Origin of the sequence: Roseburia rectibacter (assembly GCF_014287515.2) — a bacterium.
GTDB classification, from domain to species: Bacteria; Bacillota; Clostridia; order Lachnospirales; family Lachnospiraceae; genus Roseburia; species Roseburia rectibacter.
In genome coordinates this window covers 2,740,485-2,798,155 of record NZ_CP092473.1, presented here as the reverse complement: position 1 = coordinate 2,798,155, position 57,671 = coordinate 2,740,485, and the positions used below count along the sequence as shown (strand labels likewise).

The following is a 57,671-nucleotide window of genomic DNA, read 5'->3' as shown; positions in this document are numbered from 1 at the left end:
CCCTGATACTAAAAAAGACGGCGCTGGGGTTATATGTACAGAGTGTTGGTATCAACAAAAAGGCTTCCCGTATTGCAGGTATCAAATCAGAAAGAATTATTTTCCTGTGCTACATTGTCTGTGGACTTTGCGCCGGAATTGCCGGAATTGTGGCATCTTCCCGTATCAGTTCTGCAGATTCTAACAATATCGGATTAAACTTTGAGCTGGATGCAATTCTTGCAGTTGCACTTGGCGGTAACAGTCTTGGCGGCGGAAAGTTCCGTCTTACCGGTTCTATTATCGGTGCATATACGATCCAGGCGATCACGACAACACTGTATGCGCTGGGTGTTTCCACCGAACAGGCACCGGTATACAAGGCGGTCATTGTTATCATCATCGTTGCGATCCAGGCGCCTCCGTTTAAGGATTATATGAAAAAGATGTCTGCAAAAAGACAGCTGGCAAAAGGAGGTGTCGCATAATGAAGAAAAAGAAAATGAATGGAAACACGGTACTTTTGATCATCACAATCGTTTTATTCTTCGTCATGTATGCAGTCGGATGTGCGATTTATGCAAATAAGGGATTTACACACCTGCAGACATTTTTAAATGTACTGATCAATAATGCGGGACTCTTATGCATTACCTGTGGAATGACATGTGTTATGCTGACAGGCGGAATCGACATCTCGGTTGGTTCTCTTGTAGCTATGGACTGTATGTTTCTTGCGGTCGGAATGGAGAGATGGAACATGAACGCAGTGGTTCTTTGTATTCTGGTCCTTTTGATCGGCGTTGTATTTGGAATTGTACAGGGTTTCTGTGTCGGATATTTAAATATCCAGCCATTTATTGTGACGATGGCGGGAATGTTCTTCGCAAGAGGTATGACGGCTGTGATCTGTACGGATCAGGTATCGATCAGCAGCAATGAATTTTTTGTAAAACTTGCAAATGCCAAGATCAAACTTCCGTTTGGATCTTATGTCAATGGTAAAGGCGTGGTACAGGTACCGTTTATCCGTATTTCCGTGGTTGTGGCACTGGTAGTGTTAGTCGTGGTATTTCTGATGCTCCGCTACACCAAATTCGGAAGAAGTCTTTATGCAGTTGGCGGCAGTGAGCAGTCAGCGACCATGATGGGACTTGATGTGAAAAAGACAAAATTAAAAGCTTATGTGTTATCTTCTTTCCTCTGTTCGATCGGCGGTATCTGCTATTGCTTGAATACCATGTCCGGCAACGTGCAGCAGGCACTTGGATTAGAGATGGATGCCATTGCATCATCCGTTATCGGTGGAACGCTCCTGACCGGAGGAGTTGGAAATGTGATCGGTTCCTTCTTCGGTGTACTGATCAACGGTACAATCTCAACTCTGGTAAAGACCAATGGTAAGCTCTTAAGTTCCTGGTCGAGCATCGCAGTTGCAGCATTACTTTGTTTCTTTATTGTGTTACAGAGTATTTTTGCAAAGATGAAAGAGAGCAGTAAATAATAAAGTGAATAAGAAAAAGCTGTCGCACAGAGAAAATTCTCTATTTATGTGCGGCGGCTTTTTGGTATATAATGAAAAGCAGAGGTTATGGGTTCGGAGGAGATATGTTAAACAAAAGGTGGGTATCAGCAGGAATCACGGTACTTGGGGCAATATTTTTGCTGGCAGGATGTGGAGAAAAAAGAGGGCAGCGCACGAATGGACTGGACACGGAGGAGATGGCAGGTCATGATGGGTGTATTGTGGTAGGCTATGCACAGGTCGGTTCAGAGTCAGACTGGAGAACAACGAATACGCAGTCATTTAAAAATATTTTTACGGAAGAAAACGGTTATTATCTGATTTTTGAGGATGGACAGCAGAAACAGGAAAATCAGGTCAAGGCGATCCGCAACTTTATCCTACAGGATGTGGACTATATTATTTTAGATCCGGTTGTGGAAACGGGATGGGAAGCGGTGCTTGAGGAGGCAAAGGAGGCAGGAATCCCTGTCATTCTCTCTGACCGTACCGTGGAAGTCGGCGATGAAAGCCTTTACAGCTGCTGGGTAGGAAGTAATTTTTGTGAAGAGGGAATAAAGGCGGGGGAATGGATTGAAAATTATTTAAAAGAACAGGGAAGAGAAGATGAGACGATCCATTTAGTCACACTGCAGGGGACGCCAGGTTCCTCCGCACAGATCGGGAGGTCGGACGGTTTTGAAAAAATATTAAAAAAACACTCAGACTGGGTGATGCTTGAAAAACAGTCGGGCGATTTTACACAGGCAAAAGGTCAGGAAGTCATGGAAGATTTTTTAGAGAAGTACGATGATATCGATGTTGTGATCAGTGAAAACGACAATATGACGTTTGGCGTGATCGATGCGCTTGAGGCGGCAGGAAAGAAAATGGGAACAGATGGTGATGTGATCGTGATCTCATTTGATGCAGTAAAAGATGCGCTTACGGTGATGCAGGATGAGAAGATCATGGCTGATTTTGAGTGCAATCCGCTGACAGCCCCTTTGGTCGAACAGACGATCCGGCATATGGAAAACGGGGAAGAGGTCGATAAAGTCCAGTATGTGGAGGAAGGATATTTTGATTACACGATGGATCTGAAATCAATCCTGAAAGACAGATCCTATTAGACAATAGGGAAAGTGTGTATATTGCTTCTTTGGTTTTATTTTTGTATAATATTGAAATAAATTATACTGGGAAATCAAATAAAACAGAGGAGAAGAGCAGTATGGCAGAAGAGGAATTTCAGGAACAAAGTTCCGTGAAAACTGAAACTGAAAAAGAACAGAGTGCCGTGGAAAAGAAAAAAGCAAAAGAACAGAGTGCCACAGAAAAGGAAAAGGTAAATGTAGAGAATGTTATGGAACAGGAACAGGTAGAAGATCCGGTTATCATAGAGAGCGAAGATGTGAAGATGGAAACGGAACCGGATTATACGCAGATGGAAGTCAAAAATCCACGGATCGGAAAAGTTTTAAAACTCGAAGAAGAAGCAAAGAGGCAGAATGAATTAGAGCAGCTTCGCAGTAAGCGGATTAGACAGCAGCAGGAATATATCAATCGGATGATCGACTCCGTGGAAGCAAATCTGAAAAATACAAAAGAAGAACAGAAGTTAAATGAAGAATTTGAACGCCATATCAGAACGGAAGTTTACCGGATGCATGGCATCAGTGAGGATAAACTTCAGGGCATGGAGGAACGCCGCAATGCATGGTATCAGGGAGCGGCGTTTGCACTGTTTTTTCTGTCGCTGATCTTAGTGGCAGTGTGTGGTGTTTTACATGGGTTTGGTTCGGAACTGTGTATTTTTATGGCATTTTATACGGCAATTGAGGGTACGCTTCTTTCAAATGGCAGAAAACAGGCAGCGTTTTTTGAGGTACTGATCAAGATTTTATATCTGTTACTTTACCCTGTGATGCTGACGGTGTTTGTGTGCTACGAACTGAAATTTAAGGAATATGATATGTTAGTTCCAATCTTTGTGATCGCTGGTGTGGTTGTTCTGATGCTTGGGGCTATATCTTATTTTGCTTACGATCCATACCGCGTGGATAAGCGCAACCGCAAAAAGGCAAACAGTTACATAAAAGAAATGGAGAAGGCGGCTTTAAAGGAAGTGCGTCTGAAAGAAAAAGCGTTTGAAAAACTGCAGCGGAAAAACGAGAAGAAGGCACAGAGAGAAAAAGCGCGCAAAGAAAAGGAAGAAGAAAGGCGTAAGAAACGGGAAGCACGCAAGGCAGAACGTGAAGCAGCACGGCAGAAATCAGAACAGGAACAGCCGGTAGAAAAAATCATTGGATGGTGGGAAAAAATCCGTCATAAGAATGAGAAGAAAACTGAAAGTGAAGTGAAAGAGCAGATGACAGAAAACATTGCGAAAGACAAAAATGAGAGCGCAGAATAAAAGTCTGTTATGGTCAAAGACCAATAACATATAGAAATGCAGGAAGAAAGGACAAAATGAAACATGGAAGATTTTAAATTCAGCACACTGGAATATAAAAGACCAGATTTTGAAAAAGTAGGTGCATTTGCAGAGGAGATCACACAAAAAATCAAAAATGCAGCATCCTATGAAGAATTAAAAGGATATATGGAGCAGATGGAGGAGATGTCGAAAAATTTTTCGACGGACTGCACGATCGCATCTATCCGCCATACCTTAGATACGACAGACGAATTTTATGAAAAAGAAGATGCGTATATCAATGATATGGTGCCGACAGTTATGCCAAAACTTCTGGCGATGAATGATGCACTGATGGAATCAAAGTTCCGCGGGGATATTGAAAAGGAGTACGGAAAGCAGTATTTTGCACAGATGGATCTGCAGAAAAAGACATTCTGTGAGGAAAACATCCCACTGATGCAGCAGGAGTCAAGACTGTGCAAGGAATATGAAAAAATGATGGCAACCGCAGCAATCCCGTTTGACGGAAAAACGTTAAACCTGTACGGGGTACAGAAGTATTTTGAACATGAGGATCGTGAAGTACGAAAGGCTGCTGTGAAGGCATACTCCGATTTTTATCATGGCAATGAAAAACGTCTCGAAGAAATCTGGGATGAACTGATTAAAATCCGCACACAGATGGGAAAAAATCTTGGCTATGAGAATTTCATCCCGGTTGGCTATATGCAGCAGGGACGTACTGATTACGGCATGGAGGAAGTGGCTGCTTTCCGCGAGCAGGTGCGTACCGTGTTAGTTCCTTTCTGTGAAAAATTATATGAGGCACAGAAGAAACGTCTTGGTGTGGATACATTAATGTTTTACGATGAAAAACGTGTATTCCCGGATGGCAATGCAGTTCCGGCAGGGGATGATGATTTCATGGTGGATCAGGCGAGAAAAATGTATCATGAATTAAGCCCTGAGACAGGAGAATTCATTGACTTTATGATCGACCATGAGCTGATGGACTTAAAAAACAAACCGGGCAAGGCATCCACCGGATATATGACATCCCTTGACCGCTACAAAGCACCGTTTGTATTTTCCTGTTTCAATCAGACGATCTTTGATATGCAGGTACTGTCACACGAGTTAGGTCATGCGTTTGCAGGATATATGGCAATGCGCAGCCAGCCGATCGCTGCATATTACAGTGAGTCAACGGATATTGCAGAAATTCATTCCATGGCAATGGAACAATTTGCTTATCCATATGCAGAAAAATTCTTCGGAGAGCAGGCAGATAAATATCGTTTTGCACACTTGCAGGATGCCCTGACATTTGTACCGTTTGGCGTAGCCGTAGATGAATTCCAGCATATCTGTTACAGCAACCCGGATATGACACCGAAGGAGCGCACGCTTGCATGGAAGAAGTTGGAAGAAACTTATATGCCTTGGAGAAAATATGAGGCAGATGATTTCTTTGACCGTGGCGGTTACTGGTATCATAAACTGCATATTTATCTCTATCCATTCTATTATATCAACTATACTTTGACGACAATGGGAGCGATGGAGTTTAAAACCAAGGACAGAAAAGATCATGAGGATGCATGGAAAGATTATTTAAATCTCTGTAAATGTGGTGGCAGCATGAGCTATTTAGAGACACTGCGCTACGCACATCTGATGAATCCATTTGAGCAGGGAACGGTGGAAAAAGCCATTGAGCTTGCAAAAAATGATCTGTTAAACAGCAGATATATGTAAGAGAAAATAAAATGCAATAGATGTATCAGTATCTTGACAGAATAAAAAAAGCAAAGAAACGGAGGTTATTTCCGTTTCTTTGCTTTCTTTTTTGCGACACTGTATCCAAAAGTGCCAAGTTTTTTGCCGAGTAAAAAGTAGGCACCATGGGAGTAGGTAACAAGTCCGGTGTCATTGAGGTGAAATGTATTTTTCTCATCAAAAAATGCATCATCTACGGTGACATTCACCACATCAGCAAGAAACATGGTGTGGCTTCCGAGCGGTTTTATCTCCCGAACCTTACATTCGATATTGACAGGACTTTCTGCGATGCCCGGTGCAGAAATCTCCTTCGAAGGGAGCGGTGTCAAATGCATTTCTTTGAATTTATCAATGTCTTTTCCGGAGCGGACACCGCAAAAATCAGTTGCGCGGACTAACTGCTCCGTTGTCAGATTTACAACAAACTCGCCGGAAGTTTCGATCATATGGTAAGAGTAGCGCTCCGGGCGTACAGAGATCGACAACATCGGTGGATTGGTACATATGGTTCCTGCCCATGCTACGGTGATGATATTTGGTTTTCCGGCAAGATCTGGATTGGTACAGAGTACATCTTCTTTTCCGGCAGGATACTGGCAGCTTACCATAACGGCAGGCAGCGGATAGAGCATGTTGCCGGGTTTAAAATATTGTTTTGCCATAGAAAAACTCCATTTCTGAGTAATTTGTTAAGAAGAGATGATAACATTGCTGTCAGCGTATCATGTTCTGTTATTTGTAATAATAGAAAGTCTGCCAGGCGTCCGATCTATTATTTTAAAAGAAGATCCATGAGATATGCATAGACGTCTTCATTTTGTTTTTTCCAGTTATCACAGATCGCCTGCGCCTGTTCCCTTGTTTTTACGGTGAGAGTCAGGTCGATCAGATTGGTATCGTGTACACGAAACTGGCAGCGTGCAGCATAATCCTGATTTGGTGTTTTGTAATAGTCCGCAAGTATGGAGTTGACGCTGCGCAGCTCTAATTTATTTTTTTCTAAGAATGCAGTGGTGTCGCGTTCGATTGCAGGCGTGATCTTATCTTTGAAAAAACCAAGCGTTTCTTTTCCGGCAGCAGTAATGGTATACTGCGTATTGCTGTGAGTGGATTCTGCATGTATCAGGCTGGCATCCTCAAGGTCACTTAATACCTGTTGGACACGAAAATAATCCGTATAATCCTGCTCTAAAAAGAAATTAGATATCTGTGTGTTTGTCAATGGAAAATCCACTTTATCCAGCATATTTAAAATTGTCAGTTTATAGATCGTGAATGGTTCTGCCATAATATTAGATGCCCTCTTTCTTTATAATCAGATATTTTTCCCCTGCCAGAGATCACGCTCACGCAGACATTTCTGTATCGTGTTTAAAACTCTCTTTTTATCTGTACTCCATAAAGGTGCGATCAAAAGACTGCGCGGACCATCTCCTGTGAGCCGGTGGATCACAATTTCCGGCGGCAGCAGTGCAATGCAGTCTGCAATCAGGTCACAGTATTCTTCCAGTGTAAAAAGTGGAAACGGATCTGCCATATAGGCAGTCCCAAGATCGGTTCCTTTCAATATATGAAGAAGCTGGAGTTTTATTCCGGTGATCGGAAGACTGCCAACATAACGGACGGAACAGAGCATATCCTCTTTTGTCTCACCCGGAAGACCTAAGATCAGATGGGTAATGACCGGAATGTTTCTTTCATGCAGGGCATTTACTGCCTGCTCAAACTGAGAGAGGGTAAAACCGCTTCGGATTGCCTGCAGTGTTGTATCGTGGATGGTCTGAAGCCCAAGTTCTATCCAGACCGGTTTCCTGTGGTTTAACTTATCAAGCAGATCTAAGATATCCGGAGCCAGACAGTCACAGCGGGTTGCAATGGATAATGCTGCGACATCCGGCTCTTCAATGGCTTCCGTAAAAATCTGTCTTAAGTATTCTACAGGTGCATAGGTATTGGTATATGCCTGAAAATAAGCGATGAACTTTTTACAGCCTGTTTTTGCCTGAATCCGTTTTTTGGCGGAAAGAATCTGCGCATGAACAGACAAGTCAGGCGCGGCAGCAAAATCCCCGGAACCGCCAGCGCTGCAGAAAATGCAGCCGTGATTCCCCAGAGTACCGTCGCGGTTTGGACAGGTCATACCGCCGTTTAAGGAAAGGCGGTAGACCTTTTCCCCGAAAGTCTGTTTTAATTCATAATCTAAAGAATGATACCGTTTGTCGCCCCAGATCATCATTTGATATGGGATTTGACAGCTTCGCTTACAACTTCTGCGACACGCGGGTCAAAAGCCTCCGGCATGATAAATTCGTCACATAACTGATCCTCGGAAACAAGACCTGCGATCGCTTCTGCGGCGGCAAGTTTCATTTCTTCCGTGATCTGTGTGGCACGTCCCTCTAAGGCGCCTTTGAAGATACCAGGGAATGCGACAACGTTGTTGACCTGATTCGGGAAGTCACTTCTTCCGGTTCCGACCACGCGTGCACCGGCTGCTTTTGCAACGTCCGGCATGATCTCCGGTACCGGGTTTGCCATTGCAAACAGGATGGAATCGTGATTCATGGAAGATACCATCTCCGGTGTTACAATGTTTGGTGCGGAAACACCAACAAAAATATCAGCACCTTTTAATGCATCGGCAAGTGTTCCATGCTCATTTGCAAGGTTTGTTACTTCGGTCATTTTCTGCTGCATCCAGTTTAAATTCGGATAATCTTTTCCGATGATGCCCTCACGGTCACACATGATCACATTTTTAAAACCGTATGTTAAAAGTAATTTTGTGATGGCAACGCCAGCAGATCCAGCACCGTTTACAACGACGCGGCAGTCCTCTTTTTTCTTGCCGGTCACCTTTAATGCATTGATGATACCTGCAAGTACTACGATGGCAGTACCGTGCTGGTCGTCATGAAATACCGGAATGTCGAGCATTTCTTTTAAACGTTCCTCAATCTCAAAGCAGCGTGGTGCGGAGATATCCTCTAAGTTGATACCGCCGAATGCCGGTGCAATGTTTTTCACGGTAGCGATGATCTCTTCGGTATCCTGTGTGTCTAAGCAGATCGGAACGGCGTTGACATTGCCGAACTCCTTGAATAATACACATTTACCCTCCATAACAGGCATTGCTGCGTATGCACCGATATTTCCAAGCCCTAGTACTGCGCTTCCGTCGGAAACAACAGCAACGGTGTTTGCTTTCATTGTGTATGTATAGGCTGCCTCAGGGTCTTTGGCAATGACTTTACAAGGTTCTGCAACACCTGGTGTATAAGCAATCGCAAGATCTTCGCGGCTTTTTACTTTTGATTTGGCAACGGTCTCTAATTTACCGTTCCACTGTCTGTGCATCTCTAATGCTTTATTCTCCATAATAATATATCTCCTGTTATCATTGTTTTCATTTATGATAACATTAACAATTTCACAAATCAAGAAAAGTTGATGGAGAATTCTGCTGATTGTAACTGCTGATTTCATTTTAAGGGAATTTGACATATATAATAGGTAAGTGATAAAGTTATTTTAGAAATTATCCGGCAGAAAATCCGAAAAGAAGGGAAGATTTGAAGTGAAAGTATTAATGATTAACGGAAGTCCGAGAACAAATGGAAATACATCGATAGCACTTGGTGAAATGAAAAAGGTTTTTGAGGAAGAGGGCATAAATGCGGAAATCGTGCAGGTTGGCAACAAAGCTGTAAGAGGCTGTATTGCCTGCAATCGCTGTGCGGAGCTTGGAAAATGTGTTTTTGATGATGTGGTAAATGAGCTGGCACCTAAATTTGAAGAGGCGGATGGTCTTGTAATCGCAAGTCCTGTTTATTATGCATCAGCAAATGCAACTTTAATTGCAGTTTTAGACAGACTTTTTTACAGTACATCTTTTGATAAAACCATGAAGGTGGGAGCAAGTGTCGTATGTGCCAGACGTGGTGGATGTTCCGCTACGTTTGATGAATTAAATAAATATTTTACGATAACAAATATGCCGATCGCATCAAGTCAGTACTGGAATTCCATCCATGGAAGAGGTCAGGGAGAAGCAGAAGCAGATGAAGAGGGGAAACAGACGATGCGTGTGCTTGCAAGAAATATGACATTTCTTATGAAGAGCATTGTACTTGGAAAAGAACAGTTTGGACTTCCAAAAACGGAAGAACATGTGTGGACTCATTTTATCCGGTAGAAGAAATCCAAAGAGAAAGCGGATCGCATGATCGGTTATAGGGGGGAACAAACTTCCAAGGTGGGAAGCGTATGATGAACCGTTGACTGCGTAATATATTAAAACCAGTGTATGAGTCGGCGAAAGTATGCGGATTTCAGGAGTGGTAAAGGTTATTCAAATATCTGAACTGATCCTGATTCCGACGGTAAATACCGGACAGGAACCAATGGAGATGTTTGAACAGGAAATCCATAGTTGTCTCACCGGAAGGAACAGTTATTGAAAAAGCGGATGATACTGAGCAGATCATTTATACTGATATTGACATAAGAGAATCACAGAGAATCCGCAATAAAAAGCCATATACATCTTTAAGACGTAAGGAATTTTACCTGTAGCTGATTTTTGAATTGGTTTGTAAAGTTGTGAAAGAGAAATACAGGACAGTACAAGAATGGAGATAAGATGGGAAATGAATCAGGTGAATGGATCATGTACGGTGTAGACTGGGATGATCCGGAGTGTATACATACGGTAGATGAAGCAATGGAATATATCAATGAGGTCGGTTTTCTTCCTTTATTCAAAAATGATATTCCAGGTTTTTCTCTGGAAGAAAGAACTGTGCCAGAATATTGGTGGAGTGATGTATCCGAAAAAGATCCATGGATGTGGAGAGCAGTCATTGCAAGAAAACATGACATAGTTTATGGCAAGTTTTTTGACAGAAAAGCTGGTTTTATATCAAAAAAATGGCTGCCTGTATTTGCAAATTATCGTCGTGATGGATATGATTTTGATGCACTATATGAGGATGGCAAAGCACCAAACAAGTATAAGAAGATAATGGATAATTTTATTGAGGATAAGGAAGATGCAGAAATATATTCTAATATACTGAAAAAACAGGCTGGCTTTGGTAAGGATGGGGAAAAGGGATTTGATGGCGCCATCACAAATCTTATGATGCAGACTTATCTTTGCAACTGTGATTTCAGAAAGCGGGTAAATAAGAAAGGTGTGGAGTATGGATGGGATGTTGCTGTGTATTCTTCGATTGAACATATATATGGATACGATTATGTGACATCATGCTACAAGGATGATCCGGGAGATTCGTGGAGGCAGATTGCAGATCATATGCATGAAATTTATCCGGTTGCATCAGACAAACAGATAAGGAAGGTGTTGAAATAAAATGAGCGATAAAACAAAAAATTATGACAAAATAGATATCAGTTATTTTAAAAGCATTGTGGATCAGGACAGGGCTTCGGTTGTTATATGTAATCTCAGTCATGAGATCATATATATGAATCCGGCAGCAGTACAGAATTATTCAAAACATGGTGGAGATAAGCTGATAGGAAAAAGTCTGTTGTGTTGTCACAATCCGGAATCCGGAGAAAAGATACAGCAGGTGATCGACTGGTTTGCAGCGGATGAAAGCCATAATATTGTATATACTTTTCATAATGAGAAGCAGAATAAAGATGTATATATGGTGGCGCTTAGAGATGAAGGAAAATTAATCGGATATTATGAAAAACATGAGTATCGGAATGCAGAAACCATGAAATATTATGATTTATTTTAAACAGAATAAGTTTATGAAAACGGAGGAGAAAGAGCGTGAAGGGAAAAGGATTCCTGACCAGAATCTTAGTGTTGTCAATACTTTTTCTCATAAAAAATCCCACACCACATTTCATGTGATGTGAGATTCTCTTAACTTAATGCCATTGACCTCGCTGTCTGGGAGATTTTTTTGTTAGGGGAGTTTTTTTACAGCTCCTTTTTTGCCTGAAACATATGTTTGTAAAGTTTATATATATGATCAGTGTGATTAACGGTGATCTCCCAGATAAAAAAGTGCAACCGTGCCAGGACCGGAATGTGCACCGATCGTAGCACCGATATAGTCGATCATAAAATTCTCATATCCGAAACGTTCTTTGATCAGATCAGCGACAAACTGTGCGTCTTCCGGGCAGTCTCCATGGCTGATGAAGATGATATCATTTTTATCTTTCCAGTCACCGAGTTGTTTTTCCATGCAGTCGACAAGTCCGATCAGTGATTTTTTACGTCCGCGTACTTTGCTCAACATGACAAGGTGTCCTTCATCATCGACATGAAGTACTGGTTTTAAATTGATCATCGTACCGACGATCGCGGCTGTTTTAGAAAGCCGTCCGCCGCGATGCAGATGGAAAAGATCATCGACGGTAAAATTATGTACGAGATGATATTTATTTTCTTCTACCCAGGCAGCAACCTCATCTAAACTTTTTCCTGCTTCTTTTAACTGGACTGCTTTATAGACAAGCAGACCCTGACCTAAGGTTGCGGCAAGCGAATCAACAACTACGATCCGGTGATCCGGATATTTTTCACAGACATCTGCTGCCGCGATACGGCAGCTGTTGAAACTTCCGCTGAGACCGGAAGAAAATGCAATATGGAGAATATCCACATCATTATCTTTCAGGATGGATTCATACAGCAGGGCAGCTTCTTCGGGATTTGCCTGTGAGGTGGTCGGCAGGGAGCCGGCACGCATTTTATCATAAAAATCTTTGACAGGCATTGGTTTTTCCCAGGTGTAGGATGTACCCTCTAGTGTGTAAGGAAGGGACATCATGTATAAGTGATGTTTTTCAACGTAGTCTCTTGGTAAATCAGTGGTTGTATCGGTAACAATTACAAACTCTTTCATGAACTCCTCCAGATCATATTGTAAATATTTAAAGATAGCATCAATCGGATATTATCCGATCTCCATGGGTATTACCCATGCACAATTATAAATGATATATTGTTAAAAGAAAAGAAAAAATTGAAATCAGGTATTTACAAATATAATAAAATGAAGTATGATATCACTATCTTTTTATCGGGTTTGCGTGAAGCATCTGAGATCGTTCTATTCATTGAGGAGATTGGAGCGGTTTTGAAACAGGATGAACGAAGCGTCAGACATTTTTGCGGCGGTATGACCAGCCGTATCATTGGAAATCAGACAGATATTTCCATCTTTTTACAATCAAAAGTTATCAGTTTATTTCACAGAGCAATATTTCGTAACGGAGGCTGTTGGAAGGATATTCTGCACTTTTTTTCGAATCAGAAAATGGAGGCAGTATGTCAGTAAAAATAGCATTCTGGGGAATGGACAAGTCATTCCATACAACAGAAATCATGGCTGTAATGGCATGCCTTTTGGCAAAGAGCAGGCCGGCATGTAACGTTTTAGTACAGCGGGAAAATGGCTGGCAGTGTATCTTTTCCGGCGGAAAAGAAAAGATTCTTTTGGCGGATTGTGGATATGGAAGAGACAAAAAGACACAGAACAGTTTAAAAAAAGCGGATATTATAGTAGCTGGTATGCAGTCATATCCGAGTGAATGGGAGGATATGATACGTGATTTTGCGAGAAAGCAAAAGAAAGTTCTTTATCTGATAGAAGGGTATGCGTTTTATGCAAGGCAGATGAAAAATGACATGGTACATACATATCGCATTGCACCGGAGCAGATAGGATATATTCCGCAAAACGGAGAACTGGAATGGGTGTCACAGCAGGGAAAAATGGATAACTTTATCAGGCTGTGGAAACAGAAATCAGAAACAGAACGTAATAAAATTTTTTTTGAAGAAATGGGATCAAATCTGTTTCTTCTCAGAAAACAGATCGAAAAAATTGAAAATGGAGGATTCTATTATGGAACAGGTAATGAAACACTACGGAAATGCAATTCTTGCAGTAATCGTATTACTGGCATTGGGGGCGATCATTGTGGCAGCACTTTCGTCGGATGGGTATGTTGCGACAGAATTTAAGAATACACTCACAGGCTTTTTTAATAATATGAATGCGCTTCGCCCATAAAAATTTTATAGGGGAGAAGTTACTGGTGCAATGAAAGAAAAAGAGGACTTTTCTTTTATGCGGGAAAGTCCTCTGAAAAATGGAGAGAACAATGAGTGAAAAAGTTATTGTTGAACCTACACCGGAACAGTTCGGAATATTCTGGAAGTATTTGAGCAGACCGGAAGTGACGGATGTGGATTATAACGGGAAAAAATTATGGATCACAGATTTGGAACAGGGAAGATATTGTGCAGATGAGGAGATACCGGAAGCATTTATCAGTACGTTTACACACAGTATCTCAAACTGTATCAATAAACAGTTTAATAATGCAAATAAAATATTAGAAGCGGATACCAAAGAACTTAGAATCAGTATTATTCATGAGTCTGCCGCGATATCAGGGATCAGCATCTGTATCCGTAAATCCCCGTGTTTTGTAAGAAACACTTTAAAAGAACTGCTCGATCAAAAATATTGTGAACAGAAGGTATTACATTTACTGCTGAATTGTGTGCAAGCGGGGATGAATTTTGTTTTTGGTGGAGAACCGGGTGCAGGTAAGACAGAAAGTGCAAAATTTTTTATGCAGTTTATCAGAAAGGAAGAACGTGTTATTACCATAGAAGATTCATTAGAAATTCATTATACGAATATCAATCCAGGGGCAGATGCGGTGGAGCTTCGTGTTGGAAAGGGATTTGATTATACAGATGCGATCAAGGCTTCCCTGCGTCAGAACCCAAGCTGGCTGATGCTTTCCGAGGCGCGTTCTGTGGAAGTAACTTCACTGTTAGAACAGTGGAGTACCGGTGTTCATGGATTTACGACGATACATCTGGATGATGTAAGAAAATTGCCGGACAGGATATTGAACATGATGAATAATGTTAATGATGCACAGCGCATGGAGAACCGCATCTACCGTTATGTGAATGTAGCAGTTCTGATCCGCAAAACCGAATCTTCAGATGGAAAGGTAAGGCGTTATATTGACCAGCTTTGTTTTTTTTCGAGAGAAAATGCGGAAAATAAGATTTATATGATCGTTGAAGATGGAGCGCTGGTATCCGGAAAAATACCGTTAGATATTCAGAAAAGATTTAATGAAGCGGGTGTGGACGAACCTTTTGTATGCAGACACTTTGACAGGTATCTTAGAGAGGGAAGATAAAGAGAGAGGAGGACGTATGATGGGGATGTTTACTTTTTGGAATCCGAAAAATCTACAGAAAAAGGTAGATATGTATGGATATCATTTTTCGTGGAAAGAGCATACGATGATGATTTTTATGGCATTGGCGGGAGTATTTGGCGTCGGAGTCGTTTTTCAACTTAAGACGGGCGGTGTTGTGGCTGCGTTGGCAGCTGTTTTAGCAATGCTTCCGATACTGGTGCTTGATATGTACCGTAAAATGTATGAGCAGAAGCGGTTTGCGGATGCTGCGGAATATATGGAGCAGATGTTATATGCATTTCAGAAAAGTGGAAAAATATTGAGTGCACTAAAGGAAACCAGAGAAATATTTGAAGAAGGGAAGATGCGTTCCTGTATCGAGCAGGTGATTCTGAAACTGGAATTTGGAGAATTTGCCATAGGTGAAAACATTTTTAAAGAGGCATTAGAACCGCTTGAGAGTCAGTATCAGTGTCCAAAGATAAAAATGGTCCACGAACTTCTTATCAATGCAGAGGAACATGGGGGAGAAATGAACGAATCTGCACTGATTCTTTTAGAGGATATTGAATTGTGGAAACGCAGAGGATATCAGCTTCAGGCAGAAAAGAAAAAAAGCCATACGGACAACATTATTTCTGTGATCGTATCGGTCATTCTCTGTGCGACAGCATTATATGTATTAGATTCCATGAAAGATCTTTTTGCGGTGAAAACATGTTTTAATATATTTGATGTAAAAATCATTCAGGTTTCGTCACTTGTATTTCTTCTTTTCTTATTATGGGTATTTGTAAAAAGCTCAAGGAATCTGACAAATGACTGGCTGGCAGCAGAGGAAAAGGAGCAGAGAAATGATATCAGCTCAAGCTGCGAGCTTGTGTATCATTATGATGAAAAAAAGGAAAAAAGAAAAAGCGTATTATGGACATTGCCGGTAGCAGGTGTCATGTTTACAGCTTTTTTGCATGGAAAAATATTGCTTGCCGGACTGTTATTTCCAGTTACACTTTTTTTGGCTATGCAGCACAAAGTGGGTTTTAAGATTGCAAAAAGAGATGTGACGGAGGCTGTTTATCTGGCACTTCCAGGATGGTTTATGGAACTTGCGTTGCTGCTGCAGAATAATAATGTACAGATTTCTATTGAAAAATCAAAAAACAGCGCACCACAGGTATTAAAATATGAGATTGAATGTCTGGAAGAACGGTTAGAAAAAACACCGGAAAAACTAAGTGCATATACAGATTTTTGTAGAGAATTTGACGTACCGGAAGCCCAAAATTGCATGAAAATGTTACATGCTGTTGCGGAAATGGGAACCGGGGATGCAGTGACGCAGATAAATCATCTGATCTTACATGTAAATGAGATGCAGAACAGGGCAGAAGAAATCCGAAATGGGAAAATTGCATTTGGTCAGAAAATGATATTTTCATATCCGGTTATAGCGGCAACTGTAAAATTGCTGATCGATCTGACAATCGGAATGACAATGATGTTTCAAATGCTTGGAAGTATGGGAGGTGTGATGAAATGAAGCAGGTAATTGGGGCATTTGGTATTTTATTTATATTGATGATAAATATTTTTGTGTGCACAGGTCTGATCGGAGCGGGCGGGCAGATTGCGGCTGCAAAAGAGTATAAGTCGCAGGTGGTTGCAGAACTGGAGAACAGCAATTTTAACCCGGTTGTTATTGATGCCTGTAAAAAAAAGGCGGCGCAGGACGGATACGAACTAACAATTTCAGAATGTATCTATGATGCATGGCAGAATATGAATGCATCACAGGTTGCGTTAACATATCATTACCGCATACCGATACTGGGAATTTCTGAAGAAAATATTACATATGCGATCGCGAGGTGATGGATTTTAGTATGATGATAATCGTGGAAAAATTTGGTGGAGCTTTTTTGGGAATATTGGCAGGAAGTGCAGTGATACGGATGTTTTATGAAGTTTTAAATTATGTATCATCTTTCTGAAAGAAGGAAAGGAAAAGACTATGGAAGACATCATAGAGGAATTTGGAAGCGGATTTCTGGCAATTGCCGGGACATTTTTTCTTATTGGATTCTGGTATGAAAATATGGGGCATGGTGGAGTTATTTACGAATTTGTGCGGCAGTTTTTGATTTGTACCTGTGGCAGTTAGAGGAGATGGATATGTATGAAGTGATCAAAGTGTATGGAAAAACAATTTTTCAGGCAGTAATTCTGGTTGGATTATTGTGTCTTATTTTTCAAGATGTGATGGATGAAAACGGTAACAGGGGGATTTTGAAGATCGTATCTGATCATACGGAGATGCAGACAGAAAGTCCGGCAGATTTTGAAACATTTTGTGAGGAATCACAGAAATCACCGCCTTATTTTGTGACAGTCGAGACAGGATATCTGGAAACTGGACAATATGAATTGACAGATATTGTAAAGGCATGGGATTATGCTGGAAATGAGCTGCAGGTCTGCCTGCTAAAAGTTATTTCACCGGATGGAACAATACTGGAAAATGAACTGGATTTTCAGGAGTCCGGTGTGTATGAATTAAATGTGATGGCTGCAGATCATGAAAACAGAGTCCGATATGCAGCAGTAAGTATACCGGTAAATAGATCATGACTCAGATGAAGGGTGGGAAAAGTGAAAAATATGATAATGATGATAATTGGGATCACAATTGGAGCAATAACGATTCTGATAATATTAACAGTAACTGGCCGTATGAATTATGCGGCAGAATTGGAAAACCAGCTGCCTGCAGCTATAGAGGGTACGCTTTGTAATGCAAAGATAAAACAGACGTATGATGTAGCAGATAACAGAGAATTTACAGCAGATGTAACGGAACAGCTCGTAAAGGGAATGGATGCCCAGACGGGTATTGTAATGCGAATCATGGGAGCTGATAAGGAAAAAGGACTATTTTCCATTGAAGCAGATAGAGAGTTTATACACCCAAATGGAAAAAAAGGAACGGTTACATGCAGTCGGACTGTATTGGCAGACAGGCTGCAGTCTGTAGCTGTGCAGAAATATTATGTACAGTTTTACAAGGATGCAGATAGTGATACCTGTTATAAGCAGTATTGTATTATGGAAGGAGATACGATCACCGCACCGGCAGTCCCGGTAGAGGAAACAAGAGATTTTGCCGGCTGGCAGGATGACAATGGATATGAGGCAGATTTTTCACAACCGGTGGAGCAGAACCGGATATATTATGCTGTGTGGAAATAATGTTCGTGTCATTTAGAAAGAAAAACAGCCGCACCAGAAGGGCGGCTGTCAGAAACAACAGTTGAAAGGTTATTTTAGCTTACAAAGACTGTTTTGCAAGGTTTTTATTTGCAGTGGAAAGCATCAGTTTGATACGGTTCAACTGGTTTACTTCACTTGCACCCGGATCGTAGTCGATGGCGACGATATTTGATTCCGGGAAGCGGTGACGGAGTTCTTTGATAACACCTTTTCCAACGACATGGTTCGGCAGGCAGGCAAATGGCTGTGTGCAGACGATGTTTGGCGTACCGCTGTGGATCAGTTCCATCATCTCACCGGTTAAGAACCAGCCTTCGCCGGTCTGATTACCTTCCGATACGATATCTCTTGCATATTTTGCAAGATCATCGATGTGGGCAGGTGGATCAAAGTGTTTACTTTTTTCAAATTCGTCTCTGGCGGCACTTCTGAGCCATTCAAAGAAGTTGATGCCAAGACGTCCGATTCTCTTGGATTTTTTGCTGAAGCCAAGGTTGTCAGTTTTAAATCCGGTGTTATAGAAACAGTAAAGCAGGAAATCAGTCAGATCCGGTACGACAGCTTCTGCACCTTCGGACTCTAACAGTCCGACCAGATCGTTATTTGCGGCAGGATGGAATTTTACAAGGATCTCACCGACAACTCCGACACGGGGTTTTTTGATGTCTAAGCGGTCAAGGTTGTCAAAATCACGGATGATCTGACGGCACATCTGCTTAAACTTGCGGTGGGATAACAGTTTATCCTGTGTGACAAAGGAAATAACTTCTTTTTTCCATTTTTCGTGCAGAGCATCTGCAGAGCCTTTTACTGCTTCGTAAGGGCGTGTGCGGTACAGGCAGCGAAGGAAAATATCGCCAAACTCTAACGCATACAGTCCATGCTGGATCAGTGAAGGGGTCAGCTTAAATCCAGGATTGCTCTCAAGACCGCTTAAGTTGATAGAGATAACCGGTACATTCGGATATCCTGCTTTTTCAAGTGCCCGGCGGATGAAACCGATATAATTGCTGGCGCGGCAGCCACCACCGGTCTGTGAGATCAGGATGGCAGTTTTATTCATATCATAATTGCCGGACATGACGGCACTCATAAGCTGTCCTACAACGATCAGCGACGGATAACAGGCATCATTGTTTACATATTTTAATCCGACATCCACGCAGGTACGGCTTGGAACATCCGGTACGACAAGGTTATAACCGGCTGCACAGAAGGCAGGCTCTAAAAGTTCAAAATGGATCGGTGACATCTGCGGACAGAGGATCGTATAATTTTTGCGCATCTCTTCCGTAAATACAACTCTGTTATAGTTGGAAAGAACGATCGTCCGTTTGGTCTGTTTCTTCTCACGGACACGAATGGCAGAGAGCAGAGAACGGATACGGATTCTCGCAGCACCTAAGTTATTAACTTCATCGATCTTTAAGCAGGTGTAGATCTTCCCCGATTTTGTAAGAATATCATTGACTGCATCGGTGGTAACGGCATCTAAGCCACAGCCGAAAGAGTTCAACTGGATCAGATCAAGATCATCCCTGGTTTTTACAAAGTTTGCGGCTGCATACAGACGGGAATGATACATCCACTGATCCATAACGATCAGTGGGCGCTCTACCTGATGCAGATGGGAAACGGAATCTTCCGTCAGCACTGCAATGCCGTAGGAATTGATCAGTTCCGGTATACCATGATTGATCTCAGGGTCAACATGGTATGGACGGCCGGCTAACACGATACCGCGTTTTCCGGTCTTTTCCATATAATCTAAGACTTCTTCACCCTTTTTCTGCATTTCCATGCGAACAACAGCAAGTTCTTTGTATCCTTCAGAAACAGCGTCACGGATCTCAGATTCCGGGATTGCAAATTCCGGTGCACCAAAGGTTTTTACAAGCTGGGAAGATAAAGTTTCTTCGCTGGTAAATGCCATGAATGGATTATAAAAACGTACCTTGCCGGAAGTGATATCTTCTACGTTGTTTTTGATATTCTCTGCGTAGGAAGTTACGATCGGGCAGTTATAATGGTTGTTGGAATCCGGAAATTCATTGCGCTCATAAGGTACACATGGGTAGAAAATAAAGTCTACATTCTGATGGATCAGCCAGGTCACATGTCCATGTGCAAGTTTTGCCGGATAACACTCAGATTCACTTGGAATCGAGTCGATGCCGAGTTCATAAATTTTTCTTGTTGACTGTGGGGACAGCACAACAGAAAAACCAAGTTTTTTGAAAAATGTAGCCCAGAATGGGAAATTCTCATACATATTTAAAACTCTCGGAATACCTACCGTACCGCGAGGGGCTTCTTCCGGTTTCAGGGAAGGATAGTCGAATAAGCGTTTATTCTTGTATTCAAATAAGTTCGGAATATTTTCTTTGTTTTTTACGCCTCCGACACCACGCTCACAGCGGTTTCCGGTGATATACTGACGGTTTCCGGAGAAACGGTTGATCGTCAGCAGACAGTGGTTGGTACAGCCCTGACATCTTGCAAGTTTGGTATCGAAAGTCAGTGCATTGATCTCGTCGATGGAGAGCATTGTTGTCTGATAGTCCGCTTCATGGCGCTCTCTTGCGATGAGAGCAGCACCGAAAGCACCCATGATACCTGCGATATCCGGGCGGACGCATTCGCAGCCGGAAATCTTTTCAAAACTGCGGAGTACTGCATCATTATAAAAGGTACCGCCCTGTACGACGATGTTTTTTCCGAGCTCACTTGCGTCGGAGAGTTTGATAACCTTGAATAATGCATTTTTAATGACTGAGTAAGCAAGTCCGGCAGAGATATCTGCTACGGAAGCACCTTCTTTCTGTGCCTGTTTTACTTTTGAATTCATAAATACGGTACAGCGGGTTCCAAGATCAATCGGATTTTTGGCAAACAGAGCTTCTTTTGCGAAATCCTGTACGGAATAGTTCAGGGATTTTGCAAATGTCTCGATGAAAGAACCACAGCCGGAAGAACATGCCTCATTTAACTGTACACTGTCTACGGTCTGATTTTTGATCTTGATACATTTCATATCCTGACCACCGATGTCTAAGATACAGTCTACCTCAGGATCAAAAAATGCTGCTGCATAGTAATGGGCTACTGTTTCTACTTCACCGTCGTCTAACATCAGCGCAGCTTTTAAGAGAGCTTCGCCGTAGCCGGTAGAACAGGAGTGTACGATATGTGCATTTGCCGGGAGTTTTTCGTAGATCTCTTTAATGGAACGGATCGCAGTGGAAAGAGGACTTCCGTTGTTGTTGCTGTAAAATGAATACAGTAAAGAGCCGTCCTCACCGACGAGAGCAATTTTAGTTGTGGTGGAACCGGCGTCGATACCGAGATAACAGTTACCCTCATAGGTGGAAAGGTCACCTGTTTTAACATTGTGTCCGTCATGGCGGGCACGGAAGGTATCATATTCTGCCTGATCCTTGAATAACGGATCAAGACGTGCCACTTCGAATTCCATATGTATATCAGAGTTTAATTTCCCAAGCATGGAAGAAAGTGTGGTGTTCTGTTCCGGTTTACAGTTTAAGGCAGAACCGATCGCCGCATAAAGGTGTGAATTGTCCGGGGTGATCGCATGCTCATCATCTAAGTTTAAAGTGCGGATAAATGCAGCTTTTAACTCAGATAAAAAGTGGAGCGGACCACCAAGGAATGCAACGTGGCCACGGATCGGTTTACCGCAGGCAAGACCACTGATCGTCTGGTTGACGACTGCCTGGAAAATAGAGGCAGAAAGATCTTCTCTTGTGGCACCTTCATTGATCAGAGGCTGGATGTCTGTTTTGGCAAAAACACCGCAGCGGGCTGCAATTGGATAGATCGCCTTGTAATTTTTCGCATATTCATTCAAACCGGAGGCATCTGTCTGGATCAGGGAAGCCATCTGGTCAATAAAAGAACCTGTACCGCCGGCACAGATACCGTTCATACGCTGTTCTACATTACCGCCTTCAAAATAGATGATCTTTGCATCCTCACCACCAAGCTCGATCGCAACATCTGTCTGCGGAGCATAGTGCTGTAAGGCAGTAGATACAGAGATAACTTCCTGTACGAAAGGAACATCTAAATGTTTTGCAAGTGTAAGTCCACCCGAACCGGTGATCATTGGAGCAACCTTCCTGTCACCAAGCTGGTCAAATGCTTTCTGGATCAGGGCAGAAAGAGTTTCTCTGATATTGGCAAAGTGTCTTTCATAATCGGAAAAAAGCAGGTTGTCATGCTCATCGAGTACGGCAACCTTTACGGTAGTAGAACCGATATCAATTCCGAGTTTGTGAAGCGTATTATTTTCCATAATTTCCTCCAGTCAGTAATTCCGGGAAAAATTCCGGATAAAATATATAAAAATCAGCTGTTTCTTCTTATTAAAAAGAATGCCGGCAAACGCCAAGCAAAGTACATTATACGACATGATATTACAAAACACAATGTGCAAATCAGGGAAAAATATAAACTTTTTATGAATAAAATCCGCCCGGATTGACAAAGCACAGGCATACGGATATACTGAAAAAAGTAGTGTTTTCAAAGAAAGGTTAGGGTTTATCCGATGAACTGGTTAAATAAATTAGAACGAAAAATTGGCCGTTATGCAGTTCCAAACCTTATCATCTGGCTGATCGGGGCATATACGGTCGGTTATGTGTTTGGAACTGTATCACCAGGTATTTTAAGCTATCTGACACTCAGTCCATATCATATTTTACATGGACAGATCTGGAGACTGGTAACATGGGTATTTATGCCAACAGAGTCAAACCTGATCTTCTTATTGATCATGGCATTATTTTATTATCAGCTTGGTATGGCACTTGAACGTACCTGGGGAACTTTCCGGTTTAATGTTTACATTTTCGGCGGTATGATATTTACTGTGATCGGTGCATTTGTCCTGTACGGTATTTATTATTCAATGAATGCTTCTGTAATTTCACAGATGCCGGCGTTAGCAGCGCAGATATCTTATTCGATTGCATCGGGATTTTCCACAAATTATATCAATATGTCCATTTTCCTTGCATTCGCAGTGATGTATCCGGATATGCAGGTGATGCTTTACTTTATTATCCCGATCAAGATGAAATGGATGGCAATTGTATATGCGGTACTGACACTTTATGAGTTTGTTGTCAGTGGCTGGGCAGGGCGTGTGGCTATTTTTATGTCACTGCTCAACTTTATCATTTTCTTCTTCTCAACACGTAATTTCAAACGGTATTCGCCGCATGAAATACACAGGAGACAGCAGTTCAAGTCCCAGATGAGAGAGCCAAGACCGGGTTCCGGTATTACCAAGCATAAGTGTGCCATCTGCGGCAGGACAGAGCTTGATGATCCGAATTTAGAGTTCCGTTTCTGCTCAAAGTGTGATGGCAATTACGAATATTGTCAGGAGCATCTGTTTACACATAAACATATTAAAAAAGGATAAATAATATGACAGACCGGATGGTATTTCCAACGCGAAATATCATCCGTTTTTTGTCCGCCAGTCTTGAGAAACAGGCTGCATGGATAGTGCAGCAATGCAGGTTTGTACAGATATTAAAATAAATATAAATAAAGGAGAACAGACATGATTCAGGATATTTTCCCAATGCATCTTAGTAATGAATATCAAAAAAAAGTACCGCAGGATAAAAGTTTTCTTATGATTTTTAAAGAAAACCGTATTTTTGTAAAAAATGGAGAAGAAATGTGTTATCTGACATATGGAGAACTTTCGGAAATCTGCTGTGAAATGAAAAAGAAAATTCCGGCATGTGTTTATCTTTTTTCCATCGGGGAGGATGATTATTTTCTGACAGATCCGGGAGAGGGGATAGAAGTGCCGGGATTTGCATATTATAAAATGTTTGAAACGCGTACCATGCAGCCAAAAGAGCAGGTACTTGCTGCAGCGACCGCATGGCATCTGTATGTCTGGTACCGCGATAATGTCTATTGTGGAAGGTGTGGACACAGACTGGTACATAGCGAAAAGCTCAGAATGCTTTCCTGCCCGGAATGTAACAATATGGTTTTCCCGAAAATTGCGCCGGCTGTGATCGTCGGTGTGACAAACGGCAGAAAGATCCTCATGACAAAATATGCAAACCGTGAATATAAACGGTATGCACTGATCGCAGGATTTACGGAAATTGGTGAAACTGCCGAGGAGACAGTAGCAAGAGAAGTGAAGGAAGAAGTAGGTCTTTCCGTAAAAAATATACGCTATTACAAAAGTCAGCCGTGGGGATTTGACAGTAATCTGCTTCTTGGCTATTTTTGTGAACTGGATGATGCGGGAGATGCGATAAGACTGGATGAGGAAGAACTTGCATGTGCAGAATGGGTTGATTTCCAGGATGTCCCGGACGATCCGGAGGGTCTTAGTCTGACGAGGGAAATGATGATTTACTTTCGGGATAAGATGAGGGAAAATGGAAAATTTCAATAAATACCAGATTTCTGGTATATAAAAATATACCAAAATAATAAAATGTCTTGACACTCAAATGAGATTACTGTATTATTACAGTAATACAAAAATGAAAGATTTACGGATGGAAAACTTAAGATTTCTTAATATTTGCTTAAGTGCCTTTTTTTGGCGAAAGGATAATGATACAATCACCGTAAATCGATTTAAGAAAAGGGAGAAATAAAAATGGGTGACAAGACAAAACCGAAAAAGGGAAAGAAAAAAGTAGTTATTATTGTGCTTGTGGTTCTGGTCGTTGTAGCTGCGATCATTGGAAGTTCAGTAAAGAAAATGACAAGCCAGGTAGCAACAGCAGTCAATACAGTAGAGGTGGAGCCGGTACAGAAGAGAGATTTATCTGATACGATTTCATTAAAAGGTACTGTATCGGGTATCACGAAGAATAATGCAACTTCAAAAGCGTTAGCAGAAATCACAGCAGTTAATGTTCAGGTCGGAGATATTGTAAAAGAGGGAGATGTATTATGTACATTAGATTCCTCTACGATTCAGGATCAGATTGCGGATCTCGAAAAAAATATGTCTGATACAAATGCGACAGACAGTATTAATTCACAGCAGACAGCAGAAACAGTCAGTCGTGCAAAAGAAGATCAGCAGACACAGCTTGCAGCTGCACAGAAAGCAATTGATGATGCAAAGGATGCTTATAACGCACAGAGTATTATGTGGGATAAGAGTGAAGATAAATCGGATGCAGAATTTCAGTCTTTGTTAGCTGCACAGAAAGCAGTTACTACTGCTGAGGAAGATTACCAGAAAGTATTAGAGACCACGAACCGTACGATCGAGGATGCACAGCGTGCGGTAGAACTTGACAAGTATAAAGGATCGGATTCATCTTCCAAAGATAAACTGACAGATTTAAAAGAACAGTTAGAAGATTGCAATATTACAGCACCTTGCGGTGGAGTTGTGACAGCAGTCAATGTTTCTGTCGGAGATGTTAATGCAGATTCAAAAACACCACTTGTAACGATCGAAGATACCAGTTCTTTAAAAATGGTGGCAACTGTGGAAGAAGCTGATATTTTAAAGATTGAAGAGGGAATGAAAGCAACTGTAACAGCGGATGCCATGGGAGATGAGACCATTAATGGAACTGTGACCAGAGTGGTACGTGTCAAAGGACAGTCCACGGGATCTGACGGACAGACAACATCCGGAGGATATTCCGTAGAGATATCTTTAGATAACAAAGAATTACTTGTCGGTATGGAAGTAAAAGCAAAAGTCATGATCAAGGAAAAAGGTGAAGTATTAGCGATTCCTTATGATCTTGTCAAGACGGATGATGACGGAAATACATACGTACTTGTTGCAGAGGCAAATGCAGACGGTTCTGCTACAGCGGTGAAGAAGAATATCACAGTTGGTGAAGAAGTAGATTACTATACGGAAGTAACCGGTGGAGATCTGGCAGAAGGAGATAAATTAATTTATGATTACTCCGGAACGGTGACAGAAGGACAGCAGTTTACACCGGAACAGATGTATTCCGAGCAGGATATGGGAACAGGCGCATCTACAGATGAAACCTCAGATGCAGAAGGTATGAGCACCAGCGTGGAGGGAAATGAGTAGTGAGTGAACCAGTAATCCGAATGGAAAATATCGTTAAGACATATTATTTGGGAAAACCAAATGAACTTGAAATTTTACATGGAATCAACCTTACCGTAAATAAAGGGGAATTTGTTTCCATTGTCGGTGAATCCGGTTCCGGTAAGAGTACACTTATGAATATTATAGGAGTCCTCGACCGCCAGACACAGGGAGATTATTATCTGGAGGGACAGGATGTCAATGGAATGTCGGATGAAGTACGGAGTGCGATCAGAAACCGCAGGATTGGTTTTGTATTTCAGAACTTTAATCTCCTTCCGAGAGCCAATGCATTAAAAAATGTTATGGTTCCATTACTATATGGAGAGGAACATTCCAAAAACGGAAAAGAACATGCCATGGAAATGCTCAAAATGGTAGGAATGGAAGACCGTGCGGATCACAGACCAAACGAACTTTCCGGTGGTCAGAAACAGCGTGTTGCGATCGCCCGTGCCATGATCAATGATCCGGCGATCATTCTTGCAGATGAGCCGACCGGAGCACTCGATTCGAAGACAGGTCATATGGTCATGGACTTATTCCATAAGCTTCATGAGGAGCAGGGAAAAACAATTGTTCTGATCACACACTCCCAGGAACTTGCGCAGGAGACAGAGCGTATCGTTACTCTGTTAGATGGACAGATCGTGGCAGATAATGGAGGTGAGCATTAATGTTTTGGGAAAATATCAAAGAGGCGGTCACGAGTATTTCCAGCAATAAGATGCGTTCCCTGTTAACAATGCTCGGAATCATCATCGGTATCAGCTCAGTGATCATTATCACAACGATCGGTGGTTCTATCCAGAGTACACTGACGGCAACCATGAATTCCCTTGGCGGAAATATGGTACAGGCGTATGTGGAAGCACGTTATCCGGAAAATGATGAGGACTGGGCTACCTGGGAACAGCCGGAGATGACAGACAGTGATTATGTTACACAGGATATGATCGATGGATTGATTGAAAAATATCCGGATGAGGTAACAGGTGTTGCAGCACAGAACTATCTTGGTTCAGGAACCATTAAAGATGATGCTGATTCCAAGAATTATGCAAATGTCAATATTGATGGTATCACACCGGAATATTTAGAGTATATGAAACTGGAAATGCATGCCGGAAGAAATCTGACAAAGGCAGATAATCAGGGGAAAAAGAGAGTATGCCTGATTGCAGATACGATGGCAGAGAGATACTTTGCAGGTAAAGATCCGATCGGTGAAACACTTTCTGTTGCAACATCGGATGGCGGAATTTTTGATTTTGTTGTAGTTGGCGTTTATGTATATAACCAAGCATTATTTGGAAAAGTGGACACGTCCATACCGGAAAAAGACCGTGTAACAGAATTGATGATCCCTCTTCAGACCTGTTTTAAACTGCAGGGGACTGACAGGACTGGTTATGATTATTTTAATCTTATGATCGATCCTCTTGCAGATGTCAATCAGGCAACAACGGATGTTTTATCTTATTTTGATGAGATGTATGCAAACAACAAAAATTTCCACGTCAGTGCATACAATATGGCATCTGATCTTGGCATGATCAATACGGTACTCAACGTGATCACGATCGCGGTTTCCGGTATTGCAGCGATTTCACTGATCGTGGGTGGTGTCGGCGTTATGAATATCATGCTGGTGTCCATCACGGAGCGTACAAGAGAGATCGGTGTCCGTATGGCGCTTGGTGCCAAAAGACGTACCATCCGTATGCAGTTTGTCATAGAGGCGATCATGCTTTGTCTGATCGGAGGTATCATCGGTATACTGATTGGTATAGGAATCGGGGCACTGCTTGGAAAAGTGGCAGGATTTGTCATTCAGAATATGTACTCTCAGTATGCAAATTATATTATTATGACGGTGCATCCTTCTGTAACGGCGATCATGCTTTCACTGTTCTTCTCTATGCTGACCGGTGTATTTTTCGGATATTATCCGGCGAACAAGGCTTCAAAGATGGAAGTCATCGATGCATTGCGCTATGAGTAAGGGCAAAGAAAAGATTTGCATTGCAGTCTGAGCAGAGAATTTTTAAAAGAATACAGATAAGAAAAGTACTGTATGTGACAAAAATAAAAATGTCAGTATACAGTACTTTTTTGTTTATGTGATGATAGCGTTGGTATAATAGATACATATGTAAGTGGAAAATATGATAATGTAATTGAAAAAAATGCTGTGGTACATGGTAAGAAAATAAAACATGGAGATTTATTAATTGAATTTTTAAGAGATTGCGGATATAATGGGCAAATATATGCAAGTTATTCAAATTTAAAAAATTCTATTGATTATCCGGCTATGTATCAGAATGTAATAGGTTGTGGATATGCAAAAGGTGAATTGAATAAGGCAATTGATAATATGTATAAAAGTAACAGGATTATAGTTTGGAATAATGGATTAGCTTATTACAAAGGAAATTCTTATTTATCGTTGTATACAATGTTAAAAAAGGTGTAAAAACGGTGGATATTTATGTCCTGATTATGTAGCAGAAAATTTGCAGGAATATCAGGAACAATTCGATATATGGATTAATCAGCCTGAACAGGAAAAAAAATATCAGGTTACAATAATGGAAACCGGAGAAAAAGCGTTATCCAACCATTTATTTTTAAGATGGATTTACCCGGAGGGTCTGACAGAAATGTCAGGCTCTTTGTTTTTTATACAGGGATCAATATTTCCGGGCATGGTACATGCGCCTTCCCACATAGAATACAAAAAGAAATATTGTAAAGTATAGCATTCATGCATGATAGCGATGCGTAGATGTTATGCAATATCAATAATCGGGATGGAAGGGAAAAACATGAACCATAACAAAAAGAAAATTTTAAAAGTGACGGCACTGTTTGTTTTTATGTTCTTTTTAGGCTGGGGCGCAGGTTCGCTGCAGAAACAGCAGATGAAAAAAACAGTGGAGACAGTGTCTGTCCAGAATCAGGCAGATAACTGGGGACTGGGCTTTGGAGCGGAGGGAACCCAGCCGACCGGCAATGTGACGGCAGATGAATTAAAAAAATACAACGCGTGGTATGTGGGAGATAAAAGTAAAAATGTTATTTATCTGACATTTGACTGCGGCTATGAAAATGGAAATACAGAGCCGATTTTGGATGCTTTAAAAAAGCATAATGCAAAAGCGACATTTTTTGTTGTGGGACATTTTCTTGAGAGTGCACCGGATATTGTAAAACGTATGGAGGCAGAAGGGCATGCTGTCGGCAATCATACTTATCATCATCCAGATATGTCATCAATATCAGACATGACCTCGTTTCAGAAAGAGATGGATGATGTCGCGTCATTGTACCAGACAGTCACAGGCAAAGAAATGATAAAATATTACCGCCCGCCACAGGGAAAATACAGTACAAAAAACCTTGAGATGGCAAAAGAACTTGGATACCATACATTTTTCTGGAGCCTTGCCTATGTGGACTGGAATGTTGATGATCAGCCGACGAAGGAAGAGGCATTTGATAAATTGCTGACGAGAATCCATCCGGGAGCAATCGTTTTATTGCACAGCACTTCAAAGACGAATGGAGAGATTTTAGATGAGCTGCTGACAAAATGGGAAGAAATGGGATACACATTTGCGCCGCTTTCGGAGTTGATCGAAGAATCCTGACAGAAAAGATTGTGGAAAAATACAAAAGATACAAGGGATAAGACTTGTTTGATGACGGAGAGGAAGGTATAATGAACGTGGAGTGCCAGTGAGAAAGAAGCGGTTTTTAGTCTGGGTAAAATGCTGCATGATAAACTGGGACGGTATGAAAACAATATTTGATACGAGTAAGAATAGGGATGCATATGAAAAGAACAAAATTTAAAACAGGAATATTGGCGGTGGTTTTTTGCAGTCTGACATTTTTGTTTTCCGGGGATGGTAACAGCATTTATGCGGATGAAATTCTGACAGATACAGAATTACCGGTCGGTCGTTTTTCGTTTGAAGAAAAAACAGAAGAAGCAGATGATGAGGATTATGAGTCTGTAGAGGAAGATGACGTTGCGGAACAGTCATTGCTTCGGATGACAGGTATATCTGCCGATGACTGGGAAAAGTATGGAAGTGATTATTTTTATGAACAGTTATCGGATGAGGAAAAAAAATACTGGGATGATCTGGATGCCATATGTGAAAAATATCTGACGACAGAAACGGATGCAGTGACAACGAATACGGGAACGTACCGGATGAAGGCGATATCGGGAAGCACTCTTGAAAAGGAAAAGCAAAAAAAGGTATTGCGGATGTTTCGGTATTCAAAACCACAATATTATTTTTTAAATGCGACGATTTATACAATTACATACTCAAACAAAAAAGTTTCTATGATATTTGGTATTTATCCTGCGTTTGGCAAGGGTGCAGACCGGATGGAGGAAACTGAAAAAGTAAAAGCGCAGGTTGACACCTGGCAGAAACAGATTGATGAATGCAGCACAGAGGACGAAAAAGTACAAACCATACATGATCTGATCATTCAAAAGGTTGAATATAATCATGATCTTGTAAATAGCGATTTTGCAACAGAAAATACAGAATATTCACAGTCCGTATACAGTGTTTTATGTACGAATAAGACGGTATGTGCAGGATATGCCCAGACATTTGAGATGATGTGCAATGGAACCGGTATTGATACCGTGGCAGTGACTAGTTTTGATCATGAGTGGAATAAGATAAAGTTGGAAAATAACTGGTATAATGTCGACTGTACCTGGGATGATAACGGAAGCGATAACGTTGGATATATCTATTTTCTGCGGAATGATGATTATTATGACACATCCAGCAGTTATTCTAAAAAACATCATGCGGAGGAAAGCTATTGGGAAGGATATCTGCCTGCAACAGAAATGGATAGTGTTGGCAGCCCATGGATATCTGTGAACGAAAATGCAAGTGGATCAAAGATAGGAATGTCCTGTTATAATAAGGAGGCAGAAATCTATTATACCACAGATAAAAGTAATCCGGTGACATCCGGTACGCGGATGTTATATCAATCGGATTTTTTATGGAACAGCTCCGAATATCCGGTGATAAAAGCAGCTGCCATGGAAGATGGCAAACACAACAGTGCTGTGGTCACAAAATGTCTGCATAATTACAATGCAAGTATACTTGCAGATGCAGCCTGTGAAAAAGCCGGAACAAGAGAGTATACCTGTACGATCTGCGGAAATGGTTATATGGAAGAAATCCTAGCCACAGGACATACAGTTGAGATAGATCCTGAGGTGGCAGCTGCTTGTGAAACCGCCGGTATTACGGAAGGAAGCCATTGCCGTGTCTGCGGAAAAGTACTGGTTGAGCAGACTGTCATCCCAGCCACAGGACATACACCGGTTACAGATGACGCGGTAGCGGCAGCTTGTGAGACAACCGGACTGACAGAAGGAAGTCATTGCAGTGTCTGTGAAAAAGTACTGACAGAACAGACTGTCATCCCGGCTGCAGGACATGTACCGGTTACGGATGCTGCAGTGGAGGCAGCTTGTGAGACAACCGGACTGACAGAGGGAAATCACTGTAGTGTTTGTGGAAAAGTGCTGACGGCACAGAATGTGATCCCCGCAACCGGGCATCAATGGAACGAGTACAAAGAAAGTGGAAAAATAAAACGTAAGTGCAGTGTCTGTGGAAAGACGGAAACGGTGGGCACTTATTTGGACGTAAAGAAAATCCAGCTTTCAAAAACCACATATGCTTATGATGGAAAGGCACATATGCCGACTATAAAAGTGACAAATACTGCTGGCAAGAAATTAAAAGAAGGAACGGATTATAAGGTAAAGAAACCGTCTGGACGAAAAAATGCCGGTATTTATACCGTCACCATTGTGATGAAAGGGAAGTATAGTGGAAAATATCAAAAGACATTCCAGATCGTTCCTAAAGGCACTGTGATTTCCGGGGTGAAAGCAAAGAAAAAGGCATTTACTGTGTCATGGAAGAAGCAGGCAAAACAGACAAGCGGTTACCAGATCCAGTATGCAGTGGATGCGAAATTCAAAAAATCGGTTGTGACAAAGAACGTCAATAATACCAAAAAGGTAAAACTGGACGTTTCAAAATTAAAAGCAAAAAAGAAATATTACATACGCATCCGCACCTATAAGACTGTAAAAGTGAATGGAAAATCAAAAAAGATCTATTCGGGCTGGTCTAAGGTAAAAGCAGTCACCACAAAGAAATAGCAAAGGATATACCGATCCATTTTACAAAATGCGATATAAGTATAAATAAAAAACGGGAGAAAGAAAAAATGGCAGACAATAGTTTAAAAATCAGTTACAAGATATATTTAGAGGCGGAGGATATTTCGCAGTCACGAATTTCTTCTACGGCATCCTATGTAAGAAATCTGTTTAAGAATTGCACCAATTCCTATTTACAGAAAGCGGAAGTGGACAATGAGAGCGATATGGATGATTTTACACTTCGCCTGTATATTGATGAAAAGATTGAGGAAGAAGAGTGCAGCTCGCCGGAATGTGCAGAAGGTTTTCTGGAAAACATCGCAGAGTTTTTAGATGCGATTGCGGCTGCACAGTCATATCTGGATATGGAGGGAAGTTTTTCTATTTCTTATCATGGAGTAGAAGATACATTCCGGTTCCGTTCGGAGGCAGGAAGTGATCTGTGCGATATTGAATAAGATTATAGAACATAATTTCCTATGAATGAAAAAACCGGTCTTTCAAATCAGTTAAATCTGATAAGAAAAGACCGGTTTTTTTATGGTAAGAAATTATTGTTTTTCCGTCTCATCCGGTGGAAAATCCGGTTTTTTTATGTAGACTTTCTCGATCCGGTTTTTATCCATCTGTTCGACGCGGAGAAGCACATTGTCATCTGTGATGATGATCTCATTTTTTTCCGGCAGATGATCTAAGAGACCGAGCAGATATCCACCGATCGTATCGTAATCTTCGGAACTGAAATTAAGATCTAGCTCATCGCAGAGATCCTGCAGGTTTGTGGAACCGGAAACGATAAATTCACGGTCGTTAAGCGGCAGGATCGGATCTTCCTCATCGGTGTCGTATTCATCACGGATCTCACCCACAATCTCCTCTAAGAGGTCCTCAAGCGTGATAAGACCGGCAGTTGCACCGTACTCGTCAAGGACGATGGCAAGGGAGATGGAGGATTTACGCATTTCCATAAATAATTCTGCGGTATTTTTATGCTCAAAAGTAAAATAAGGTTCACGCATGATATCCCGCACGGAAAAATGCTCCTTGTCCTTGCAGAGGAGAAGATCTTTCATGTTCAGGATACCGATGACGTTATCGGTCGTATCCTCATAGACAGGAAGTCTGGTAAATTTGTCTTCCTGAAAAATATCGATCAGTTCGTCGTAAGTATTATTTACATTTGCAAAAGTCATATCAGGTCTTGGAACCATGACCTCTTTTGCCTGTGCATCACCAAAATCAAACAGGTTATTGATCATTTCATGCTCTTCGGATTCGATGACACCGTTTTCTTTGCTGACATCCACGATGGTACGGAGTTCTTCCTCTGTCATCTGATTGTTGTTTGCCTTTGGATCTATATGCAGCAGAAATAAAAAGCCCATGGAAAACCAGTTTACAAGGAAAATGACCGGAGTCAGTATTTTCATAAGAAAATCAATGATACCGGAATAAGCGATTGAAATCTGATCTGCGTAAAGTGTTGCAAAAGTTTTTGGGGAAATCTCACCAAATACAAGGATCAGAAATGTAAGGATACCGGTTGCAATACCTGCGCCGACGCTGCCCCAGAGCTTGATTGCAAGCGTGGTTGCCAGTGAAGAGGCAGAGAGATTGACGATATTGTTGCCGATTAAGATCGCACTGAGCATCTTGTGGGAGTCGTCTGTAATACGAAGTACCCGTTCGGCGCGTCTGTTTCCGTCATCTGCGAGTGTACGCATCCGGATTTTATTTACGGTCGTAAGAGCTGTCTCTGCGGATGAAAAAAAAGCAGAGAGAATCAATAAAATAATTAGAAAAATAATCTGTGATATGGCACTTGCGTCCACGAAAATTCACCTCATCAAAATATAAAATTTTCCGGCACTATAGCATAAATAGCGCCGGAATGATTGAAAGTTACCATATATTATATCGGAAAGAGGATTATTCGTCAATACTGTAATTCGGAGCTTCTTTCGTGATGTGAATGTCATGCGGATGGCTTTCACGGAGAGCAGCTGCGGAAATTTTAACAAATTTACTCTTTTCTTTTAAGTCTTCGATGGTTGGGCAGCCACAGTAACCCATACCGGAACGGATACCACCGACTAACTGGAATACAGTGTCTTCTACAGATCCTTTATAAGCAACACGTCCTTCCACGCCTTCCGGAACAAGCTTTTTTGCACCTTCCTGGAAGTAACGGTCTTTGCTGCCATTTTCCATGGCTGCAAGTGATCCCATGCCACGGTATACTTTGTATTTTCTTCCCTGATACAGTTCGAATGTACCAGGAGCTTCGTCACATCCTGCAAACATACTACCCATCATACATACGTTAGCACCTGCGGCGAGAGCTTTTGTCATATCTCCGGAATATTTGATACCGCCGTCAGCAATGATCGGAACACCAAATTCTTTGGCTGCATTGTAGCAGTCCATAATAGCGGAAACCTGAGGAACACCGATACCTGCAACGATACGGGTGGTACAGATAGAACCAGGTCCGATACCAACTTTGACAGCGTCAGCGCCTGCTTTGATCAGATCGCGTGTTGCATCACCGGTAGCAACGTTTCCTGCGATAACCTGAAGATCCGGATAGGTAGCTTTGATCTTTTTTACTGCCTCTAAGATATTTTTGGAATGTCCGTGTGCGGAATCGACAACGATCACATCCACGTGCGCTTTTACTAAAGCTTCTACACGTTCCATCATATTTCCTGTGATACCGACACCGGCACCGCAGAGCAGACGACCTAACTCGTCTTTGGCAGAGAGCGGATATTTGATCTGTTTTTCAATATCCTTGATCGTGATGAGTCCTTTTAAGTGGAAATCTTTATCTACGATCGGAAGTTTTTCTTTTCTTGCTTTGGCAAGGATCTTTTTTGCTTCCTCTAAGGTGATGCCCTCAGGAGCTGTGATCAGATTCTCGGAAGTCATGCTTTCACTGATCTTTTTGGTAAAATCTGTCTCGAATTTTAAATCACGGTTTGTGATGATACCGACTAATTTGCCACCCTCGCAGATCGGCACACCGGAGATACGGAATTTGCGCATCAGATCTTCGGCATCCTGTAATGTATGATCCGGGGAAAGGTAAAATGGATCTGTGATAACGCCATTCTCAGAACGCTTTACTTTATCTACCTCGTCTGCCTGTGCCTGGATTGACATGTTTTTATGGATGATACCGATACCGCCCTGTCTTGCCATTGCAATGGCCATTCTGTGTTCTGTAACGGTATCCATGGCAGCACTCATCATAGGAATATTTAAGACGACCTTTTTGGTAAGATGCGTTGTCAGATCAATCATGTTTGGTGTAACTTCTGAATACTGTGGAACTAATAATACGTCATCAAAAGTAATACCTTCACCAATAATTGTTCCCATTTTATTTTCCTCACTTTCTTCTTATTGAATTGTATGAAAAAGATATATTAGTTTCTGTATCATAGCAAAAAAAAAATACTCTGTCAATGAGATATAAGCCTGAATTTATAAAAAATGGATATTTATTAGAAATAATAATAAAATGTGCAAAAAAACCTTATAGAAATTATGGTTCACAAATGCTGCAAGGTGTGTTAAGATGACTTTAGGCGACGGGGTCAGACGATAGGCATACGTCGCCCATTTTTTACCTAAATATATGACTGAAGGCTGGATCATAAAGGGTACGGTCAGTTGTCATAAAAACAGAGGTTGGGAGAAAAGGGGGAAAATTATGGAGTTTCGTCCCTGTATCGACATCCACAATGGGAAAGTAAAACAGATCATTGGTGGAAGTTTAAAGGATGCCGGAGATCAGGCAACAGAAAACTATGTGGCAGAGCAGGATGCAGTGTATTTTGCAAAACTGTATCAGAAAGAAGGAATAAAAGGCGGACATATCATCTTATTGAATCCGGCAAGCAGTACCTATTATAAGGAAACAAGAGCGCAGGCAGAACTTGCACTTGGTGCTTATCCGGGTGGACTTCAGATTGGCGGTGGCATAACGGCAGAAAATGCAAAAGAATTTTTAGATGCCGGGGCAAGTCATGTGATCGTCACTTCTTATGTGTTCCGGGAAGGAAAGATCAATTATGAAAATTTAGCGCGGTTAAAAGATGCAGTGGGCAGGGAACATCTTGTACTTGATCTAAGCTGCAGAAAAAAAGATGATTTCTATTATATAGTGACAGACCGCTGGCAGAAGTTTACCGATGAAAAAGTAAGTATCACATTACTGGATGAACTTTCTTCTTATTGTGATGAATTTCTGATTCATGCTGTGGATGTGGAAGGAAAGGCAAAAGGGATTGAAGAAGAACTGGTTCGTCTGCTTGGCGAGTGGGGGAAAATTCCGGTTACTTATGCAGGCGGTGTCGGCAGTTTTGAAGATCTTCGGGAATTAAAAGAATTAGGGAAAGACAGATTGAATGTGACTATCGGCAGTGCACTTGATTTATTCGGCGGACCGATGGCTTATGAGAAAGTGCTGCATTATATAAGAGCATGAAAACTGCTGGTTTTGTCAGAGAAGTTTTTAGAAAAGTCTGATCTGTAAAAGGTATTATAATCAGAAAAAATGTCAATTAGAATAGGAGTGATTTTTTAGATGAGCAGATATACGAAACAGGATATATTTAATATGGTAGAGGAAGAGGATGTGGAATTTATCCGTCTGCAGTTTACGGATATGTTTGGAACTTTAAAAAATGTTGCGATCACATCCAGCCAGTTAGAGAAAGCATTGAATAATGAATGCATGTTTGACGGTTCATCCATTGAGGGATTTGTCCGGATCGAGGAGTCAGATATGTATCTGTATCCGGATCTTGACACTTTTGTAATATTCCCATGGCGTCCGCAGCAGGGAAAGGTTGCAAGGATCATCTGTGATGTTTATACATCGGATAGAAAACCTTTTGAGGGAGATCCGCGTTATATATTAAAGAAAGCAGTGGAAGATGCAACGCAGATGGGATATCGTTTTGATGTCGGACCGGAATGTGAGTTTTTCCTTTTCAATCAGGATGAGGATGGACAGCCGACAACGATAAGCACAGAGCGTGCAGGATATTTTGATCTTGGACCGATCGATCTTGGTGAGAATGCAAGACGTGATATGGTATTGACATTAGAGGATATGGGATATGAGATCGAGGCTTCCCATCATGAGGTGGCACCGGCACAGCATGAGATTGATTTCCGTTATGATGAGGTGGTTAAGACCGCAGATAATATTATGACATTTAAACTGGCAGTCAAAACGATTGCAAAACGTCATGGTATGTTTGCAAGTTTTATGCCAAAGCCGAAATTTGGCATTAACGGTTCCGGCATGCATGTGAATATGTCTCTTTCCAAGAATGGAAAAAATATTTTTGACGATCCGGACGGCGAGTTAGGACTCAGCAAAGAAGCATACTGGTTTATCGGTGGACTGATGAAGCACATGAAAGGAATGGCGGCGATCACAAATCCGTTGGTCAATTCTTATAAGCGCCTGGTACCTGGGTATGAGGCACCAATCTATATTGCATGGTCTGTGACAAACCGCAGCCCGCTGATCCGTATTCCGGTTACCAGAGGAGAAGGCACGAGGGTGGAGCTCAGATGCCCGGATTCCGCAGCCAATCCGTATTTGACACTTGCAGTATGTTTACAGGCAGGACTTGATGGTATCCGGAATCAGATTGAGCCACCGGCAGCAGTGACGGAAAACGTTTTTGAGATGCGTTTATCCCAGAAAAATAAACTGGGAATCGAAGAACTTCCGGCTGACCTTGGAGAGGCACTTGCAGAATTTGAAAAGGACGAATATTTACAGAATGTGTTGGGCAGACACGCGACGGAAAAATATATTGAAGCCAAAAAATCGGAATGGGCAGATTACCGTGCACAGGTATCCGATTGGGAAATCAATAATTATCTGTATAAAATCTGAGATAGGAATGAAGGGGAAAAGATTTGACAAATATTATCGTTGCATTCCCAAAACAGGATACCGCGCGTAATATCAAAAAGATCCTGATGCAGAACGGACATCACGTGGATGCCATCTGCACAACAGGTGCCCAGGCTTTGCAGAATGCAAATGAGTTAGAAGGCGGGATCATGGTGTGCGGTTATCGTTTTGTGGACATGATGTATACGGAATTACATGATTATCTCCCCTCTCAGTTTGAAATGCTGCTCGTGGCTTCACCGGGAAACTGTGGTGAGCGTGATGTGGAAAATCTAGTCTGCTTGTCGACGCCGCTTAAAATCAATGAGTTGCTCCAGACCGTTGAAATGATGGAATACAAGGTCACACGCAGGCGGAAGAAAGCAAGGCAGAAGCCAAAGGAACGGTCGGAGGAGGAAATAAATCTGATCAATGAAGCAAAAGCACTTTTGATGGAGCGCAATAACCTGACAGAAGAAGAAGCTCACCGATATATGCAAAAGAGAAGTATGGATAACGGGACGGGACTGACAGAGACTGCCCAGATGATACTTAGTTTACTTACATAAAAATAATTGGCTGTACTTTATTACAGCTGCAAAAACTGCCGGTTCACACTGATATGTGTCTGAAATTTCTGAAACATATAGGTGTGAACCGGCAGTTTTTTGGATGGTCAGAATAATTTAAAATATAATTCCTGATAGCCCTAAGATTGTATGTAACAGTCTGTGCCGCTAAAATTCTTCTACAGATTTTTATAAAACTGTTCAAGGTTATTCATTTTTGCACTCATATTTGTAAAAAGAGCATCCACTAATGTTATGGCAGCCATGGACTCCACAACGACCACGGCGCGCGGTACGATGATCGGATCATGGCGTCCTTTGATGCTCACATCAATTTCTTCACCGTTTTTATTGACAGTCTGCTGGGTAGCAGCGATAGAAGGGGTAGGTTTGATCGCAGCGCGCAGTATAATATCACTTCCATCACTCATTCCACCTAAAATACCGCCGGCATGGTTGGTCGTTTTGACTGTTTTCCCATCAGCAGCGATGCGGAAAGCATCGTTGTTATTTTTTCCGGTTGCCTTTGCAACATCAAAACCGTCACCGATTTCAAATCCCTTTACCGCACCGATCGACATGACTGCTTTTGCGAGATTTGCATTTAACTTTTCAAACACAGGATCACCGATTCCGGCAGGAACACCCTGAATGATACATTCCACAACACCGCCGGAGGAATTCTGTTCTGCAATGCAGGCATTTAAATAATTTTCTGCATTTTCTGCGGCATCGGCATCCGGCATATAAAGCGGATTTTCATTGATCTGTGTGGCATCAAAATTCTGCGCTGCGATACAGATTGGTCCGATGGAACGTGTGTAGGTCAAAAATGTGATGCCAAGCTGGTTTAATATTTTAACGGCGATCGCACCGGCTGCAACGCGTCCGATCGTTTCACGGCCGGAGGAACGTCCGCCGCCCCGGTAATCACGAAAACCGTATTTCTGGTCAAATGTATAATCTGCATGCCCCGGACGGTAATAGGATGCGATCTCATTGTAATCTTTTGATTTCTGATTCTGATTATATACGACAAGGGAAATCGGTGTGCCGGTCGTTTTTCCCTCGAACACACCGGATAAAATCTCGACAGCGTCATCTTCCTTCCGGGGGGTAGTGAATTTTGACTGTCCAGGTTTCCTGCGGTTTAAAAACTTCTGGATGTCATTTTCATCAAGAGGCAGACCAGCCGGACATCCATCTACCACAACGCCGAGTCCCTTCCCGTGGGATTCGCCCCATGTTGTAATCCTAAAAATCGTGCCAAATGATGAACCAGCCATGAAATATTCCTCCTGAAAATGTTTATTTGTATTTATCATTATAAAAGATTTCTCTTTTCGTGACAACAGGAATATGTTAAAATGGGAAAAGCGTTTATTGACAGGAAATCAGATTACAGGGATGAAATATATGGATAAACAATACAGGGTAAAAAAACTGGATAAACCGGTCGACTGGATGGTGGAGGTGCCGGGATCGAAGAGTATGACGAACCGTGCACTTTTGATGGCGGCTTTATCGGATGGTGAAGTGAAGTTAGACGGTGTTTTATTTTCCGATGATTCGAGACACTTTCTGGAGAGTCTGGTGTCACTGGGATTTACGGTAGATATCAATGAGCAGAAAAAAAAGGTTACTGTTTTGGGCTGTGGCGGGGATATTTCAAAGAAACAGGCAGTGATCAATGTCGGAAGTGCCGGGACAGCCGCACGTTTCCTGACGGCAATGCTTGGATTTTCAGATGGGGAATATACGATCGAGGCATCGGAGCAGATGAAAAAGAGACCGATGGAGGAGTTATTTTCTCTGCTTATGGGAGTTGGAGCAAAGATCACTTATCTGGAAAAAGAAGGTCATCTGCCGGTACAGATCTGTGGCAGGAGAAATCAAAAAGCAGACAGAGATCATGTGACTGCAGAGAATGAGGATATTGTATTGCAGAATCATGATACAGACCAGTCACAGGCAGATACAAAGCAGGATGCTTATAATGATCAGTTACAGGCAGAACAAAAACCGTTACGCTTAGATCTTGATATCAGCAAGAGTACCCAGTTTTTAAGTGCGCTTCTACTGATCTCTCCGATGGTACAGCAGGGATTAGACATCCACATCACAAGTAAGAAAACAGATGGTTCCTATATCCGCATCACAAGAAAAATGTTAGCGGACGCGGGTGTGGAAGTAAAATATGACGGAAAAAATTATTGTGTAGAACCGAAAGCCATATATCAGAAAAAGCATTACCAGATCGAACCGGATGTCTCAGCCGCATGTTATTTTTATGCAGCAGCCGCGATCACAGGCGGCAGGGCACTTGTAAAACATGTGCATCCGGATAACAGCCAGGGAGATATGAAGTTTTTAGATGTGCTCACACAGATGGGCTGTACTGTCACAGAAAAAACGGATGGAATCGAAGTGACCGGACCAGCGGAAGGACAATTAAAAGGAATCGACATAGATATGAATGACTTTTCAGATCAGGCACTTACCCTTGCTGCGATCGCACCGTTTTGTAACTCCGATGTGCATATAACTCACATCGGACATATCCGCGGACAGGAATGTGACCGCCTTCATGCCATGTCAGAGGAACTGACAAAGCGCGGGATCATATGTACCGAAGAACCGGATGCCATAACGATTAAGCCGGGTACTCCGGCACCGGGAATCATATCCACTTATGAAGATCACCGTGTTGCAATGTCATTTGCCCTCTTAGGTTTAAAGGTGGATGGAATCGTGATAGATAACCCATCCTGCTGCCGCAAAACATTTGAGAATTATTTTGAGCTGCTGGATATGTTATCTGGTAAAAACAGATAATGCTCAAAGAATATGGAAAATATCTGCTGCAAGACGATATTTTCATACAAGTAAAAATAACCAAAGCGAAACTCCACAAAAAAATAAATTCGCCCCCATTTTATACATAAAAACAACAAGGAAAAAGGAGATTATAAACAATGTACGAACTACTAAAACAGGAAGGCCGTGCCAAACGCGGCATCCTTCACACCGTCCACGGTGATATACAAACCCCGGTATTCATGAATGTCGGCACTGTTGCTGCCATCAAAGGAGCTGTATCCACTGAGGACTTAGAGCAGATCAAATGTCAGGTAGAACTGTCAAACACCTACCACCTGCACGTCCGCACTGGAGACAAGCTGATCCGCGAAGTTGGCGGACTTCACAAATTCATGTCCTGGAACCGTCCGATTCTTACGGACTCCGGCGGATTTCAGGTATTTTCCCTTGCCGGGCTGCGCAAGATCAAGGAGGAGGGAGTTTATTTCCATTCCCACATTGACGGTGCAAAAATTTTCATGGGACCGGAAGAGAGCATGCAGATCCAATCGAACCTTGGTTCTACGATCGCAATGGCGTTTGATGAATGTGCTCCCGCACTTGCAGACAGAAGTTATGTGGAGGCTTCCGTGGCGCGTACAACCAGATGGTTAGAGCGCTGTAAAACAAAAATGCAGCAGCTAAACTCCGAGGAGGGAACGGTCAACTGTCATCAGATGTTATTTGGAATCAATCAGGGCGCTATCTATTCGGATATCCGTATCGATCATGCAAAACGTATCGCTGAGCTGGATTTAGACGGATATGCAGTCGGCGGACTTGCAGTCGGTGAAACACATGAGGAGATGTACCATATTTTAGACGAGACAGTCCCTTATCTGCCGCTTCACAAACCGACCTATCTGATGGGCGTCGGTACTCCGGCAAATATCTTAGAAGGCGTAGAGCGCGGCGTTGATTTCTTTGACTGCGTATATCCGACCAGAAACGGACGTCACGGTCATGTATACACCAATCAGGGAAAGATCAATCTTTTTAATCAGAAATATGAAAAAGACATGCGCCCGATCGAGGAAGGCTGCGGCTGTCCGACCTGCCGCCGTTACAGCAGGGCATATGTGCGCCACCTGTTAAAAGCAAAAGAAATGCTTGGTATGAGACTCTGCGTGCTCCACAATCTGTATTTTTACAATACAATGATGGAAGAGATCCGCGATGCCATCGATGAAGGCAGATTCCATTCTTATAAGGAAGAAAAGCTGTACGGTATGGGACAGATCAACCGCGAGAAAGAAAAACAGAATGGCTAAAAATAAATTAATCATAAAATTTGGCAAAGTGCTTGTCTAAAAAGCCTATTTTGTGTATTATGTATTGTAATGTCTATTAAATTTAGGAGGAACTGAGAAGATGTCAATTTTAGCATCCACTTCATCCGCATCCACAGCAGCAGGCTGGGGCGGTATGATTATCTGGTTAGTAGTTTTATTTGGTTTCATGTACTTTTTCATGATCCGTCCGCAGCAGAAAGAAGCAAAGAAGAAAAATGCAATGCTGTCCGAACTTGCAGTCGGCGATACCGTACTGACAACAAGCGGATTTTACGGTACTGTGATCGATATCGCAGATGATACCGTGATCGTTGAGTTCGGTAATAACAAGAACTGCCGTATCCCGATGCAGAAAGCTGCGATTTCCGCAGTGGAGAAACCGGAAGAAGCAATGGAGAAATAAGTGTAGTACCAGAAAGCCTGTTATGTGTGGATGAGAAAACATAACAGGTTTTTCTTTATAGGAGTAGAATATTTATGGAATTTATATTCTGCTGCCTGACAGAAAAGTTTTAGAGGGGCAGAAGATGAAATTAAATACGGTAGGGATTGCATTGTCGTATTATCGGGAGAAGTATGGATTGTCCATGACACAGGTTTGTGAAGGAATTTGTTCACCAGCAACGATGTTCCGGATTGAAGAGGGATATCGTGAGGTGGATTCATTAGTCAGTGCGACATTGTTGTCAAGAATAGGAAAGCAGGTTCTTGAATTTGAATTGTTATTGAATGAGAAAGATTACAACTTGTTCCGGTTACGAAAAGATATCCATCGGAATTTAGAAGAGAAAAATCTGGATACAGCGGAGAAACTGTTACAGAGTTATCAAAGTGTAATGCCAAAAAAACAAGTGCTTCATGAACAATATTATCTCTGGGGAAAGGCAGAACTGTTACAGAAACGTGGTGCATCAAAAGAAGAAATCAAGGCTGTATTAAATGAGGCGATACTTTTGACAAAACCTTTTTTTGGAAAGAGGAAAAATACTTCTGATTTATACAGTGAAATGGAGATAAAACTTTTTTTGGGGCTGATTCAGTTTTCGGAAGATATTTCATGGAAAGAGGCAGAATTGAAAAGAATGCTGCTTTTTACAAGAAAGTATGATTCGAAAAAAATCAAGGAACAGGCTGAAATGTCCATTCTGAAAGAACTTGCCAGCATACAGGAAGAAAAAGGAGATGCACAAAAGGAACTGGAATATATTGAACAGGCATTAACACTGGTAAAAGAAAGCAGAACGATGCGTGGGCTGGCAGAATTGCATTTTAAGAAGGCAGGACTGTTAAAAGAGCTGATGCAGAGAAACAAGGACATGCAGCAGGAATATCAAAAACAATGTCAGGTGGAACTTACGATGGCTTATTATACGGCACTTGTCATGGACAATGTGGAACTGGTGCAAAAAATAAAAACGACGGGTGACAGAGTGTAGAAAGAGGTGCCATATGGGAAATTATAATGTTGGTGATATGATACGGCTTTCAAGAATTGCAAAGAAAATGACACAGGAAGAATTAAGTGAGGGTGTCTGTTCTGTAGAAACACTTTCCAGAATTGAAAACGGAAAACATAAAGTGAAAAGTGATACATATCGGCAACTTATGGAGAAAATGTACCAGATCACAGAAAAAAATTATGCAGTGTGTGTCAGCAGGGATATGGAACTGATACAGGAAAGAGAATATTTTGAGGATGCTATGGCAAAGCATGATTTTGAAAAAGCAGACTTTTATATGGAGCAGATGAAAAAACTTGTTGGAAAAGACGCATCTACACAAAGATATATCCGCCGGGAAAGTACTTTTTTGGATTATTATATGCAGCGCATTACAGCAGAACAGCTTGTGGAAGCATTAGAAGAGCTTGCAGAAGAAGTTGTACCACAGTATAAAAAATTTCTTGACAGTGATGTGATATATCCTTTCCGGGAACAGGAGATTACACTTTTAAAGCGGCTGGCTGTGGCATATGGCAGAATAGATGAGTATCCTAAAAGTATAAAAATCTGTGAAATGCTGCTGCGCAGCCTGCGGGAAGGATATATGGCAGAATGGGAGATCGAAGAACTTAGTATTGCTGCAAATCTTTCAAAGTATTATGGGGCAGTTGGAAACTATCGGTATTCCATGGAATTATGTGAATATATTTTGCCAAAAGTGAGAAAATATGCAAATGCACCGATAATGACATTTGTTTTAGGGGAAATGGCATGGAATATGAATGAGATGATTGAAAGTGGAATGGAGGGAGAAGAAAAGGCAGAATATTGCCGTAAAAAGTATAAGCAGGCATATTTTGTAAGCGCCGCAGCAAGTGGTGAATTAGATAAAAAGGTGTTTTCTGATCTTTATGAAACAATGTTTGGGGAGAAGATAGAATAATCCAAGCTATAGGTATCGATGATAGGGTAGCTCTTGTCAGCGATAAGCGTGTAGGAATTAACAATCAAAGAAAAAGAATGATTGGTATTTATTGTGAAGAGACATAATATTAAGAGAAAGGAATGTAATATTTTTTTCATATGTATGTACCTCATATCTGAGATTTTAAATATATTATGTTATAGATATTATAAAAAGACCATGTCAAAACCAGAAAAAATTTTTTTCCGGTTTTGACATGGTCTTTTTGCAACAGGTGATTTACAGTAAAAAAGTTATTAGCACTTATTAAGTGTTGATATATAAAATATGAAAGGAAGGAATGCCATGAGAGATTTAGAAAAGGTAATGGAAAGATTAGGACTTGATGAATATGTTTCTGTATCAGAATTTAATCAATTGCAGAGCAAGGCAGCAGCGTCAGGTTATGCTGTTGATTATGGTGTATGCAGATCTGCGCAGAATGAACAACAAAAAAATATGTAAATATTTGTACAGAAATAGTGTGTAAAAATGCCTGAGCGTAGAAGAAAAGGTTCTATGCTCAGACATTTTTTATATAAAAAAATAAGGAGAATGTGAAATGGAAAATAGTAGAATAGAATATCAATTAGAATATGCTGTTTGGGAAATGACCCATGGTTGTAATATGAGATGTCAACATTGTGGTTCTTCATGTGCGCAACCGTATTTGGATGAAATGACGACGAAGGAATGTTTACATGTTTGTGATGAGTTGATCAATATGGGAGTAAAATTTGTTACACTTACAGGAGGAGAACCAACTACAAAAAAAGATTGGTATGCGATTGCGGAAAAATTAAGTAAAGCTGGAATTTACACAAACATAATTTCTAATGGGTGGTTTGTGGAGGATGATTTAGTAGAAAAAATAAAACAGGCTGGAATTGCAATTTGTGCAATAAGTATTGATGGTGTAAAAGAGACTCATGATAAAATAAGAAAAGAGGGATCTTTTGAAAAAGATTTATTGGCGTTAAAAAAATTAAAATATCATGGTGTACAGACAATGGTAGCCACTACTATCAACAATGAAAATATTGAAGAATTAGACGAAATGTATGATATCTTTTCGGAGATAGGGGTTGATTTCTGGCAGCTACAGATCACACTTCCAATGGGTAATTTCCTTAAACAACAAACATTATTTGTTGAACCAGGGATGATTGAACAAATAATTGATTTTGCGTATAAAAAGAAAGAAGGACAATTAGAGATACATCTGACAGATGGAATAGGCTATTACAACAAAAAACAAATTTGTATGCAACAGAATACTTGTTGGGCAGGATGTTCGGCAGGAAAAAAATCAGTTGGTATTTTACAAAATGGAGATATTGTTGGATGTACTTCTATTAGAAATGAGAAAATGATAGAGGGAAATATCAGAGATGGATCATTGCGAGATATATGGTTTTCTAAGGATTCATTTTTGTGGAATAGAAATTTTAAAAGAGATGATTTGAAAGGGCTGTGTCGTGAGTGCAAGTATGGGGATATGTGTTTGGGTGGATGCTCAAATTCGCGGTTCACATTAAATGGAACGATAGAGTCTGAGAATATTTTATGTTCATATAACTATAAGTTAGTACAAGCAAGAAAATACATTAATAAATTGGATGAGGAGCAGCTTCTTCAATTATTTACAATATTAATTGAAAAAAATGAATACCAAATAGCAAAAATGGTCTATGATAGAATAAAAAATATTAATGGAAATCAGGTTATAGAGATGTGCGAAAAATATTTGCAAGTAAATACGGACTGCAAGGAGAATAACAATGAATGAATATTTCAAAAAGCACAAAGTACACCTTATGGCGTGGGTATTTTTCGCTGTCCTAAAAACCATAGCCGCAGTTTTATTTGCACTCTATATGCAGAAAATGATCGACGCAGTGTCCGCCATGGATGCACAAAAAATGTTACATACGAGCATTGCAGGGGTGGTGATCGTTGTCTGTTATGCAGCATTCGGCTATGTCGGCTCCTATTTTGAGATGAAGTTTTCACAGAAAGTCTTAGTGGATGTGAGACAAGACATCTGTAAAAGTATTGTGAGCACGGATCTCGACAGTTACCGTCTGCACAAGAGCGCGGAGTATACATCGATCTTAAACAATGATATCGGTATGCTCGATGAAAAATATTTTCTGTGTCTGCCAAACATTGTGATCCAGATCCTCACATTTCTGATCGCGACGGTCACGTTGTACCAGATGGAACCGTGGCTGGCATTTTCGGCGATTCTGCTCTGTGCGGTGCCGTTAATCGTGCCGTTTTTGTTTGGAAAACAGATTTCAGCGCGCCAGAAATCATACATCCATGTGCTTGACTGGTACAACGGAAAACTGAAAAACATCTGGAACGGCTATGAGGTCATCAAGAGCTATCATGTGGAGCGGGAGATCCTTACCGATTATGAAAAATGTAACTGGGAAGTGGAAAGGACGCATTTTTCCGTTCGCAATACGCAGAACATGTCAAGAAGCATCTCCGGCGGGATCGGTTTCCTGATCGATGTGTGCATGATGGGAATTGCCGGGATTTTAGTTTTAAAAGGTTACGTTACGGTCGGTATCCTGATCGCAACCATACAGCTTATGAACTATATCCAGACACCGATCCAGTGGATCTCAAAACTGCTTGCAGACTATAAGACAAGCCAGCCGGTTTTAAAGCGGGTGACGGATATCTTAAACCTGCCGAAAGATGCAGACCATGGGGAAAAGTTAAAAACAGCACTGCCAATCTCAGTGGAAAATCTACGTTTTTCCTACGAGGAGGGCGAAGAGGTCTTACATAATTTAAGCGTAACTTTTGAACCTGGCAAAAAATATGCGATCGTCGGAAACAGCGGAAGTGGAAAGAGTACCTTTATGTATGTGCTGATGCATTATTATAACCATTTTGAAGGAGAGATCCGTTTTGGCAGCCAGAGCATCAGCGATATCCAGAAGAAAGAACTCTACCGCAGCATTGCACTCATTCATCAGAATGTCGTCGTGTTAGATGGCACACTGCGGGACAATGTTTCCCTTTATGAAAGCTATTCGGATGAGAACATCAAACAGGCATTAATCCGTGCCGGTATGGGAGACTACCTGAACGAAAAGGGACTTGATTTTACCATACAGGAATCCGGTTCCAATCTCTCCGGCGGAGAAAAACAGCGCATTGCCATAGCCAGGGCATTCCTCCGCAATACTCCTGTCATGATCTTAGACGAAGCGACATCCAGTCTTGACAGCCTCATGGCAGCAAAAATCGAACAGACCGTCCTGCAGTCAGACACGACCATCTTAAATATCGTACACCAGTTAAAAGCAGACAGCTTAAAACAATATGATGAAATTCTGGTATTTTCCAAAGGCGCCATCATCGAACGCGGCAATTATGATGAACTGATCCAGAAAGATGGAATCTTCCGCAGTCTGTTATCCGTAATGAGCGCTTAAGCTATACCATGGTATACAACCAGGTAATGAAAAGAAAGCACTTTCATAATACCAGGTTATAAATATTATAAAAAAGAAAAATAGAATCAGAGGTTGCAATGTTTCACAAATTACATTATTATAGACATTATACATACTGTCTGTTAGTAATGTGATAAAGTGTGGGCGCACAGCAGCCGCTGATTTTCTTTTTATTCATAATAAAGCAGGATGTTCGCAGAGTATGCATTCTATGGTGCAGAAAGGCAGGATACTTTCTGACAGGCGAAAAATCAGTTACACATATCTGACAGAGGAAAAGAAAGAGGGATCAGAGCATGGAATGTAAGATTGGCGTGATTTCCGGTGACGGAATCGGACCGGAGATCGTGGCAGAGGCAAAAAAAGTATTAGACAAGATCGGAACAAAGTATGGTCACAGTTTTCTATATGAAGCGATTTTGATGGGCGGCTGTTCGATTGATGCAACAGGCGTGCCGTTAACCGATGAGGCGATCGCAGCAGCAAAAGCGTCCGATGCAGTGCTTATGGGTTCCATCGGCGGTAATACAGCAACCTCTCCGTGGTATAAACTGGCACCGGAATTGAGACCGGAGGCAGGATTATTAAAATTAAGAAAGTCTCTGAATTTATTTGCAAATTTAAGACCGGCTTACTTATATGAAGAATTAAAAGAGGCATGTCCACTCCGCGACGACATCATCGGGGACGGATTTGATATGATGATCATGCGTGAACTGACTGGAGGATTATATTTCGGTGCACGAGGGACCGAGGAAGTTGACGGTGTGCTGACTGCAACAGATACACTGACTTACAGCGAGACAGAGATCCGCAGGATCACAAAGAGAGGATTTGACATTGCCATGAAACGCCGCAAAAAAGTGACGAGCGTGGACAAGGCAAATGTGCTGGATTCCTCAAGACTCTGGCGAAAAGTGGTCGAGGAAGTAGCAAAGGACTATCCGGAAGTCACCTATGAGCATATGTTAGTTGACAACTGTGCGATGCAGTTAGTCAAAGATCCGAAACAGTTTGATGTCATTTTAACAGAAAACATGTTCGGAGATATCTTATCCGACGAGGCGAGCATGGTGACAGGTTCCATCGGAATGTTGTCAAGCGCCAGCTTAAACGACACGAAGTTCGGACTCTATGAGCCGAGCGGCGGTTCTGCACCGGATATTGCAGGAAAAGGTATCGCAAACCCGATCGCAACAATCTTAAGTGCAGCAATGATGCTCCGCTATACCTTTGACCTTGATAAAGAGGCAGAGGCCATCGAGGCAGCCGTAAAACAGGTATTAAAAGACGGTTATCGCACGATTGATATCATGCCGCAGGAAGAAGATAAAAAGAAAAATGTCACACAGGTCGGTACCGCACAGATGGGTGATCTGATCTGCGAACGTATTTAATATAGGGAGCAAAACAAGGAGTAAAATCCTCTGCTCACCAGAGGGTTCGCATTTTGCTCCGCAAAACAAGGAGGATTACATGAAAAGCGATAATGTAAAAAAAGGGATGCAGCAGGCACCTCACAGAAGTCTTTTTAATGCATTAGGCTTCACGGAAGAAGAAATGAACAAACCGATGGTCGGTATCGTAAGCTCCTACAATGAGATTGTACCGGGCCATATGAATCTTGATAAAATCGTAAATGCAGTAAAATTAGGCGTTGCAGAAGCGGGCGGAGTACCGGTTGTATTTCCGGCGATCGCAGTCTGTGACGGAATCGCGATGGGGCATATCGGAATGAAGTATTCCCTTGTAACCAGAGATCTGATCGCGGATTCCACCGAGTGCATGGCACTTGCACATCAGTTTGATGCACTTGTCATGGTGCCAAACTGTGATAAAAACGTTCCGGGACTTCTGATGGCGGCAGCGCGTATCAATGTTCCGACCGTATTTGTATCCGGCGGACCGATGCTTGCCGGACACGTTCAGGGCAAAAAGAGAAGTTTATCTTCTATGTTCGAGGCAGTAGGCTCCTATGCAGCAGGAACCATGACGGAGGATGATGTAAGAGAATACGAAGAAAAAGTATGTCCGACCTGTGGCTCCTGCTCCGGTATGTACACAGCAAATTCCATGAACTGTCTGACAGAGGCACTCGGCATGGGACTTCGTGGAAACGGAACGATCCCGGCTGTCTACTCTGAGAGAATCAAACTTGCAAAACATGCAGGTATGGCAGTTATGGATATGTACCGCAAGAATATCCGTCCAAGGGATATCATGACAAAAGATGCCATTTTAAATGCATTGACGGTAGATATGGCATTAGGCTGTTCTACGAACAGTATGTTGCATCTTCCGGCGATCGCACATGAGATCGGATTCGATTTTGATATCGCATTTGCAAACCCGATCAGTGAAAAAACACCGAACCTCTGCCATCTTGCTCCGGCAGGTCCTACTTATATGGAAGACTTAAACGAGGCAGGCGGTGTCTATGCCGTTATGAAAGAACTTGCAGACATTGGTTTACTGAATACAGACTGCATGACTGTGACAGGAAAGACAGTGGGCGAAAATATTGCCAATGCGGTAAATAAGAATCCGGAAGTCATCAGACCAGTCGATAATCCATATAGTAAAACAGGTGGTCTTGCTGTATTAAAAGGAAATCTTGCACCGGACGGAAGCGTTGTAAAACGTTCCGCAGTCTGTGATGAGATGATGGTGCATGAGGGACCGGCGAGAGTATTTGACTGTGAGGAAGATGCGATTGCTGCGATCAAAGGCGGTAAGATCGTTGCCGGTGACGTGGTTGTGATCCGTTACGAGGGACCAAAAGGCGGACCTGGTATGCGTGAAATGTTAAATCCAACTTCAGCGATCGCAGGTATGGGACTTGGCTCATCCGTAGCATTGATCACAGACGGACGTTTTTCCGGCGCAAGCCGTGGAGCTTCCATCGGACATGTGTCACCGGAGGCAGCAGTCGGCGGACCGATCGCACTTGTGGAAGAGGGCGATATCATCCGTATCAATATTCCGGAGATGAAATTAGAGATTGCAGTTTCAGACGAAGAAATGGCAGCAAGAAAAGCAAAATGGCAGCCGAGAGAGCCAAAGGTAACGACAGGTTATCTGAAACGCTACGCATCGTTAGTAACTTCCGGCAACAGAGGTGCTATTTTAGCATTGCCGGAAGAACAGAAATAAAAAAGAAATACAAAAGTTGTCATTCGAAAAGTCATATGTTGTAAAAGAAGCATCTGATGATGTAGAAATTAAAAACAGATGAGAATGGCAGTGGAATGGAGGAATAATATGCAGTTAACAGGTGCCCAGATCGTGATCGAATGCCTGAAAGAACAGGGTGTTGATACAGTTTTTGGTTATCCGGGCGGTGCCATTTTAAATGTATATGATGAATTATATAAACATCAGGGAGAAATCCGGCATGTGCTGACATCACATGAGCAGGGAGCATCCCATGCAGCGGACGGATATGCGCGAAGTACTGGAAAAGTCGGTGTGTGCTTTGCAACGTCAGGCCCGGGTGCAACGAACCTTGTAACTGGAATCGCAACCGCTTATATGGACTCGGTTCCGGTCGTTGCAATTACCTGCAACGTTACCGTACCGCTTCTTGGAAAAGACAGTTTTCAGGAGATCGACATTGCGGGAATCACAATGCCGATTACAAAGCATAACTTTATTGTAAAGGATGTTACAAAACTTGCAGATACGATCCGGCGTGCATTTAAGATCGCACAGACAGGACGTCCGGGACCGGTTTTAGTGGATATCCCAAAAGATATCACAGCGGCAAAGACGGAATACACTTCGGTGGAGCCGAAACCGATCGCAAGGGTCACAGATACAATCTGCGAAAAAGATGTTGATACAGCGGTTTCCATGATAAAGGCGGCAAAGAAACCGTATATCTTTGTCGGCGGCGGTGCAGTGATCTCCGGTGCATCGGAAGAATTAAAAGAGTTTGCAGGGAAAGTAAATGCTCCGGTCTGTGATACATTGATGGGAAAAGGAGCATTTGACGGAACAGATGATCTTTATACCGGAATGCTCGGCATGCATGGAACAAAGACATCCAACCTTGGTGTCAGTGAGTGTGATCTTCTGATCGCAGTTGGTGTCCGTTTCTCAGACCGTGTTCTTGGAAATGCTAAGAAATTTGCATCACAGGCAAAAATTTTACAGTTTGATGTGGATGCGGCAGAAATCAATAAAAATATCCAGGTGGATGCCAGTGTGATCGGGGATTTAAAAGAGATTCTGATCCGTGTCAATGAAAAATTAGATGCACAGAGTCATCCGGAATGGATCGGAGAGATCATGGATCTGAAAGAAAAATATCCGCTCACTTATCCGAAAGAGGGACTCAGTGGTCCATATCTGATGGAGGAGATCTACCGTGCGACAAAGGGAGATGCAGTTATCGTGACAGAAGTCGGACAGCATCAGATGTGGGCAGCACAGTATTACAAATACAAAAACCCGCGTACCTTTTTATCATCCGGCGGACTCGGAACGATGGGTTATGGACTTGGAGCTGCGATCGGTGCACAGATCGGCAATCCGGATAAACAGGTGATAAACATTGCAGGTGACGGCTGTTTCAGAATGAACATGAATGAAATCGCAACCGCGGCGCGCGAAAAACTGCCGCTGATCGAAGTAATCGTCAACAATCATGTCCTTGGAATGGTACGCCAGTGGCAGGATCTGTTCTATGAAAAACGTTATTCCGCAACTGTTCTTGACGACGGTGTGGATTTTGTAAAATTAGCAGAGGCAATGGGGGCGAAAGGATATCGCGTGACCAGCCAGGAAGAGTTCAAAGAGGCTTTTAAGGAAGCACTTGAATCAGAGGTACCGGTTTTAATTGATTGTATCATCAACTGTGATGACAAGGTGTGGCCGATGGTTGCACCGGGAGAGGCAATCAGTTCTTCATTTACCGGTGAAGACTTAGCAAAAAAACAACAATCATAAATCAGAGGAGGAAGTTTAAGATGAGCAGAGTGTATAATTTTTCTGCAGGACCGGCTGTATTACCGGAGGAAGTATTAAAAGAGGCAGCAGATGAAATGTTGGATTACAAAGGAAGCGGAATGTCCGTTATGGAGATGAGCCACCGTTCCAAAGTATATGACAATATCATCAAAGAGGCAGAGCAGGATTTAAGAGACCTGATGAATATTCCGGATAATTACAAAGTCCTGTTTTTACAGGGTGGAGCATCCCAGCAGTTTGCCATGATCCCGATGAACCTGATGAAAAATAAAAAAGCAGGTTATATCGTAACAGGTCAGTGGGCAAAGAAAGCATATCAGGAAGCATCCATTTACGGTGAGGCAATCAAACTTGCATCTTCCGAGGATAAGACATTTTCTTACATACCGGACTGCTCCGATCTTGATATTCCGGATGATCTTGATTATGTATATATCTGTGAGAACAACACAATTTATGGAACCAAATACAAAAAACTCCCGAATACAAAAGGACATACATTAGTAGCGGATGTATCTTCCTGCTTCTTATCAGAGCCTGTAGATGTTACCAAATATGGTGTGATCTATGGCGGTGTTCAGAAGAATGTCGGACCTGCCGGTGTTGTTATCGTAATTATCCGTGAGGATCTGATCACAGAGGATACCTTACCGGGAACACCTACCATGTTAAAATACAAAACACATGCAGATGCAGATTCTCTTTACAATACACCGCCATGCTACGGCATTTATATCTGCGGAAAAGTATTCAAATGGTTAAAGAAGATGGGCGGACTTTCTGTCATGAAAGAGCGCAATGAAGAAAAAGCAAAGATCCTTTACGATTTCTTAGATCAGAGCAAATTATTCAAAGGAACTGTTGTACCGGAGGACCGTTCCCTGATGAACGTTCCATTCGTAACCGGAGATGCCGATCTGGATGCCAAATTCGTAAAAGAAGCAACCGAAGCCGGATTTGTAAATTTAAAAGGACATCGTACTGTTGGCGGTATGAGAGCATCTATCTACAATGCGATGCCAAAAGAGGGCGTTGAAAAATTAGTAGAGTTCATGAAGAAGTTTGAGGAGGAGAATGCATAATGTTTAAGTATAACTGCTTAAATCCGATCGCAGCAGTCGGTCTGGATCTGTTTTCGGATCAGTATGAAAAAGTAGATGAGTTAAAAGATGCACAGGCTGCTTTAGTCAGAAGTGCTGCAATGCATGATTTGGAACTGCCGGATACTTTAGAGGCAGTTGCAAGAGCAGGAGCCGGAGTTAACAATATTCCACTTGATAAATGTGCAGAAAAGGGTATCGTCGTATTCAATACACCTGGTGCAAATGCCAATGGTGTAAAAGAGCTTGTATTTGCAGGTATGCTTTACGCATCCCGTGATATCGTAGGCGGTATCGAATGGTGTTTAGAGAACCAGAACGATGAAAATATCGCAAAGACAGCTGAGAAGCAGAAAAAGAACTTTGCAGGAACCGAAATTTCCGGAAAGAAATTAGGTGTCATCGGTCTTGGTGCGATCGGTGTGTTAGTTGCCAATGCAGCAATCCATATGGGAATGGAAGTATATGGATATGATCCGTATATCTCTGTTGCAGCAGCATGGAACTTATCAAGAAGTGTTAAGCACATCAGCAACGTAGAAGATATCTACCGTGAGTGTGACTACATCACGATCCATGTGCCGCTTCTGGATTCTACGAAAAAAATGATCAGTGCAGACGCAATTGCTATGATGAAACCAACTGCGATCGTATTAAATTTTGCAAGAGATCTGCTTGTGGATGAAGAAGCAATGGTGGATGCACTTGCAGCAGGAAAAGTACACAAATATGTATCTGATTTCCCGAACACAACGACTGTTGGTGCAAAGGGCTGTATCGTAACACCTCACCTTGGAGCTTCCACAGCAGAGTCAGAAGATAACTGTGCGATTATGGCAGTGCGTGAGATCCGTGATTACTTAGAAAATGGTAATATTGTCCATTCTGTAAATTTCCCGGACTGCAGCATGGGAGCATGCACAACTGCAGGACGTATCGGAATCTTACACCGCAATGTCAAAGGTATGTTAAGTTTATATACAACGATCCTTGGTGATGCAGGAATCAATATTGACGGAATGGCAAACAAATCAAAAGGCGATTATGCATATGCACTTTTGGATTTAGACACTTCTGTTCCGGAGGATGTACTTGAAAAATTAAAGAATACAGAGGGTGTCTTAAAAGTTCGCAAGATCTGCTAGAAATCTGACGGTGATTTGTGACAATAGAGTGTTTAAGAAAGGTACATTCTATTGTTTCCTAGATCGGCATAGGAAAGAACTTTAAGGAAAATGGTAACTTAATTCAGAAGAATAAGATGAGGTGCAGCAAAAATGGCAGATATCAGACCGTTTATGAGCATCAGACCAGAAAAAGGGAAGGCAGCTAAGATCGCTGCCCTCCCTTATGATGTTTATAACAGAAAAGAAGCAACTGTGGAAGTGGAGAAAAATCCGGAATCTTTTTTAAAGATTGATCGTGCGGAGACAGGCTATCCGCTTTCTGTGGATATGTATGATGAAAAGGTGTATCAGAGAGCACATGATCTGTTGTGGGGGATGGTAGAGGATGGTTCTTTTATCCGCGATCAGAAAAAATGTTACTATATTTATGAACTTACGATGAATGGACGCACACAGACAGGGATTACGGCGTGTGCATCGATCGATGATTATTTAAATGGCGTCATCAAAAAGCATGAGAACACCAGAGCAGAAAAGGAAGCAGACCGTATTCAGCATGTGGATGCCTGTAATGCGCAGACCGGACCTATCTTTTTAGCATACCGCTCGAATCCGGTGATCAATGAGATCGTGGAGAAAGTCAAAGCAGGAGAGGCAGAGTATGACTTTACATCGGAGGATGGAATCAGACACCGTGTGTTTGTGATCAGTGACGATGATAAAATTGCAGCAATCTCACAGGCATTTGAAAACATGGCAGATATCTATATCGCAGATGGTCATCACCGTGCAGCCTCGGCTGTAAAGGTTGGTTTAAAACGAAGAGAAGAACATCCGGGTTACGATGGAACGGAAGAATTTAATTATTTCCTGTCTGTATTATTCCCGGATGACCAGCTTATGATCATGGATTATAACCGTGTAGTGAAAGATTTAAACGGATATTCTTTTCAGAGCTTTTACAAGGAAATAAAAAAACGTTTTGACGTGACAGAGATCACAGATCAGGAAGAAAAAAGACCACAGGAAAAAGGCAGCTTTACCATGTATATGGAAGGACACTGGTTCCTTTGTAAGTTCCGGGAGGACGATCTTGCCGCAGTGGCAGATGATCCGGTAAAAAGTTTGGATGTATCAATGTTACAAGACCTTCTGCTTCATCCGGTACTCGGCATCGGAGATCCGAAAACAGATGGAAGAATCGACTTTGTAGGAGGAATCCGCGGCATGGACGAACTGGTCAGACGCTGTGAGGAAGACTGTTCCGTTGCATTTGCCATGTATCCGACCTCGATCACAGAGCTCTTCTCCGTCGCAGATGCCGGAAAACTCATGCCGCCAAAATCTACCTGGTTTGAACCAAAACTCCGCAGCGGTCTGTTCATTCATTCCTTAGAATAAGGAAATTC

52 protein-coding genes (1 of these 52 only partly in view) are annotated in these 57,671 nt (G+C 41.9%); 43 read left to right on the top strand and 9 right to left on the bottom strand.

Features of this window, described 5'->3' with window-relative positions:
• The 5 genes from H8S51_RS13060 to H8S51_RS13040 form a co-directional block, all read left to right on the top strand.
• Positions 1-467, top strand: partial view of an ABC transporter permease gene (locus tag H8S51_RS13060; protein WP_015521339.1) — the 3' end only. 598 nt of this gene lie to the left of the window's left edge; the window shows 467 of its 1,065 coding nt (coding positions 599-1,065); the start codon falls outside the window, past its left edge; its stop codon occupies positions 465-467.
• On the top strand, positions 467-1,483 hold the full coding sequence (locus H8S51_RS13055) for an ABC transporter permease subunit (RefSeq protein WP_006856929.1): 1,017 nt from the start codon (positions 467-469) through the stop codon (positions 1,481-1,483). Before H8S51_RS13060 ends, H8S51_RS13055 begins: the two co-directional genes overlap by 1 nt.
• A 71-nt stretch (positions 1,484-1,554) precedes the next feature.
• Entirely contained in the window at positions 1,555-2,616 is a 1,062-nt protein-coding gene (locus H8S51_RS13050; RefSeq protein WP_186899099.1) for an ABC transporter substrate-binding protein, read from the top strand.
• 101 nt (positions 2,617-2,717) lie between these two features.
• Positions 2,718-3,899, top strand: a complete 1,182-nt coding sequence (locus H8S51_RS13045; RefSeq protein ID WP_241070717.1) for a hypothetical protein — start codon at positions 2,718-2,720, stop codon at positions 3,897-3,899.
• A gap of 63 nt (positions 3,900-3,962) precedes the next feature.
• Positions 3,963-5,663: a M3 family oligoendopeptidase gene (locus H8S51_RS13040; protein WP_186899101.1), complete on the top strand. Its 1,701-nt coding sequence runs from the start codon at positions 3,963-3,965 to the stop codon at positions 5,661-5,663.
• Positions 5,664-5,728: 65 nt separating this feature from the next.
• Here H8S51_RS13040 and H8S51_RS13035 read toward each other — a convergent pair whose 3' ends face one another.
• The 4 genes from H8S51_RS13035 to H8S51_RS13020 all read right to left on the bottom strand — a co-directional run bounded on the left by H8S51_RS13035 (position 5,729) and on the right by H8S51_RS13020 (position 9,065).
• Positions 5,729-6,349 (bottom strand): flavin reductase family protein, encoded by a 621-nt coding sequence (locus H8S51_RS13035; protein ID WP_117919586.1) that lies wholly within the window; start codon positions 6,347-6,349, stop codon positions 5,729-5,731.
• A 110-nt stretch (positions 6,350-6,459) separates the two neighbouring features.
• Entirely contained in the window at positions 6,460-6,975 is a 516-nt protein-coding gene (locus H8S51_RS13030; protein ID WP_186899102.1) for a DUF4364 family protein, read from the bottom strand.
• A 27-nt stretch (positions 6,976-7,002) separates the two neighbouring features.
• Entirely contained in the window at positions 7,003-7,923 is a 921-nt protein-coding gene (locus tag H8S51_RS13025) for a TIGR01212 family radical SAM protein (protein ID WP_186899103.1), read from the bottom strand.
• Positions 7,920-9,065 carry an NAD(P)-dependent malic enzyme gene (locus tag H8S51_RS13020; protein ID WP_118209194.1) on the bottom strand — a complete coding sequence of 382 codons (1,146 nt, stop codon included), beginning with the start codon at positions 9,063-9,065 and terminating at the stop codon, positions 7,920-7,922. Before H8S51_RS13020 ends, H8S51_RS13025 begins: the two co-directional genes overlap by 4 nt.
• Before the next feature lie 211 nt (positions 9,066-9,276).
• Between H8S51_RS13020 and H8S51_RS13015 the strand changes: the two genes are divergently transcribed.
• The 4 genes from H8S51_RS13015 to H8S51_RS13000 all read left to right on the top strand — a co-directional run bounded on the left by H8S51_RS13015 (position 9,277) and on the right by H8S51_RS13000 (position 11,461).
• On the top strand, positions 9,277-9,882 hold the full coding sequence (locus H8S51_RS13015) for a flavodoxin family protein (protein WP_186899172.1): 606 nt from the start codon (positions 9,277-9,279) through the stop codon (positions 9,880-9,882).
• A gap of 218 nt (positions 9,883-10,100) precedes the next feature.
• Positions 10,101-10,262 (top strand): hypothetical protein, encoded by a 162-nt coding sequence (locus tag H8S51_RS13010; RefSeq protein ID WP_241070715.1) that lies wholly within the window; start codon positions 10,101-10,103, stop codon positions 10,260-10,262.
• Between the two features lie 67 nt (positions 10,263-10,329).
• The gene (locus H8S51_RS13005; RefSeq protein ID WP_186899104.1) at positions 10,330-11,061 is read left to right on the top strand and encodes an AlkZ-related protein; all 732 of its coding nucleotides are present in this window, start codon (positions 10,330-10,332) and stop codon (positions 11,059-11,061) included.
• Between the two features lies 1 nt (position 11,062).
• Positions 11,063-11,461: a PAS domain-containing protein gene (locus H8S51_RS13000; RefSeq protein ID WP_117919593.1), complete on the top strand. Its 399-nt coding sequence runs from the start codon at positions 11,063-11,065 to the stop codon at positions 11,459-11,461.
• Positions 11,462-11,710: 249 nt separating this feature from the next.
• On the opposite strand, the gene H8S51_RS12995 is transcribed toward H8S51_RS13000, so the two are convergent.
• Positions 11,711-12,583: a DegV family protein gene (locus H8S51_RS12995; protein ID WP_186899105.1), complete on the bottom strand. Its 873-nt coding sequence runs from the start codon at positions 12,581-12,583 to the stop codon at positions 11,711-11,713.
• A gap of 234 nt (positions 12,584-12,817) precedes the next feature.
• On the opposite strand from H8S51_RS12995, the gene H8S51_RS12990 reads away from it, so the two are divergent.
• The 8 genes from H8S51_RS12990 to H8S51_RS12955 all read left to right on the top strand — a co-directional run bounded on the left by H8S51_RS12990 (position 12,818) and on the right by H8S51_RS12955 (position 18,161).
• A complete protein-coding gene (locus H8S51_RS12990; protein WP_147345376.1) occupies positions 12,818-13,018 on the top strand; it encodes a hypothetical protein in 201 nt (66 codons plus the stop codon).
• On the top strand, positions 13,009-13,707 hold the full coding sequence (locus H8S51_RS12985; protein WP_241070714.1) for a hypothetical protein: 699 nt from the start codon (positions 13,009-13,011) through the stop codon (positions 13,705-13,707). Before H8S51_RS12990 ends, H8S51_RS12985 begins: the two co-directional genes overlap by 10 nt.
• 140 nt (positions 13,708-13,847) lie before the next feature.
• Positions 13,848-14,912 carry an ATPase, T2SS/T4P/T4SS family gene (locus H8S51_RS12980; protein WP_186899107.1) on the top strand — a complete coding sequence of 355 codons (1,065 nt, stop codon included), beginning with the start codon at positions 13,848-13,850 and terminating at the stop codon, positions 14,910-14,912.
• On the top strand, positions 14,845-16,455 hold the full coding sequence (locus tag H8S51_RS12975) for a hypothetical protein (protein WP_241070713.1): 1,611 nt from the start codon (positions 14,845-14,847) through the stop codon (positions 16,453-16,455). The genes H8S51_RS12980 and H8S51_RS12975 overlap by 68 nt, the downstream gene beginning before the upstream one ends.
• Positions 16,452-16,787 carry a hypothetical protein gene (locus H8S51_RS12970; protein WP_117919602.1) on the top strand — a complete coding sequence of 112 codons (336 nt, stop codon included), beginning with the start codon at positions 16,452-16,454 and terminating at the stop codon, positions 16,785-16,787. Before H8S51_RS12975 ends, H8S51_RS12970 begins: the two co-directional genes overlap by 4 nt.
• A gap of 139 nt (positions 16,788-16,926) precedes the next feature.
• Positions 16,927-17,076 (top strand): hypothetical protein, encoded by a 150-nt coding sequence (locus tag H8S51_RS12965; RefSeq protein ID WP_186899108.1) that lies wholly within the window; start codon positions 16,927-16,929, stop codon positions 17,074-17,076.
• A gap of 11 nt (positions 17,077-17,087) precedes the next feature.
• On the top strand, positions 17,088-17,543 hold the full coding sequence (locus tag H8S51_RS12960; protein ID WP_117919604.1) for a hypothetical protein: 456 nt from the start codon (positions 17,088-17,090) through the stop codon (positions 17,541-17,543).
• A 30-nt stretch (positions 17,544-17,573) separates the two neighbouring features.
• A complete protein-coding gene (locus H8S51_RS12955) occupies positions 17,574-18,161 on the top strand; it encodes a hypothetical protein (protein WP_117919700.1) in 588 nt (195 codons plus the stop codon).
• Between the two features lie 79 nt (positions 18,162-18,240).
• Here the strand turns inward: H8S51_RS12955 and H8S51_RS12950 are convergent, their stop codons facing one another.
• Complete coding sequence (locus H8S51_RS12950; RefSeq protein WP_186899109.1) at positions 18,241-22,497, bottom strand: 2-hydroxyacyl-CoA dehydratase; 4,257 nt, start codon at positions 22,495-22,497, stop codon at positions 18,241-18,243.
• Positions 22,498-22,752: 255 nt separating this feature from the next.
• On the opposite strand from H8S51_RS12950, the gene H8S51_RS12945 reads away from it, so the two are divergent.
• The 9 genes from H8S51_RS12945 (at position 22,753) to H8S51_RS12905 (ending at position 32,991) form a co-directional block, all read left to right on the top strand.
• Positions 22,753-23,634: a rhomboid family intramembrane serine protease gene (locus tag H8S51_RS12945; protein ID WP_117919608.1), complete on the top strand. Its 882-nt coding sequence runs from the start codon at positions 22,753-22,755 to the stop codon at positions 23,632-23,634.
• Positions 23,635-23,778: 144 nt separating this feature from the next.
• The gene (gene nudC, locus H8S51_RS12940; protein ID WP_117919610.1) at positions 23,779-24,642 is read left to right on the top strand and encodes an NAD(+) diphosphatase; all 864 of its coding nucleotides are present in this window, start codon (positions 23,779-23,781) and stop codon (positions 24,640-24,642) included.
• A gap of 210 nt (positions 24,643-24,852) precedes the next feature.
• Entirely contained in the window at positions 24,853-26,271 is a 1,419-nt protein-coding gene (locus H8S51_RS12935) for an efflux RND transporter periplasmic adaptor subunit (RefSeq protein ID WP_015560046.1), read from the top strand.
• 20 nt (positions 26,272-26,291) lie between these two features.
• Positions 26,292-26,969 carry an ABC transporter ATP-binding protein gene (locus H8S51_RS12930; RefSeq protein WP_006857048.1) on the top strand — a complete coding sequence of 226 codons (678 nt, stop codon included), beginning with the start codon at positions 26,292-26,294 and terminating at the stop codon, positions 26,967-26,969.
• Complete coding sequence (locus H8S51_RS12925) at positions 26,969-28,297, top strand: ABC transporter permease (protein WP_117919612.1); 1,329 nt, start codon at positions 26,969-26,971, stop codon at positions 28,295-28,297. Before H8S51_RS12930 ends, H8S51_RS12925 begins: the two co-directional genes overlap by 1 nt.
• Before the next feature lie 189 nt (positions 28,298-28,486).
• Complete coding sequence (locus H8S51_RS12920) at positions 28,487-28,771, top strand: hypothetical protein (RefSeq protein ID WP_117919614.1); 285 nt, start codon at positions 28,487-28,489, stop codon at positions 28,769-28,771.
• A gap of 352 nt (positions 28,772-29,123) precedes the next feature.
• On the top strand, positions 29,124-29,948 hold the full coding sequence (locus H8S51_RS12915) for a polysaccharide deacetylase family protein (RefSeq protein WP_055193032.1): 825 nt from the start codon (positions 29,124-29,126) through the stop codon (positions 29,946-29,948).
• 185 nt (positions 29,949-30,133) lie between these two features.
• Complete coding sequence (locus H8S51_RS12910) at positions 30,134-32,530, top strand: FN3 associated domain-containing protein (RefSeq protein WP_186899110.1); 2,397 nt, start codon at positions 30,134-30,136, stop codon at positions 32,528-32,530.
• A 68-nt stretch (positions 32,531-32,598) separates the two neighbouring features.
• Positions 32,599-32,991, top strand: a complete 393-nt coding sequence (locus H8S51_RS12905; protein ID WP_118597459.1) for a hypothetical protein — start codon at positions 32,599-32,601, stop codon at positions 32,989-32,991.
• Between the two features lie 93 nt (positions 32,992-33,084).
• On the opposite strand, the gene H8S51_RS12900 is transcribed toward H8S51_RS12905, so the two are convergent.
• Together H8S51_RS12900 and guaB are read right to left on the bottom strand one after the other, a co-directional pair.
• Positions 33,085-34,365, bottom strand: a complete 1,281-nt coding sequence (locus H8S51_RS12900; RefSeq protein ID WP_118597461.1) for an HlyC/CorC family transporter — start codon at positions 34,363-34,365, stop codon at positions 33,085-33,087.
• Positions 34,366-34,462: 97 nt separating this feature from the next.
• Positions 34,463-35,917 (bottom strand): IMP dehydrogenase, encoded by a 1,455-nt coding sequence (guaB, locus tag H8S51_RS12895; RefSeq protein ID WP_186899111.1) that lies wholly within the window; start codon positions 35,915-35,917, stop codon positions 34,463-34,465.
• Between the two features lie 334 nt (positions 35,918-36,251).
• Here guaB and hisA point away from each other — a divergent pair, with 334 nt between their 5' ends.
• The 3 genes from hisA (at position 36,252) to H8S51_RS12880 (ending at position 39,028) form a co-directional block, all read left to right on the top strand.
• Positions 36,252-37,028, top strand: coding sequence for a phosphoribosylformimino-5-aminoimidazole carboxamide ribotide isomerase (gene hisA / locus H8S51_RS12890; protein WP_186899112.1), 777 nt, complete (start codon positions 36,252-36,254; stop codon positions 37,026-37,028).
• A gap of 99 nt (positions 37,029-37,127) precedes the next feature.
• Complete coding sequence (gene glnA, locus H8S51_RS12885) at positions 37,128-38,459, top strand: type I glutamate--ammonia ligase (RefSeq protein WP_117919628.1); 1,332 nt, start codon at positions 37,128-37,130, stop codon at positions 38,457-38,459.
• Between the two features lie 23 nt (positions 38,460-38,482).
• The gene (locus H8S51_RS12880; protein WP_118597467.1) at positions 38,483-39,028 is read left to right on the top strand and encodes an ANTAR domain-containing response regulator; all 546 of its coding nucleotides are present in this window, start codon (positions 38,483-38,485) and stop codon (positions 39,026-39,028) included.
• Positions 39,029-39,207: 179 nt separating this feature from the next.
• On the opposite strand, the gene aroC is transcribed toward H8S51_RS12880, so the two are convergent.
• Positions 39,208-40,314, bottom strand: a complete 1,107-nt coding sequence (gene aroC, locus H8S51_RS12875) for a chorismate synthase (protein ID WP_186899113.1) — start codon at positions 40,312-40,314, stop codon at positions 39,208-39,210.
• A 130-nt stretch (positions 40,315-40,444) separates the two neighbouring features.
• On the opposite strand from aroC, the gene H8S51_RS12870 reads away from it, so the two are divergent.
• The 14 genes from H8S51_RS12870 to H8S51_RS12805 all read left to right on the top strand — a co-directional run bounded on the left by H8S51_RS12870 (position 40,445) and on the right by H8S51_RS12805 (position 57,663).
• Positions 40,445-41,863 carry a 3-phosphoshikimate 1-carboxyvinyltransferase gene (locus tag H8S51_RS12870; RefSeq protein WP_186899114.1) on the top strand — a complete coding sequence of 473 codons (1,419 nt, stop codon included), beginning with the start codon at positions 40,445-40,447 and terminating at the stop codon, positions 41,861-41,863.
• 140 nt (positions 41,864-42,003) lie between these two features.
• Positions 42,004-43,158: a tRNA guanosine(34) transglycosylase Tgt gene (tgt, locus tag H8S51_RS12865; RefSeq protein ID WP_118209177.1), complete on the top strand. Its 1,155-nt coding sequence runs from the start codon at positions 42,004-42,006 to the stop codon at positions 43,156-43,158.
• A gap of 100 nt (positions 43,159-43,258) precedes the next feature.
• Positions 43,259-43,582, top strand: a complete 324-nt coding sequence (gene yajC / locus H8S51_RS12860) for a preprotein translocase subunit YajC (RefSeq protein ID WP_015520178.1) — start codon at positions 43,259-43,261, stop codon at positions 43,580-43,582.
• Positions 43,583-43,706: 124 nt separating this feature from the next.
• Positions 43,707-44,615, top strand: coding sequence for a hypothetical protein (locus H8S51_RS12855; RefSeq protein ID WP_186899115.1), 909 nt, complete (start codon positions 43,707-43,709; stop codon positions 44,613-44,615).
• A gap of 13 nt (positions 44,616-44,628) precedes the next feature.
• Positions 44,629-45,564, top strand: coding sequence for a helix-turn-helix domain-containing protein (locus tag H8S51_RS12850; RefSeq protein ID WP_015520180.1), 936 nt, complete (start codon positions 44,629-44,631; stop codon positions 45,562-45,564).
• Positions 45,565-45,891: 327 nt separating this feature from the next.
• On the top strand, positions 45,892-46,050 hold the full coding sequence (locus tag H8S51_RS12845) for a hypothetical protein (protein WP_015520182.1): 159 nt from the start codon (positions 45,892-45,894) through the stop codon (positions 46,048-46,050).
• A gap of 97 nt (positions 46,051-46,147) precedes the next feature.
• The gene (locus H8S51_RS12840; RefSeq protein ID WP_117919639.1) at positions 46,148-47,374 is read left to right on the top strand and encodes a radical SAM/SPASM domain-containing protein; all 1,227 of its coding nucleotides are present in this window, start codon (positions 46,148-46,150) and stop codon (positions 47,372-47,374) included.
• The gene (locus tag H8S51_RS12835) at positions 47,367-49,043 is read left to right on the top strand and encodes an ABC transporter ATP-binding protein (protein WP_117919641.1); all 1,677 of its coding nucleotides are present in this window, start codon (positions 47,367-47,369) and stop codon (positions 49,041-49,043) included. Before H8S51_RS12840 ends, H8S51_RS12835 begins: the two co-directional genes overlap by 8 nt.
• Positions 49,044-49,360: 317 nt before the next feature.
• Positions 49,361-50,461 (top strand): 3-isopropylmalate dehydrogenase, encoded by a 1,101-nt coding sequence (gene leuB / locus H8S51_RS12830; RefSeq protein WP_117919643.1) that lies wholly within the window; start codon positions 49,361-49,363, stop codon positions 50,459-50,461.
• A gap of 79 nt (positions 50,462-50,540) precedes the next feature.
• Positions 50,541-52,217 (top strand): dihydroxy-acid dehydratase, encoded by a 1,677-nt coding sequence (gene ilvD, locus H8S51_RS12825; RefSeq protein ID WP_015520186.1) that lies wholly within the window; start codon positions 50,541-50,543, stop codon positions 52,215-52,217.
• 108 nt (positions 52,218-52,325) lie between these two features.
• Positions 52,326-54,014, top strand: a complete 1,689-nt coding sequence (gene ilvB, locus H8S51_RS12820; protein WP_186899116.1) for a biosynthetic-type acetolactate synthase large subunit — start codon at positions 52,326-52,328, stop codon at positions 54,012-54,014.
• Positions 54,015-54,034: 20 nt separating this feature from the next.
• Positions 54,035-55,117 (top strand): 3-phosphoserine/phosphohydroxythreonine transaminase, encoded by a 1,083-nt coding sequence (gene serC, locus H8S51_RS12815; protein ID WP_015520188.1) that lies wholly within the window; start codon positions 54,035-54,037, stop codon positions 55,115-55,117.
• Positions 55,117-56,280, top strand: coding sequence for a phosphoglycerate dehydrogenase (locus H8S51_RS12810; RefSeq protein ID WP_117919647.1), 1,164 nt, complete (start codon positions 55,117-55,119; stop codon positions 56,278-56,280). The genes serC and H8S51_RS12810 overlap by 1 nt, the downstream gene beginning before the upstream one ends.
• Before the next feature lie 132 nt (positions 56,281-56,412).
• Positions 56,413-57,663 (top strand): DUF1015 domain-containing protein, encoded by a 1,251-nt coding sequence (locus H8S51_RS12805; RefSeq protein WP_117919649.1) that lies wholly within the window; start codon positions 56,413-56,415, stop codon positions 57,661-57,663.
• The last annotated feature ends 8 nt before the right edge of the window (positions 57,664-57,671 follow it).

What these genes read in the sequence shown, in the direction of transcription:
- H8S51_RS12835 (WP_117919641.1), top strand. Translation starts at nt 47,367, where the DNA reads ATGAATGAATATTTCAAAAAGCACAAAGTACACCTTATGGCGTGGGTA.
- H8S51_RS12840 (WP_117919639.1), top strand. Translation starts at nt 46,148, where the DNA reads ATGGAAAATAGTAGAATAGAATATCAATTAGAATATGCTGTTTGGGAA.
- serC (WP_015520188.1), top strand. Translation starts at nt 54,035, where the DNA reads ATGAGCAGAGTGTATAATTTTTCTGCAGGACCGGCTGTATTACCGGAG.
- H8S51_RS12995 (WP_186899105.1), bottom strand. Translation starts at nt 12,583, where the DNA reads ATGAAAGAGTTTGTAATTGTTACCGATACAACCACTGATTTACCAAGA.
- H8S51_RS12925 (WP_117919612.1), top strand. Translation starts at nt 26,969, where the DNA reads ATGTTTTGGGAAAATATCAAAGAGGCGGTCACGAGTATTTCCAGCAAT.
- H8S51_RS12805 (WP_117919649.1), top strand. Translation starts at nt 56,413, where the DNA reads ATGGCAGATATCAGACCGTTTATGAGCATCAGACCAGAAAAAGGGAAG.
- H8S51_RS12870 (WP_186899114.1), top strand. Translation starts at nt 40,445, where the DNA reads ATGGATAAACAATACAGGGTAAAAAAACTGGATAAACCGGTCGACTGG.
- H8S51_RS13025 (WP_186899103.1), bottom strand. Translation starts at nt 7,923, where the DNA reads ATGATGATCTGGGGCGACAAACGGTATCATTCTTTAGATTATGAATTA.
- H8S51_RS12945 (WP_117919608.1), top strand. Translation starts at nt 22,753, where the DNA reads ATGAACTGGTTAAATAAATTAGAACGAAAAATTGGCCGTTATGCAGTT.
- H8S51_RS12855 (WP_186899115.1), top strand. Translation starts at nt 43,707, where the DNA reads ATGAAATTAAATACGGTAGGGATTGCATTGTCGTATTATCGGGAGAAG.
- H8S51_RS12970 (WP_117919602.1), top strand. Translation starts at nt 16,452, where the DNA reads ATGAAGCAGGTAATTGGGGCATTTGGTATTTTATTTATATTGATGATA.
- H8S51_RS13035 (WP_117919586.1), bottom strand. Translation starts at nt 6,349, where the DNA reads ATGGCAAAACAATATTTTAAACCCGGCAACATGCTCTATCCGCTGCCT.
- H8S51_RS13020 (WP_118209194.1), bottom strand. Translation starts at nt 9,065, where the DNA reads ATGGAGAATAAAGCATTAGAGATGCACAGACAGTGGAACGGTAAATTA.
- guaB (WP_186899111.1), bottom strand. Translation starts at nt 35,917, where the DNA reads ATGGGAACAATTATTGGTGAAGGTATTACTTTTGATGACGTATTATTA.
- ilvD (WP_015520186.1), top strand. Translation starts at nt 50,541, where the DNA reads ATGAAAAGCGATAATGTAAAAAAAGGGATGCAGCAGGCACCTCACAGA.
- H8S51_RS12905 (WP_118597459.1), top strand. Translation starts at nt 32,599, where the DNA reads ATGGCAGACAATAGTTTAAAAATCAGTTACAAGATATATTTAGAGGCG.
- H8S51_RS13040 (WP_186899101.1), top strand. Translation starts at nt 3,963, where the DNA reads ATGGAAGATTTTAAATTCAGCACACTGGAATATAAAAGACCAGATTTT.
- yajC (WP_015520178.1), top strand. Translation starts at nt 43,259, where the DNA reads ATGTCAATTTTAGCATCCACTTCATCCGCATCCACAGCAGCAGGCTGG.
- H8S51_RS13015 (WP_186899172.1), top strand. Translation starts at nt 9,277, where the DNA reads ATGATTAACGGAAGTCCGAGAACAAATGGAAATACATCGATAGCACTT.
- nudC (WP_117919610.1), top strand. Translation starts at nt 23,779, where the DNA reads ATGATTCAGGATATTTTCCCAATGCATCTTAGTAATGAATATCAAAAA.
- H8S51_RS12985 (WP_241070714.1), top strand. Translation starts at nt 13,009, where the DNA reads ATGTCAGTAAAAATAGCATTCTGGGGAATGGACAAGTCATTCCATACA.
- H8S51_RS12915 (WP_055193032.1), top strand. Translation starts at nt 29,124, where the DNA reads ATGAACCATAACAAAAAGAAAATTTTAAAAGTGACGGCACTGTTTGTT.
- H8S51_RS13005 (WP_186899104.1), top strand. Translation starts at nt 10,330, where the DNA reads ATGGGAAATGAATCAGGTGAATGGATCATGTACGGTGTAGACTGGGAT.
- H8S51_RS12935 (WP_015560046.1), top strand. Translation starts at nt 24,853, where the DNA reads ATGGGTGACAAGACAAAACCGAAAAAGGGAAAGAAAAAAGTAGTTATT.
- H8S51_RS13050 (WP_186899099.1), top strand. Translation starts at nt 1,555, where the DNA reads ATGAAAAGCAGAGGTTATGGGTTCGGAGGAGATATGTTAAACAAAAGG.
- leuB (WP_117919643.1), top strand. Translation starts at nt 49,361, where the DNA reads ATGGAATGTAAGATTGGCGTGATTTCCGGTGACGGAATCGGACCGGAG.
- H8S51_RS12955 (WP_117919700.1), top strand. Translation starts at nt 17,574, where the DNA reads ATGATAATGATGATAATTGGGATCACAATTGGAGCAATAACGATTCTG.
- tgt (WP_118209177.1), top strand. Translation starts at nt 42,004, where the DNA reads ATGTACGAACTACTAAAACAGGAAGGCCGTGCCAAACGCGGCATCCTT.
- H8S51_RS12980 (WP_186899107.1), top strand. Translation starts at nt 13,848, where the DNA reads ATGAGTGAAAAAGTTATTGTTGAACCTACACCGGAACAGTTCGGAATA.
- H8S51_RS12845 (WP_015520182.1), top strand. Translation starts at nt 45,892, where the DNA reads ATGAGAGATTTAGAAAAGGTAATGGAAAGATTAGGACTTGATGAATAT.
- H8S51_RS12930 (WP_006857048.1), top strand. Translation starts at nt 26,292, where the DNA reads ATGGAAAATATCGTTAAGACATATTATTTGGGAAAACCAAATGAACTT.
- hisA (WP_186899112.1), top strand. Translation starts at nt 36,252, where the DNA reads ATGGAGTTTCGTCCCTGTATCGACATCCACAATGGGAAAGTAAAACAG.
- aroC (WP_186899113.1), bottom strand. Translation starts at nt 40,314, where the DNA reads ATGGCTGGTTCATCATTTGGCACGATTTTTAGGATTACAACATGGGGC.
- H8S51_RS12950 (WP_186899109.1), bottom strand. Translation starts at nt 22,497, where the DNA reads ATGGAAAATAATACGCTTCACAAACTCGGAATTGATATCGGTTCTACT.
- H8S51_RS12910 (WP_186899110.1), top strand. Translation starts at nt 30,134, where the DNA reads ATGAAAAGAACAAAATTTAAAACAGGAATATTGGCGGTGGTTTTTTGC.
- H8S51_RS12850 (WP_015520180.1), top strand. Translation starts at nt 44,629, where the DNA reads ATGGGAAATTATAATGTTGGTGATATGATACGGCTTTCAAGAATTGCA.
- H8S51_RS13045 (WP_241070717.1), top strand. Translation starts at nt 2,718, where the DNA reads ATGGCAGAAGAGGAATTTCAGGAACAAAGTTCCGTGAAAACTGAAACT.
- H8S51_RS13055 (WP_006856929.1), top strand. Translation starts at nt 467, where the DNA reads ATGAAGAAAAAGAAAATGAATGGAAACACGGTACTTTTGATCATCACA.
- H8S51_RS13000 (WP_117919593.1), top strand. Translation starts at nt 11,063, where the DNA reads ATGAGCGATAAAACAAAAAATTATGACAAAATAGATATCAGTTATTTT.
- H8S51_RS12965 (WP_186899108.1), top strand. Translation starts at nt 16,927, where the DNA reads ATGGAAGACATCATAGAGGAATTTGGAAGCGGATTTCTGGCAATTGCC.
- ilvB (WP_186899116.1), top strand. Translation starts at nt 52,326, where the DNA reads ATGCAGTTAACAGGTGCCCAGATCGTGATCGAATGCCTGAAAGAACAG.
- H8S51_RS13030 (WP_186899102.1), bottom strand. Translation starts at nt 6,975, where the DNA reads ATGGCAGAACCATTCACGATCTATAAACTGACAATTTTAAATATGCTG.
- H8S51_RS12960 (WP_117919604.1), top strand. Translation starts at nt 17,088, where the DNA reads ATGTATGAAGTGATCAAAGTGTATGGAAAAACAATTTTTCAGGCAGTA.
- glnA (WP_117919628.1), top strand. Translation starts at nt 37,128, where the DNA reads ATGAGCAGATATACGAAACAGGATATATTTAATATGGTAGAGGAAGAG.
- H8S51_RS12810 (WP_117919647.1), top strand. Translation starts at nt 55,117, where the DNA reads ATGTTTAAGTATAACTGCTTAAATCCGATCGCAGCAGTCGGTCTGGAT.
- H8S51_RS12975 (WP_241070713.1), top strand. Translation starts at nt 14,845, where the DNA reads ATGAAGCGGGTGTGGACGAACCTTTTGTATGCAGACACTTTGACAGGT.